Source organism: Nitrobacter sp. NHB1, from assembly GCF_036964665.1.
Lineage (GTDB): Bacteria > Pseudomonadota > Alphaproteobacteria > Rhizobiales > Xanthobacteraceae > Nitrobacter.
This window is the reverse complement of the sequence record NZ_JBAMDA010000001.1, coordinates 2187336-2244258: the sequence shown is the minus strand read 5'-3', so window position 1 is coordinate 2244258 and position 56923 is coordinate 2187336. Positions and strand designations below refer to the sequence as shown.

At 62.6% G+C, this 56923-nt stretch carries 52 protein-coding genes (2 of these 52 only partly in view); 23 read left to right on the top strand and 29 right to left on the bottom strand.

Translation table 11 applies throughout. The features are described from left to right. Positions 1–746, top strand: the 3' portion of a protein-coding gene (locus V4R08_RS10425; RefSeq protein WP_335579291.1) for an acetyl-CoA C-acyltransferase. 442 nt of this gene lie to the left of the window's left edge; the window shows 746 of its 1188 coding nt (coding positions 443–1188); its start codon lies off the left edge, out of view; the stop codon is at positions 744–746. Positions 747–999: 253 nt separating this feature from the next. On the opposite strand, the gene V4R08_RS10420 is transcribed toward V4R08_RS10425, so the two are convergent. Continuing rightward, positions 1000–1404, bottom strand: a complete 405-nt coding sequence (locus V4R08_RS10420; protein WP_335579290.1) for a hypothetical protein — start codon at positions 1402–1404, stop codon at positions 1000–1002. 217 nt (positions 1405–1621) lie between these two features. On the opposite strand from V4R08_RS10420, the gene glpK reads away from it, so the two are divergent. Continuing rightward, entirely contained in the window at positions 1622–3133 is a 1512-nt protein-coding gene (glpK, locus tag V4R08_RS10415; protein ID WP_335579289.1) for a glycerol kinase GlpK, read from the top strand. Positions 3134–3231: 98 nt separating this feature from the next. Next, on the top strand, positions 3232–3942 hold the full coding sequence (locus V4R08_RS10410; RefSeq protein ID WP_335579288.1) for a carbonic anhydrase family protein: 711 nt from the start codon (positions 3232–3234) through the stop codon (positions 3940–3942). A 40-nt stretch (positions 3943–3982) separates the two neighbouring features. Here V4R08_RS10410 and V4R08_RS10405 read toward each other — a convergent pair whose 3' ends face one another. The 5 genes from V4R08_RS10405 to V4R08_RS10385 form a co-directional block, all read right to left on the bottom strand. Further along, complete coding sequence (locus V4R08_RS10405; RefSeq protein ID WP_335579287.1) at positions 3983–4405, bottom strand: PAS domain-containing protein; 423 nt, start codon at positions 4403–4405, stop codon at positions 3983–3985. Between the two features lie 3 nt (positions 4406–4408). Then, complete coding sequence (metH, locus tag V4R08_RS10400) at positions 4409–8299, bottom strand: methionine synthase (RefSeq protein ID WP_442935651.1); 3891 nt, start codon at positions 8297–8299, stop codon at positions 4409–4411. Positions 8300–8422: 123 nt separating this feature from the next. After that, positions 8423–9337, bottom strand: coding sequence for a methylenetetrahydrofolate reductase [NAD(P)H] (gene metF / locus V4R08_RS10395; RefSeq protein WP_335579286.1), 915 nt, complete (start codon positions 9335–9337; stop codon positions 8423–8425). 337 nt (positions 9338–9674) lie between these two features. Further along, positions 9675–10535 (bottom strand): prephenate dehydratase, encoded by an 861-nt coding sequence (locus tag V4R08_RS10390; protein WP_335579285.1) that lies wholly within the window; start codon positions 10533–10535, stop codon positions 9675–9677. An 11-nt stretch (positions 10536–10546) separates the two neighbouring features. Next, positions 10547–11299, bottom strand: a complete 753-nt coding sequence (locus V4R08_RS10385) for a 3-deoxy-manno-octulosonate cytidylyltransferase (RefSeq protein WP_335579284.1) — start codon at positions 11297–11299, stop codon at positions 10547–10549. Positions 11300–11545: 246 nt separating this feature from the next. On the opposite strand from V4R08_RS10385, the gene V4R08_RS10380 reads away from it, so the two are divergent. The 7 genes from V4R08_RS10380 to V4R08_RS10350 all read left to right on the top strand — a co-directional run bounded on the left by V4R08_RS10380 (position 11546) and on the right by V4R08_RS10350 (position 21222). Next, positions 11546–12094 (top strand): c-type cytochrome, encoded by a 549-nt coding sequence (locus V4R08_RS10380; protein ID WP_335579283.1) that lies wholly within the window; start codon positions 11546–11548, stop codon positions 12092–12094. 345 nt (positions 12095–12439) lie between these two features. After that, on the top strand, positions 12440–14341 hold the full coding sequence (locus V4R08_RS10375) for an extracellular solute-binding protein (protein WP_335579282.1): 1902 nt from the start codon (positions 12440–12442) through the stop codon (positions 14339–14341). Positions 14342–14355: 14 nt separating this feature from the next. After that, positions 14356–16242 (top strand): extracellular solute-binding protein, encoded by a 1887-nt coding sequence (locus tag V4R08_RS10370; RefSeq protein ID WP_335579281.1) that lies wholly within the window; start codon positions 14356–14358, stop codon positions 16240–16242. 2 nt (positions 16243–16244) lie between these two features. After that, positions 16245–17354: a microcin C ABC transporter permease YejB gene (locus V4R08_RS10365; protein ID WP_335579280.1), complete on the top strand. Its 1110-nt coding sequence runs from the start codon at positions 16245–16247 to the stop codon at positions 17352–17354. Further along, positions 17354–18532, top strand: coding sequence for an ABC transporter permease (locus tag V4R08_RS10360; RefSeq protein WP_335579279.1), 1179 nt, complete (start codon positions 17354–17356; stop codon positions 18530–18532). Before V4R08_RS10365 ends, V4R08_RS10360 begins: the two co-directional genes overlap by 1 nt. A 6-nt stretch (positions 18533–18538) precedes the next feature. Then, positions 18539–20176 carry an ABC transporter ATP-binding protein gene (locus V4R08_RS10355; RefSeq protein WP_335579278.1) on the top strand — a complete coding sequence of 546 codons (1638 nt, stop codon included), beginning with the start codon at positions 18539–18541 and terminating at the stop codon, positions 20174–20176. Between the two features lie 91 nt (positions 20177–20267). Further along, a protein-coding gene (locus V4R08_RS10350) for an IS630 family transposase (RefSeq protein ID WP_442935650.1) occupies positions 20268–21222 on the top strand; the annotation gives its coding sequence in 2 pieces (ribosomal slippage) (positions 20268–20587 and positions 20586–21222; 957 coding nt in all). Here the strand turns inward: V4R08_RS10350 and V4R08_RS10345 are convergent. Continuing rightward, positions 21215–22075: a C40 family peptidase gene (locus tag V4R08_RS10345; protein WP_335579276.1), complete on the bottom strand. Its 861-nt coding sequence runs from the start codon at positions 22073–22075 to the stop codon at positions 21215–21217. The two genes, V4R08_RS10350 and V4R08_RS10345, sit on opposite strands and share 8 nt — an antisense overlap. Then, positions 22068–23450 carry a leucyl aminopeptidase family protein gene (locus V4R08_RS10340; RefSeq protein ID WP_335579275.1) on the bottom strand — a complete coding sequence of 461 codons (1383 nt, stop codon included), beginning with the start codon at positions 23448–23450 and terminating at the stop codon, positions 22068–22070. The genes V4R08_RS10345 and V4R08_RS10340 overlap by 8 nt, the downstream gene beginning before the upstream one ends. 147 nt (positions 23451–23597) lie before the next feature. Here V4R08_RS10340 and V4R08_RS10335 point away from each other — a divergent pair, with 147 nt between their 5' ends. Continuing rightward, entirely contained in the window at positions 23598–24407 is an 810-nt protein-coding gene (locus V4R08_RS10335; protein ID WP_335579274.1) for a tetratricopeptide repeat protein, read from the top strand. A 62-nt stretch (positions 24408–24469) separates the two neighbouring features. Here the strand turns inward: V4R08_RS10335 and V4R08_RS10330 are convergent, their stop codons facing one another. The 9 genes from V4R08_RS10330 to V4R08_RS10290 all read right to left on the bottom strand — a co-directional run bounded on the left by V4R08_RS10330 (position 24470) and on the right by V4R08_RS10290 (position 33387). Beyond that, positions 24470–25447, bottom strand: coding sequence for a type II secretion system F family protein (locus V4R08_RS10330; RefSeq protein ID WP_335579273.1), 978 nt, complete (start codon positions 25445–25447; stop codon positions 24470–24472). Positions 25448–25456: 9 nt separating this feature from the next. Next, positions 25457–26431: a type II secretion system F family protein gene (locus V4R08_RS10325; RefSeq protein WP_335579272.1), complete on the bottom strand. Its 975-nt coding sequence runs from the start codon at positions 26429–26431 to the stop codon at positions 25457–25459. Between the two features lie 12 nt (positions 26432–26443). Beyond that, positions 26444–27913 carry a TadA family conjugal transfer-associated ATPase gene (locus V4R08_RS10320; RefSeq protein WP_335579271.1) on the bottom strand — a complete coding sequence of 490 codons (1470 nt, stop codon included), beginning with the start codon at positions 27911–27913 and terminating at the stop codon, positions 26444–26446. A gap of 21 nt (positions 27914–27934) precedes the next feature. Further along, on the bottom strand, positions 27935–29203 hold the full coding sequence (locus tag V4R08_RS10315; RefSeq protein ID WP_335579270.1) for a CpaE/TadZ family protein: 1269 nt from the start codon (positions 29201–29203) through the stop codon (positions 27935–27937). Beyond that, positions 29200–29937 carry a CpaD family pilus assembly protein gene (locus V4R08_RS10310; RefSeq protein WP_335579269.1) on the bottom strand — a complete coding sequence of 246 codons (738 nt, stop codon included), beginning with the start codon at positions 29935–29937 and terminating at the stop codon, positions 29200–29202. Before V4R08_RS10310 ends, V4R08_RS10315 begins: the two co-directional genes overlap by 4 nt. 21 nt (positions 29938–29958) lie before the next feature. Beyond that, on the bottom strand, positions 29959–31422 hold the full coding sequence (locus V4R08_RS10305) for a type II and III secretion system protein family protein (RefSeq protein WP_335579268.1): 1464 nt from the start codon (positions 31420–31422) through the stop codon (positions 29959–29961). A gap of 15 nt (positions 31423–31437) precedes the next feature. Then, positions 31438–32220 (bottom strand): Flp pilus assembly protein CpaB, encoded by a 783-nt coding sequence (cpaB, locus tag V4R08_RS10300; RefSeq protein WP_335579267.1) that lies wholly within the window; start codon positions 32218–32220, stop codon positions 31438–31440. 127 nt (positions 32221–32347) lie between these two features. Next, positions 32348–32872, bottom strand: a complete 525-nt coding sequence (locus tag V4R08_RS10295) for an A24 family peptidase (RefSeq protein WP_335579266.1) — start codon at positions 32870–32872, stop codon at positions 32348–32350. Positions 32873–33210: 338 nt separating this feature from the next. After that, positions 33211–33387, bottom strand: a complete 177-nt coding sequence (locus tag V4R08_RS10290) for a Flp family type IVb pilin (protein ID WP_335579265.1) — start codon at positions 33385–33387, stop codon at positions 33211–33213. A gap of 323 nt (positions 33388–33710) precedes the next feature. Between V4R08_RS10290 and V4R08_RS10285 the strand changes: the two genes are divergently transcribed. From V4R08_RS10285 to V4R08_RS10275, 3 genes are all read left to right on the top strand, one after another. Further along, positions 33711–34202: a pilus assembly protein N-terminal domain-containing protein gene (locus V4R08_RS10285; protein ID WP_335579264.1), complete on the top strand. Its 492-nt coding sequence runs from the start codon at positions 33711–33713 to the stop codon at positions 34200–34202. A 200-nt stretch (positions 34203–34402) separates the two neighbouring features. Beyond that, complete coding sequence (locus tag V4R08_RS10280; RefSeq protein WP_335579263.1) at positions 34403–34969, top strand: TadE/TadG family type IV pilus assembly protein; 567 nt, start codon at positions 34403–34405, stop codon at positions 34967–34969. 14 nt (positions 34970–34983) lie between these two features. Further along, the gene (locus V4R08_RS10275; RefSeq protein ID WP_335579262.1) at positions 34984–35586 is read left to right on the top strand and encodes a TadE/TadG family type IV pilus assembly protein; all 603 of its coding nucleotides are present in this window, start codon (positions 34984–34986) and stop codon (positions 35584–35586) included. A 238-nt stretch (positions 35587–35824) separates the two neighbouring features. Here the strand turns inward: V4R08_RS10275 and V4R08_RS10270 are convergent, their stop codons facing one another. From V4R08_RS10270 to V4R08_RS10255, 4 genes are all read right to left on the bottom strand, one after another. After that, positions 35825–36037, bottom strand: a complete 213-nt coding sequence (locus V4R08_RS10270) for a cold-shock protein (RefSeq protein ID WP_041357603.1) — start codon at positions 36035–36037, stop codon at positions 35825–35827. Positions 36038–36305: 268 nt separating this feature from the next. Then, the gene (infA, locus tag V4R08_RS10265) at positions 36306–36587 is read right to left on the bottom strand and encodes a translation initiation factor IF-1 (protein WP_011508994.1); all 282 of its coding nucleotides are present in this window, start codon (positions 36585–36587) and stop codon (positions 36306–36308) included. Between the two features lie 317 nt (positions 36588–36904). Beyond that, complete coding sequence (locus tag V4R08_RS10260; protein ID WP_335579261.1) at positions 36905–38338, bottom strand: DEAD/DEAH box helicase; 1434 nt, start codon at positions 38336–38338, stop codon at positions 36905–36907. Positions 38339–38811: 473 nt separating this feature from the next. Then, positions 38812–39723: an RluA family pseudouridine synthase gene (locus V4R08_RS10255; protein WP_335579260.1), complete on the bottom strand. Its 912-nt coding sequence runs from the start codon at positions 39721–39723 to the stop codon at positions 38812–38814. Positions 39724–39775: 52 nt separating this feature from the next. Here V4R08_RS10255 and ftsY point away from each other — a divergent pair, with 52 nt between their 5' ends. The 3 genes from ftsY (at position 39776) to V4R08_RS10240 (ending at position 42243) form a co-directional block, all read left to right on the top strand. Next, on the top strand, positions 39776–40723 hold the full coding sequence (gene ftsY / locus V4R08_RS10250) for a signal recognition particle-docking protein FtsY (protein ID WP_335579259.1): 948 nt from the start codon (positions 39776–39778) through the stop codon (positions 40721–40723). Positions 40724–40890: 167 nt separating this feature from the next. Further along, positions 40891–41490, top strand: a complete 600-nt coding sequence (locus V4R08_RS10245) for a septation protein A (protein WP_335579258.1) — start codon at positions 40891–40893, stop codon at positions 41488–41490. A gap of 378 nt (positions 41491–41868) precedes the next feature. After that, positions 41869–42243, top strand: a complete 375-nt coding sequence (locus tag V4R08_RS10240; protein WP_335579257.1) for a hypothetical protein — start codon at positions 41869–41871, stop codon at positions 42241–42243. 248 nt (positions 42244–42491) lie between these two features. Here V4R08_RS10240 and V4R08_RS10235 read toward each other — a convergent pair whose 3' ends face one another. From V4R08_RS10235 to ccmA, 6 genes are all read right to left on the bottom strand, one after another. After that, positions 42492–42854 carry a ComEA family DNA-binding protein gene (locus tag V4R08_RS10235; protein ID WP_335579256.1) on the bottom strand — a complete coding sequence of 121 codons (363 nt, stop codon included), beginning with the start codon at positions 42852–42854 and terminating at the stop codon, positions 42492–42494. A gap of 341 nt (positions 42855–43195) precedes the next feature. Then, positions 43196–43786, bottom strand: a complete 591-nt coding sequence (locus V4R08_RS10230) for a DsbE family thiol:disulfide interchange protein (protein ID WP_335579255.1) — start codon at positions 43784–43786, stop codon at positions 43196–43198. Beyond that, entirely contained in the window at positions 43783–43962 is a 180-nt protein-coding gene (gene ccmD, locus V4R08_RS10225; RefSeq protein WP_335580243.1) for a heme exporter protein CcmD, read from the bottom strand. The genes V4R08_RS10230 and ccmD overlap by 4 nt, the downstream gene beginning before the upstream one ends. Positions 43963–43967: 5 nt before the next feature. Further along, positions 43968–44699, bottom strand: coding sequence for a heme ABC transporter permease (locus V4R08_RS10220; protein ID WP_335580242.1), 732 nt, complete (start codon positions 44697–44699; stop codon positions 43968–43970). A 94-nt stretch (positions 44700–44793) separates the two neighbouring features. After that, complete coding sequence (gene ccmB, locus V4R08_RS10215) at positions 44794–45462, bottom strand: heme exporter protein CcmB (protein ID WP_335579254.1); 669 nt, start codon at positions 45460–45462, stop codon at positions 44794–44796. A gap of 94 nt (positions 45463–45556) precedes the next feature. Continuing rightward, on the bottom strand, positions 45557–46171 hold the full coding sequence (ccmA, locus tag V4R08_RS10210) for a heme ABC exporter ATP-binding protein CcmA (protein WP_335579253.1): 615 nt from the start codon (positions 46169–46171) through the stop codon (positions 45557–45559). A gap of 231 nt (positions 46172–46402) precedes the next feature. Between ccmA and acnA the strand changes: the two genes are divergently transcribed. The 4 genes from acnA to V4R08_RS10190 all read left to right on the top strand — a co-directional run bounded on the left by acnA (position 46403) and on the right by V4R08_RS10190 (position 51838). After that, complete coding sequence (acnA, locus tag V4R08_RS10205) at positions 46403–49120, top strand: aconitate hydratase AcnA (protein WP_335579252.1); 2718 nt, start codon at positions 46403–46405, stop codon at positions 49118–49120. A 309-nt stretch (positions 49121–49429) separates the two neighbouring features. Continuing rightward, positions 49430–50185 (top strand): DUF1223 domain-containing protein, encoded by a 756-nt coding sequence (locus V4R08_RS10200; protein ID WP_442935649.1) that lies wholly within the window; start codon positions 49430–49432, stop codon positions 50183–50185. A gap of 536 nt (positions 50186–50721) precedes the next feature. Next, positions 50722–51093: a DUF2794 domain-containing protein gene (locus V4R08_RS10195; protein ID WP_335579251.1), complete on the top strand. Its 372-nt coding sequence runs from the start codon at positions 50722–50724 to the stop codon at positions 51091–51093. A gap of 157 nt (positions 51094–51250) precedes the next feature. Continuing rightward, a complete protein-coding gene (locus tag V4R08_RS10190) occupies positions 51251–51838 on the top strand; it encodes a hypothetical protein (RefSeq protein WP_335579250.1) in 588 nt (195 codons plus the stop codon). A 206-nt stretch (positions 51839–52044) separates the two neighbouring features. On the opposite strand, the gene V4R08_RS10185 is transcribed toward V4R08_RS10190, so the two are convergent. Both V4R08_RS10185 and V4R08_RS10180 read right to left on the bottom strand, forming a co-directional pair. Next, positions 52045–52281: a DUF3551 domain-containing protein gene (locus V4R08_RS10185; protein WP_335579249.1), complete on the bottom strand. Its 237-nt coding sequence runs from the start codon at positions 52279–52281 to the stop codon at positions 52045–52047. A 133-nt stretch (positions 52282–52414) separates the two neighbouring features. Continuing rightward, positions 52415–53482, bottom strand: coding sequence for a glycosyltransferase family 4 protein (locus V4R08_RS10180; RefSeq protein ID WP_335579248.1), 1068 nt, complete (start codon positions 53480–53482; stop codon positions 52415–52417). Positions 53483–53773: 291 nt separating this feature from the next. Here V4R08_RS10180 and V4R08_RS10175 point away from each other — a divergent pair, with 291 nt between their 5' ends. Together V4R08_RS10175 and V4R08_RS10170 are read left to right on the top strand one after the other, a co-directional pair. Beyond that, positions 53774–55537, top strand: a complete 1764-nt coding sequence (locus V4R08_RS10175) for an ABC transporter ATP-binding protein (protein WP_335579247.1) — start codon at positions 53774–53776, stop codon at positions 55535–55537. A gap of 70 nt (positions 55538–55607) precedes the next feature. Continuing rightward, positions 55608–56923, top strand: the 5' portion of a protein-coding gene (locus V4R08_RS10170; protein ID WP_335579246.1) for an amylo-alpha-1,6-glucosidase. It continues 889 nt past the right edge of the window; 1316 of the gene's 2205 nt are visible here — the first part of the coding sequence; it begins with the start codon at positions 55608–55610; its stop codon lies beyond the right edge, outside the window.

Sequence of the window (56923 nt, the reverse complement as noted above, 5' to 3'; positions counted from 1 at the left end):
CGATGATCGACACCGCGGAGGTGGTGGCGAAGCGCTACAACATCTCGCGTGAGGCACAGGACGAGTACGCGTTGGAAAGCCAGCGACGCATCGCCGCCGCGCAGCAGGGCGGCAGGTTCAAGGACGAACTGGCGCCGATCTCCACAAGGATGGCGATCGTCGACAAGCAGACCAGGGAGGTCTCGTTCAAGGACGTGAGGCTGTCGCAGGATGAAGGTCCGCGTCCGGATACCACGGCGCAAGGTCTGGCCGGCCTCAGGCCGGTACGCGGCGAGGGGTTCACTATCACCGCCGGCAATGCCAGCCAGTTGTCGGACGGTGCCAGCGCCACCGTCATCATGAGCGACAAGGAAGCCGCACGGCGCGGTCTCAAGCCGCTCGGCGTCTTCCGCGGTTTCGTCGCCGCCGGCTGCGAGCCCGATGAAATGGGGATCGGCCCGGTGTTCGCGGTGCCGCGCCTGCTCAAGCGCCACGGCCTTAACGTCGACGATATCGATCTGTGGGAACTGAACGAGGCGTTCGCGGTGCAGGTGATCTATTGCCGCGACAGGCTCGGCATCGATCCGCAGAAGCTGAATGTCGACGGCGGCGCGATTGCGCTCGGCCATCCCTACGGCATGACGGGCGCGCGGCTTGCCGGCCACGCGCTGATCGAGGGACGCCGCCGCAAGGCCAGGTACGCCGTCGTCACCATGTGCGTCGGCGGCGGCATGGGCGCGGCCGGGCTGTTCGAGGTGGTGCAGTAATACGGCGCGGACTCAAGGCCAGGCGTGGTAGCAAGCAGTTTCGCCAGTTCATAATGCCGGGGCTATGGGTCCCCCCTTTCGCGGGGACGACTAATTCATATCCAGCATACGATGGATTCCAGCTTCACCAGGGACGAAATCGCCTTCCGCAATGAAGCGACAGGCGGGGCCTGATGGAGCCGTCTTGCTGACCGCTTATCTCACCTCACCGCGGAGTGGCGAGGTAAGGCATGGCGGGAAACCTGCTCCGCCTCTACTCCGCCTTGATTTTGGTGATGGTCTTGGGGTCGCCGCTGTCGCTGACCGAAAACGTCACCTTGTCGCCGGCGTGCACCGTCTCCGACAGCTTGTGGTCGATCTTGAACTGCGTGGTTGCGCCCTCGGCTTTCGCTTCGTCCGGTTTAGCTCCATCTGATTTCGCTTCATCCGGTTTGGCTTCATCCGGTTTCGCTTTGTCTGGAGCTTTCGCTCCATCCTTGTTGTCCTGCTCCGCCCGAATCGCAATCGTGTTGTCGATCCGGTTGACGACCGTCACCAGACCTTTCTGGGTCCCCGGAGGCGGCGGCGTTTCCTTGATCGCGGGCGTTGTTTGAGCAGAGGCCATCGCACTGACGATCGTGAGCGCGGAGCCAGCCAGGATCATCTTTGCCAGTTTCATTTAAGGTCTTTCGGTTGTTGAACGGTGACAGACAATTGGGCGCACGGATAATTTGTTCCGTTGCGCCGTGGTCGGATCGAGCATCATGCCGACATCCTACCCTCTCGCTAGCAGGAGCGTGAGTCAAAACGGCGGCACTCAAACTTGACGGCCCAGGCGCAATCCGCTTGCCTTGGTCCGACCGTTACACAAGCCGACACTGCCGGGAATAGCCCTCATGGTTACCCACGTCCTCGCCATTGATCAGGGCACCACATCCTCGCGCGCAGTTGTGTTTCGCGCCGACATCTCCATCGCCGCGATCGCGCAGCAGGAATTCCCGCAGCATTTCCCGGCATCGGGCTGGGTCGAGCACGAGCCGGAGGACATCTGGACCTCGACGGTTGCGACCTGCCGCGAGGCGATGAAGAAAGCCGGTCTCGGGCCGAAGGACATCGCCGCTATCGGCATCACCAACCAGCGCGAGACCACCGTGGTTTGGGACCGCGCCACCGGACAGGCGGTGCACCGCGCCATTGTCTGGCAGGACCGCCGCACCGCCGATATCTGCGCGCGACTGAAAGCCGAGGGCCATGAGCCCGCGATCACGGCGAAAACCGGTTTGATCGTCGATCCTTATTTCTCGGGCACCAAGATTGCGTGGATTCTCGATTCCGTGCCCGGCGCGCGCGGCCGGGCGATGCGCGGCGATCTGCTGTTCGGCACCGTGGACTGCTATCTGCTGTGGCGGCTGACCGGCGGCAAGGTTCACGCGACCGACGCTACCAATGCGTCGCGCACGCTGCTGTTCAACATTCACACCGGGCAGTGGGACGACGAGCTTCTGGATATCCTGCGGGTGCCGCGCGCGATGCTGCCGGAGGTGAAGGATTCGTCGGCGCATTTCGGCGACAGCGTCACTGATCTGTTCGGCGCGCCGATTTCGGTCGGGGGTATCGCCGGCGACCAGCAGGCCGCGGTGGTGGGGCAGGCGTGCTTCGCACCGGGGATGATCAAGTCGACTTACGGCACCGGCTGTTTTGCGCTGCTCAACACCGGCGCGACGCCGGTCGCCTCAAAAAACAAGCTGCTGACGACGATAGCCTACCAGTTGAAGGGAAAACGCACCTACGCGCTGGAAGGCTCCATCTTCGTCGCGGGCTCCGCGGTGCAGTGGCTGCGCGACGGTCTCGGCCTCATCAAGCAGGCGTCCGAGACCGGGCCGCTGGCCGACAAATCCGACGCCACGCAATCGGTGTACCTGGTGCCGGCCTTCGTCGGCATGGGCGCTCCCTACTGGAATCCGAATGTGCGCGGCGCGCTGTTCGGGCTGACCCGCAACACCGGCCCGGCAGAGCTTGCGCACGCCGCGCTGGAAAGCGTCTGCTACCAGACTTTCGATTTGTGGGCGGCGATGCGCGCCGACTGGCCGGAAGCCGACGCCGCGCACACCGTGCTGCGCGTCGATGGCGGCATGGCGGCGTCGAACTGGACCATGCAGCGCCTTGCGGATCTGCTCGATGCGCCGGTGGATCGGCCGGTGATCCAGGAGACCACCGCGCTCGGCGCTGCCTATCTCGCAGGACTCTCCGCAGGCGTTTATCCGGAGCCATCGAAATTCGCCGACCACTGGCGGCTCGAGCGCCGGTTCAAGCCGGCCATGAGCGCCGCGACGCGCGCGCGAAAGCTCAAGGGCTGGGCGGCGGCGATGCGTGGCCTGTTGGCAAGCGATGAGGGCGAGGGTCGGTAAGTCTCCCGGCGCTGGATCGGCGCGACATATCGTTAATCAGGATGCGGTATGATCAGCGCGCCGTACCGGGAGATGCCGGTCCCCGAGGGAGATCTCCAATGCTGAACCGCCGTTTGTTCTGCCAGTGTGCGTCGCTTGCGCTGTTTACCGGCGCTTCGGCCGGAAGCGCGCGTGCCGAACCCGCGGAATGTGCGGTGTTCACGCCGGACCGGCAGAAGCACATCAGTCCCGATGAGGCAATCGCACGACTCAAGGCCGGCAATGATCGTTTTGTCGGCGGCAAGACCGTCAATTGCGATCTGATGGCGCAGGTTCGCGAAACCGCGAAGGCGCAGGCGCCGTTTGCGGCCATCGTCGGCTGCATCGATTCGCGGGTGCCGCCCGAACTGGTGTTCGACCAGCGCATCGGCGACGTGTTCTGCGCCCGTATCGCCGGCAATTTCATCAACGATGACATCGTCGGCAGTCTGGAATTCGCCACCGAGGTCTCCGGCGCGCGCGCCATCGTGGTGCTCGGACACTCCAGTTGCGGTGCGATCAAGGGCGCGATCGACGACGTCAGGCTCGGCCATCTGACCGAGACGCTTGCCCATATCCGGCCCGCGGTCTTGGCCACCAAGGCCGACGGCAAGCCTTCATCGAAAAACGACGCCTTTGTTCAGGCGGTGGCTGAAACCAATGCCCGCATGGCCACAGCGGCGCTCACGGCGCGGAGCCCGATCCTGAAAGCGCTGGCGGCGAAGGGCGAGTTGCGCATCGCGGCGGCCATGCATGATCTCGCTACCGGACGCGTGAGTTGGTTGAGCTGAAAATCGGGGGCGGCGACGGCGCTGCCGAGAACTGGATCGCTCAGGCTTCCGACGCGGCGGCCTTGCGGCGCAATTCGCGGATTTCCTCGAAACGGGCGGTGACGTCGCGCAGCACCGACACCAACCCGGCCATGCGGCCGGCGGCGTCCTTCACCGGCACGATGGTGAATTCGAGCGAGATACGCCGCCCATCCTTGCGAAGCGCGGGAACGGCGAGAATGTCGCCGCCGCTGTAGCGGCTTTGTCCGGTCCGCATCACCTCGCGATATCCGGCCCAGTGCCGGGCGCGCTGTTTTTCCGGAATGATCAGATCCAGCGACCGGCCGGTCGCCTCGCTGGCGGTGAAGCCGAAGATCCTGACAGCGCCGGGATTCCAGAACGTGATGGTGCCGTCAGGGTCGGCTGCGATTATCGCGTCCGCGGACGAATGCAGCAAGGCGGCGGCGACCGACGATGCGTCCATCGGTCAGCCCGCCCGCGCCTTGGTCTTGCGAAGCTGCACATGGACCGCGCACTGGCAGCCCGGCGGATGATTGGCGACTTCGGCGGATGCGTCGTTGGCGGGCGCCGGCACCGGCATCGCGGCGGCCTTTCCGATCTGGCCGGGAATGTAGTTGAGGATCGACGCCAGCCAGCGTTCGATCTCGGCAACCTCCATACCCTTGCGCGCGGCATAGTCCTCGACCTGATCGCGTTCGATCTTGCCGACGCCGAAATATTGGCTCTCGGGATGGCTGTAATAGAGACCGGAGACCGAGGAGCCGGGCCACATCGCAAAGCTCTCGGTCAACTCGACGCCGGTGGCCCGGGTCGCGTCGAGCAGCCGAAACAGCGTGGCCTTCTCGGTATGGTCGGGCTGCGCCGGATAACCGGGCGCGGGGCGGATGCCGACATAGTCTTCCTTGATGAGTTGATCGTTGGTCAGCGTCTCATCCGCCGCGTAGCCCCAGAATTCCTTGCGCACGCGCTGATGCATCCGTTCGGCGAAGGCTTCCGCCAGGCGGTCGGCCAGCGCCTTCACCAGAATGGACGAGTAGTCGTCATTGGCGTTCTTGAAACGCACGGCGATTTCGTCCTCGCCGATCCCGGCGGTGACGGCGAAGCCGCCGATATAGTCGGCGATGCCGGTCTCCTGCGGCGCGATGAAGTCCGCCAGCGCGGCGTTGTGACGGCCCTCGCGCTTCTCCAACTGCTGGCGCAAGGTATGATAGGTCGCGATCTGCGTGGTGCGGGTCTCGTCGCTGTAGACGGCGATATCGTCGCCGATGCGGTTGGCGGGCCAGAGGCCGATCACGCCGGAGGCCTTGAACCACTTTTCCTTGACGATGCGGTCCAGCATCTTGCGGGCGTCGTCATAGAGGGCGCGCGCGGTCTCCCCGACCACCTTGTCGTCGAGGATTGCAGGGTACCGTCCGGACAGTTCCCAGACCTGGAAGAATGGCGTCCAGTCGATCACCTCCACCAGTTCTTCCAGCGGATAGTCGGCGAAGGCTTTGGTTCCGAGGAATGTCGGCTTGACGGGGCGATAGGTGCTCCAGTCAATCGGCACCGCATTGGCGCGTGCGGCCGCCAGCGGCAGCCGCTTCTTGTCCTGCTGGGCGCGGAAATGCGCCGCGGAAATCTTGGCGTATTCGGCGCGCACCCCGGCCGCGTAAGCCTCGCGGCGCTCCGGCGACATCAGCGAGGCGACGACGCCGACGGCACGGCTGGCGTCGTTGACATGCACCACCGGGCCGTTGCGATAGTTCGGATCGATCTTCACCGCGGTGTGGACGCGGCTGGTGGTCGCGCCCCCGATCAGCAGCGGCAGGTCGAGGCCCTGCCGTTCCAGTTCGGCCGCGAAGTGGCCCATTTCGTCCAGCGACGGCGTGATCAGGCCGGACAGGCCGACGATATCGGCCTTCTCGGCCTTCGCGGTCTCTATGATCTTGGCGGCCGGCACCATCACGCCGAGGTCGATCACCTCGTAGTTGTTGCACTGGAGCACGATGCCGACGATGTTCTTGCCGATGTCGTGGACGTCGCCCTTCACGGTGGCGAGCACGATCTTGCCGGCGGAATTGCTGCTTTGGCCGGCGATGCCGGCGGCGAGATTGCGCGCCTTCTCCTCCTCCATGAACGGCATCAGATAGGCGACCGCCTGCTTCATGACGCGCGCGGATTTCACCACCTGCGGCAGGAACATCTTGCCGTCGCCGAACAGGTCGCCGACCACGTTCATCCCGGCCATCAGCGGGCCCTCGATGACGTTGAGCGGGCGCTCGACCGTCAGGCGTACGGCTTCGGTGTCTTCCTCGATGTATTCGGTGATGCCGTTGACCAGCGCATGCGCCAGCCGCTTCTCCACCGGCCATTCGCGCCAGGAGAGATCCTTCTCCTTCACTTCCTTGCCCGCGCCGCGGAATTTCTCGGCCAGTTGCAGCAGCCGTTCCGATGCGCCGGCATCGCGGTTCAGAATCACGTCCTCGCAGGTCTGGCGCAGTTCGGGATCGATGTCGTCGTAGACGATCATCTGTCCGGCATTGACGATGCCCATGTCCATGCCGGCCTTGATGGCGTGATACAGGAACACCGCATGCATCGCCTCGCGCACCGGCTCGTTGCCGCGGAACGAGAACGACAGGTTGGAGACGCCGCCCGAGATATGCGCGTGCGGCAGGTTCTGGCGAATCCAGCCCGTCGCCTCGATAAAGTCGACGCCGTAGTTGTTGTGCTCCTCAAGCCCGGTGGCGATGGCAAAGATGTTGGGATCGAAGATGATGTCTTCGGGCGGAAAATCGAGACGGTTGACCAGAATGTCGTAGGCGCGCTTGCAGATTTCGGTCTTGCGCGCGAACGTATCGGCCTGCCCGGTCTCGTCGAACGCCATCACCACCACGGCGGCGCCGTGGCGCCGCGCGATCATTGCCTCGCGGATGAACTTCTCCTCGCCTTCCTTCATGGAGATCGAATTCACCACCGGCTTGCCCTGAATGCATTTCAGTCCGGCTTCGATCACGCTGAACTTCGAGGAGTCCACCATGATGGGGACGCGGGCGATATCGGGTTCGGAGGCGACGAGGTTGAGGAACGTCACAATCGCCGCTTCCGAGTCCAGCAGGCCCTCGTCCATGTTGACGTCGATGATCTGCGCGCCGTTCTCGACCTGGTCGCGCGCGACCTGCAGCGCGGCGGCGTAGTCGTCGGCCTTAATCAGCTTGCGGAAGCGCGCGGAGCCTGTGACGTTGGTGCGCTCGCCGACGTTGACGAAGGGAATGTCCGATGTGAGCGTGAACGGTTCGAGGCCGGACAGCCGCAGCCGCGGCTCGATTGCAGGAATCACGCGCGGCTTATGCGGCGCGACAGCGGCGGCGATCGCCGCAATGTGGTCCGGGGTGGTGCCGCAGCAGCCGCCGACGATGTTGACGAGACCGCTGGCTGCGAATTCGCCGACCAGCCGCGCCATATAGTCGGGGCTTTCGTCGTACTGGCCGAATTCGTTCGGCAGGCCGGCGTTGGGATAGGCGCAGACCAGCGTGTCGGCGACACGGCCGATATCGGCGATATGCGCGCGCATGTCTTCGGCGCCGAGCGCGCAGTTGAAGCCGACGGTGATCGGTTTCGCATGTCGGATCGAATTCCAGAATGCTTCGGGGAGTTGTCCCGACAGCAGGCGGCCGGACTTGTCGGTGATGGTGCCGGAGATCATCACCGGAATGTCGATGCCGCGCGCCTCGCAGATTTCGGAAATAGCGTAGAGCGCTGCCTTGGCGTTCAGGGTGTCGAAGATGGTCTCCACCAGCAGCAGGTCGGCGCCGCCGTCGAGCAGGCCGTTGATCTGTTCACCGTACGCCTTGCGCAGATCGTCGAAGGTGACGGCGCGATAGCCGGGATTGGCGACGTCGGGCGAAATCGACGCGGTGCGGTTGGTCGGACCGATGGCGCCGACGACGAAGCGCGGCTTGCCGTCCTCGGCGCTGACGCGCATCGCTGCGGCGCGCGCGAGCTTCGCGCCCTCGCGGTTGAGCTCATAGGCGAGGTCCGACATCTCGTAGTCGGCCTGCGCGATCGAGGTGGATGAGAACGTGTTGGTGGCGACGAGGTCGGCGCCGGCGCGCAGGTATTGCGCGTGGATGTCCTCGATTGCCTTCGGCTGGGTGAGGATGAGAAGATCGTTGTTGCCGCGCACGTCGCGGTGAAAATCCTTGAAGCGCTCGCCGCGAAACGCGGCCTCGTCGTATTCGAGGCCCTGGATCATGGTGCCCATGGCGCCGTCGAGCACGAGAATGCGCTCGCGCGCGAGTTCGCGAAGTTTGTCGGCGATGGGATTCGAGATTTTTGTCACTATGGTCACCTTATGATCGTCGTGGCCGGGCATAGCCGTTCGAACAAGAGCGTCGCCTGGCTCGCCTGTGTCCTGGTCCCACCCACGCCCTCAAAGACATCTGCCGCCAGGACGTGAATGCCTCCCACAAAGGCCGGGCATGACGGAGGAAAAAAACTATGCCGCCTTCCGCGCGGCGTCCGGCCGGATGCCGAGCAGATGGCAGACCGTGAATACGAGGTCGGCGCGGTTCATGGTGTAGAAGTGGAAGGTATCGACGCCGCGCTTGGCGAGTTTCTGCACCTGGCCCGCCGCCACGGTGGCCGCGACCAGCTTGCGCGTTTCCGGATCGTCGTCGAGGCCCTCGAACTTTTCAGCGAGCCACGATGGCACGGTGGTGCCCGCCTTGGTCACGAAGGCTCTCGCCTGCCTGAAGTTGTGCATCGGCATGATGCCGGGCACGATCGGAATAAAGATGCCGCGGGCGCGGACGCGATCGAGATAGCGAAGGTAGAGGTCGTTGTCGAAAAAGACCTGGGTGATGGCGCGGGCGGCGCCGGCATCGACCTTGGCATTGAGGACATCGAGGTCGGCATCGATGTCGCGACTTTCCGGATGCTTTTCGGGATAGGCCGAGACCGAGACTTCGATATCGCCGTATTGCCGTTTGATGCCGGCGACGAGGTCGGCCGAACTGCGATAGCCATCGGGATGGGTGCTGTAGGCGGTGCCGATGCCGCCCGGCGGGTCTCCGCGCAGCGCAACGATATGGCGGACGCCGATGTCGTGATAGCGGCTGACGATCTCGTCGATTTCCCCGCGCGCCGCGCCGACGCAAGTGAGATGCGCCGCCGGCCGAAGCTCGGTCTCGGACAGGATGCGCGCGATGGTCGAATGGGTGCGCTCGCGCGTCGAGCCGCCAGCTCCGTAGGTGACGGAGACAAAGTTCGGATCAAGAGGCGCGAGGCGGGTAATGGTGTCCCACAGATTACGCTCCATCTCCTCGGTCTTGGGCGGGAAGAACTCGAACGAGATCGCCGGGCGTTTTTGCGCCGCAGGGCCATTATGCACCGGGGTGGAAGCGTCGGTCATAACTCGTCAAACTCCACCTGCATCTGCTTCAACGCCTCCCGCATCGGGATGGCTTCGGGAGCGCCTGGCGCCTCGTTGGCCGGGCAGTTCAATAACGGGCATTCCTACGAATGTAGCCCATTAACTGCACAAGATGCGATGGGAAGTAGCCCAATATTGTTAGTATGTAGGGCTATATTGCCCGCAATTCTAGAAATGTGGGCAGTATTTTTTATTAGTAAGTTATTGATTTTAAGCCATTAAATAAAACTCGTGCTCGTTGGGAAAAATACATGACATTCAAAAACATGATAGAACTGCCCAACACTCGTAGACGACAAAGCGCGTGAAGCCGCGATCAGTCCGCCTGTTCGCAGAAGGTGGCGCGGAACGGGTGGCCCGGATAGACCCCGACGATGCGAAACTCCTTGGAGAAGAAGTTCAGTTCCTCCAGCGCAAAAGCGAGGCCGCGGTCGTCGGGGTGGCCTTCGACGTCGGCATAGAACTGCGTCGCGAAAAAATTGCCGTCGACCATGTAGCTTTCGAGTTTTGTCATGTTGACGCCGTTGGTGGCGAAGCCGCCCATGGCCTTGTAGAGCGCGGCAGGCAGGTTGCGCACCCGGAAGACGAAACTGGTGACCAGTGGTCCCGATCCCTGTCTGGCCCAGTTGGCCTCGCGCGCCAGCACCACGAAACGCGTGGTGTTGTGGGCCTCGTCCTCGACGTCTTCGGCGAGAATATCGAGATGGTGGATTTGCGCGGCGAGGCGCGAGGCGATCGATGCACAGCTCCTGTCGCCGCGTTCGGCGACGATACGGGCTGCGCCCGCGGTATCGCCCGAGATGATCGGCCTGATGCCGAGCTTGCGGATGATGCGGCGGCATTGCCCCAGCGCGTGAACGTGACTTTCGACGGTCTTGATGTCGGCCAGCGTTGCGCCACGCGGCGCCATCAGTTGATGCCGGACCGGCAGGAAGTATTCGCCGACGATGAACAATCCGGACTGCGGCAGCAGGTGGTGAATGTCGGCGACGCGGCCAGCCACCGAATTCTCGATCGGAATCATGCCGAGGTCGGCTTCGCCCGAGGCGATCGCGGCGAGCGCATCCTCGAAGGTCGCGCACGGCAACGGCTCGGCATCGGGATAGGCTTCGGCGATGGCGATGTGGGAATTCGCCCCGGGCTCGCCCTGGAATGCGATTGTCATGGTCTTGGTCATCAGGTCTTCTATCAGCCGGTCGATTTTTGGCTAGCGATTATGCGGCGGGCGGTTTCGAGGTCGGCCGCGGTATCGACGCCTCGCGGCACGTCGTCCACGATCATGATGTCGATCCGCATTCCGCCTTCCAGCGCCCGCAACTGCTCGAGCCTTTCCTGCTGCTCCAGAGGCGAGGGCGGCAGTTCGACGAAGCGTTGCAGCGCTTTGCGGCGGTAGGCGTAAAGCCCGATGTGGTGGTAGCGCGGGCCGTTGCCGTGCGGCGCGGTGGCGCGGGTGAAGTAAAGCGCGCGCAGCCGCCGCGCGCCCACCGGCGATCCCACGGCCTTGACGACATTCGGGTTGGTGGCCTCCTCGTCGGTGTGGATTTCGGCGGCCAGCGTCGCGATATCGACCGCGGGGTCGGCCAGGGGCTTAAGCACGTCGCGGATAATCTCCGGGCGGATGGTCGGAAAATCGCCCTGCAGGTTGACGATCGTCTCAACGCGGCCGTCGGGGTCGAGCCTGTCGAGCGCCTCGAAAACACGGTCGGATCCGGAGGGGTGATCGGCGCGCGTCATGATCGCTTCGCCGCCATGGGCCGTCACGGCGGCCGCGATCTCGGGAGTGTCGGTGGCGACGGCGACGCGGCCGATGCCGGCGGTCTCGGCCCGCCGCAGGACATGGACCACCATCGGCAGACCGCCGATATCCAGCAGCGGTTTCCCGGGCAGCCGGGTCGCGGCCATGCGGGCCGGAATCAGCACCAGCGTGCGGGTCTCGGTCATCGGTCGGAAAGTCCACGGCCCGGAGAAAGTGATCGGGAATTGACGCGGTTTTTCAAGGGGCGCGGCGTTTATACGGGTTGTCAGGGCAGGGGCAAACCGTTATCTCGTCCCGCCGCCTCCCGCGATCCGGCCAGTGGCTGCGGTGGCATTCCGTGGTCGTTCAGCCGGTCTTACAGTCGACTTTCAAGGACTTGAAGCCTGATTTAAGGACTTGGAGCCTGACAAGCACTTGGAGCCTGACCGAAAATGGACTCCTCCGCTATCAATAAATTTCTCGGTGTGCTCCTGGGCACTTGCATCGTTCTGCTGGTCATGAATTTCGCCGCCCGCGCGATTTTCGCGCCGGTGGTGCCGGCGAAGCCGGGTTTCAAAATTGACGTCAAGCAAGAACCGGCTGCGGCTGCCAAGGAAGCCAAGCCGGCGGCGGAGGTTCCGATCGGAAAGCTGCTGCAAACCGCATCGGCCGAGGAGGGCGCCGCCGCGACCAAGAAGTGCGCCGTCTGCCATACCTTCGAGAAGGGCGGACCGAACCGTGTGGGTCCGAATCTCTACGGCATCGTCGGCGAGCCGCGCGGCCAGGGCCGCGGGTTCAACTTCTCGGCGGCCATGAAGGCCAAGGGCGGCACCTGGACCTTCGACGAACTGAACAAGTTCCTCACCAACCCGAGGGAATACATCCCCGGCACTGCCATGACCTTTGCTGGCCTGCCGAAGGACAGCGAGCGTGCCGACATCATTGCCTATCTGAACAAGAACTCCGACAAGCCGCTGCCGCTGCCGGCTGCCTCGAAGTAGCGCGGGCTTTCGAGCGGAGCATGTCCTCGGGCTTGACCCGAGGACGGCTGCCGGTTCGCGACCAGGATTTTCCCGGCCGGTCACCTCGCCAGCCAACCCTCCGATTATCCGGGCGTTTCACCGCACAAGTGCGGGAGGTGGGGTGGCGTCATCCCGAAAAACCGACATAATCGGCCGAAACACTGCTTCGTGTTGCATTGTTGGAGCGCGATCAGCAAAAGCGGGTTCCGGTTTTGCGTCCGATCGCGCTCTAAGATACTGAAAATGCGCATGATCCGCCAAACCGCTCACACTTTGGCGGATCGTGCGCTAGTCCGTCGACCGACAGCTCGCAGGAAACCCGCATTGGCCTTCACCCGACGACGTCTCCTTCATGGCGGAGCCCTGATCGCAGCCGCTCCCGCGATCAAAGTCCTGACCGGAGCTTCATCCATTGAGGCGGCTCGTGCGCAGGCCGGGCCGACCGATCTCAAGTGGCGGCATGGGCTTTCGTTGTTCGGCGATGTGAAATATCCGGAAGGCTTCAAGCATTTCGACTATGTCAATCCGGACGCGCCCAAAGGTGGCGCGGTGCGGCAGATCGGGCTTGGCACCTTCGACAATTTCAACCCGGTCGTGTCGGGCGTGAAGGGCTCGATCGCATTGGCAGTCGGGCTGATCTACGAATCGCTGACGATGCCCTCGCTGGACGAGGTTTCAACGGAGTACGGCGCGCTCGCGGAGTCGGTCGCTTATCCCGACGACTTCTCCTTCGTGGTCTACCGGCTGCGCAAGGAAGCGAGATGGCACGACGGCAAGCCGGTAACGCCGGACGACGTGATTTTCTCGCTTAATTCGTTCAAGAAGTATCACCCCCAATACGCGGCTTACTATCGTCATGTGGTCAAGGCCGAAAAGACCGGCGAGCGCGACGTCACCTTCACCTTCGATGCGCCGGGAAACCGCGAACTGCCGCAGATCGTCGGACAACTGATGGTGCTTCCGAAACACTGGTGGGAAGGCGCCGATGATGCAGGCAAAAGGCGCGACATTTCCGCGACCACGCTGGAGCCGCCGCTCGGCAGCGCTGCCTACAGGATCAAAAGTTTTGAAGCGGCGCGATCGGTCATGCTGGAGCGGGTCAAGGATTACTGGGGCCTGAATTCCAACTTCAATGTCGGCCGCAACAACTTCGACGAATTGCGCTACGACTATTTTCGCGACGGCACCGTCGCGCTCGAAGCCTTCAAGGGCGGCCAGGTCGACTGGCGCACGGAAAACAGCGCCAAGAACTGGGCCACGGCCTACGATTTTCCGGCGGTAAAGGAAGGCCGCGTCGTCCTGGAGGAATTTCCCAATCGCAGTTCGGGCGTGATGCAGGCGTTCGCGCCGAACATCCGCCGCGACAAGTTCAAGGATATGCGGGTGCGGCGGGCGCTGAACTTCGCGTTCGATTTCGAGACCATGAACCAGCAACTGTTCTTCGGGCAATACAAGCGCATCGCGAGCTATTTCGAGGGCACCGAACTGGCATCGAGCGGTCTGCCGGGGGGCAGGGAGCTTGAGATCCTCGAACCCGTTCGCGCCGAAATTCCGCCCGAGGTGTTCACGACACCCTACAGCAATCCGGTCGGCGGCAGTTCACAGGCGGTTCGCGCCAACCTGCGCGAGGGCATGAAGCTCCTGAAGGAGGCGGGATACGAGGTGCGTGGCGGCAAGCAGGTTGACGGCAAGACCGGCGCGCCGTTCGAGATCGAATTGCTGACGGAAGATCCGAACTTCGAACGCGTCCTGCTGTCCTACAAGCCATCGCTGGAGCGCATGGGGATCACCGTCAGCATCCGCACCATTGATTCGACGCAATACGAGAACCGGCTGCGCACCTGGGACTTCGACATGGTCGTAGCTTCCTGGGGCGAATCGCTGTCGCCCGGCAACGAGCAGCGCGAGTTCTGGGGCTCGCGCGCGGCGGACATGCCCGGCTCGCGCAACATCGTCGGCATCAAGAATCCCGCCGTCGACAAGCTGATCGAGCGCGTGATCTTCGCCACGGACCGCGCCGATCTCGTCGCAGCTACCCACGCGCTCGACCGGGTTCTTTTGTGGAATAACTATGTCGTGCCGCAGTGGACTTATTCGAAAGTGCGCACGGCGCGATGGGATCGCTTCGGCCGGCCGGCCGAGATGCCGAAGTACGGTCTTTCGGCCTTCCCGGCGCTGTGGTGGTACGATGCCGGCAAAGCGGCCAAGGTCGGCAATCGATCTTGAGGAGTTTCGCGCGGATGAGCCAGCCCAGCCGCCGGCAGGTGATCGGTCTCGGAATCGGTGCGGCGGGCGTGGCCTGGTTCCGGCCGGCTATCGCTACACCCGCGGCCGGCGCGGAGACCGAATCCCAAGGTGAATCTCATGGCATGTCGGCGTTCGGCGACCTGAAATATCCGGCCGATTTCCATCACTTCGACTACGTCAATGTTGACGCGCCGAAAGGCGGCCTGTTTTCGACCATTCCGTCGAGCCGCGCCTTCAATCAATCGTTCCAGACCTTCAATTCGCTCAATGCCTTTATTTTGAAGGGCGACGGCGCGCAGGGCATGGGCATGACGTTCACGTCGCTGATGGCGCGGGCCGGCGACGAGCCCGATGCGATGTATGGACTGGCCGCGAAGTCGGTGCGCATCTCGGCCGACGGACTGACCTACCGCTTCGCGATGCGGCCGGAGATGCGGTTTCATGACGGGCAAAAACTGACCGCGCGCGATGCCGCGTTCTCTCTGATGGTCTTGAAGACCAAGGGGCATCCCCTGATCACGCAGCAGATGCGCGACATGGTGAGCGCGGAAGCACCCGACGACGCGACGCTGATCGTGACCTTCGCAGCCAAGCGCGGACGCGACGTGCCGCCGTTCATCGCCGGCCTGCCGATCTTTTCGCGGTCCTATTACACTTCGCATCCGTTCGAGGAATCGACGCTCGACGTCCCGCTCGGCAGCGGGCCGTACAAGGTCGGCCGGTTCGAGTCGAACCGTTTCATCGAGTTCGACCGGGTCAAGGACTGGTGGGGCGCCGACCTTCCGGTCTGCCGCGGTGCTTACAATTTCGATACGGTGCGGTTCGATTTTTATCGCGATCGCGACGTGGCTTTTGAAGGCTTCACCGGCCACAGCTACCTGTACCGCGAGGAATTCACCTCCCGCATCTGGAATACCCGCTACGATTTTCCGGCGATGACCGAGGGCCGCGTCAAGCGCGAGAAGTTACCCGACGAGACGCCGTCCGGCGCGCAGGGCTGGTTCATCAATACCCGCCGCGACAAGTTTAGGGATCCGCGCGTTCGCGAGGCGCTCGACTGCGCCTTCGATTTCGAGTGGACCAACAAGAGCATCATGTACGGCGCCTACGTGCGGACGGTGTCGCCGTTCCAGAATTCCGACCTGATGGCGAGCGGCCTGCCGTCGCCGGAGGAAGCGGCGTTGCTGGAGCCGTTCCGCGGCAAGGTGCCGGACGAGGTGTTCGGCCTGCCGTTCGTGCCGCCGGTATCCGACGGCTCGGGACAGGACCGCAAGCTGTTGCGCAGGGCCGTGCAACTGCTCAGCGATGCGGGCTTTCCCATCAAGGATGGCAAGCGGATGACGCCGCGGGGCGAGGTCTTTCGCGTCGAGTTCCTGCTCGATGAGCCGGCGTTCCAGGCCCATCATATGCCCTACATCAAGAATCTCGGGACGCTCGGCATCGAGGCGACGCTGCGGCTGGTCGATCCCGTGCAGGCGAGGGCACGGCGCGACGATTTCGATTTCGACATGGTGATCGAACGTTTCGGCTTCTCGACCGTTCCGGGCGATTCGCTGCGGCCGTTCTTTTCGTCGCAGGCAGCAAGGACCAAGGGATCGAACAACCTCGCCGGCATTTCGGATCCCGCGGTCGACTCCCTGGTGGAGCAGGTGATCGCCGCCGATACCCGCGCCAGGCTCGTGTTCGCCGCGCGCGCGCTGGACCGCGTCATTCGCGCCGGCCGTTACTGGGTGCCGCAATGGTATTCGAACGTGCACCGGCTGGCCTATTGGGATGTGTTCGGACATCCGCCGCGCTTGCCGAAATATCTCGGCGTGATGGCGCCTGACATCTGGTGGTCGGCGCCGGCCAAACCGGTATCGTCCGGGCAGGCAAAATAGGCATGAGCGCATATATCGCCCGCCGCATTCTGCTGATGATTCCCACATTGCTGGGCATCCTGTTCGTGTCGTTCGTCGTGGTGCAGTTCGCGCCCGGCGGTCCGGTCGAGCGGGTGATCGCGCAACTGAGCGGTGCGGACACCGGCGCGATGTCGCGCATTTCCGGATCGTCCGGCGGCGATTTCGGCGCGCGCGGCCAGGTCGGAGCGTCGTCCGACGCCATCAATTCGAAGTATCGCGGCGCCCAGGGACTCGATCCCGCCTTCATCAAGAGTCTTGAAAAGCAGTTCGGCTTCGACAAACCGGCGCCGGAACGCTTTCTGCTGATGGTGTGGAATTTCTCCCGCTTCGATTTCGGCAAGAGCTACTTCCGCGACACCACCGTGATCCAGCTCATCAAGGAAAAGCTGCCGGTCTCGATGTCGCTCGGCATCTGGATGACGCTTTTGACCTACCTGATTTCGATTCCGCTCGGAATCCGCAAAGCGGTCAAGGACGGATCGCGCTTCGACACCTGGACCTCGGCGGTGATTATCGTCGGCTTTGCGATCCCCGGCTTTCTGTTCGCGATCCTGCTCATTATCCTGTTTGCCGGAGGATCGTTCTTCAGCATCTTTCCTTTGCGCGGATTGACGTCGGACGGCTGGAGCCAGTTCCCCTGGTACTGGAAAATCCTCGATTATTTCTGGCACCTCACGCTGCCTATCATCTCGATGGCGCTGGGTGCCTTCGCCACGATGACGCTGCTGACCAAGAACTCGTTCCTCGACGAAATCCGTAAGCAATATGTGATTACGGCGCGCGCCAAGGGCTGTAGCGAGCGGCAGGTGCTTTACAATCACGTGTTCCGCAACGCCATGTTGATCGTTATCGCCGGTTTTCCCGGCGCGTTCGTTCACGCCTTCTTTTCAGGCTCGCTTTTGATCGAAACCATCTTTTCGCTCGACGGGCTCGGCCTTTTGGGGTTTGAGAGCGTGCTCAATCGCGACTATCCGGTGGTGTTCGGCACGCTGTTCATCTTTTCGCTGGTCGGGCTTGCGATCAACCTGATCTCCGATCTGACCTACATGTGGATCGATCCGCGGATCGACTTCGAGGCGCGGGAAGTCTGATGGCGGTGACTTCGCCAAAGCCCGTCGAATCCGGAGCCGTCTCGCCGCTGGGCGAAGCGGTGCCGCCGGCGCGCCATCCGCTCCGCCTGTCGCCGCTCAATCGTCGCCGCTGGCAGAGCTTCAAATCGAACCGGCGCGGCTACTGGTCGCTCTGGATATTCCTGATCCTGTTTTTCATTTCGCTGTTTGCGGAATTGATCGCCAACGACCGGCCGTTCCTGATCAGCTTCGACGGGCATCTCTATTTTCCGGCATTCGTGACCTATCCGGAAACCGCGTTCGGCGGCGACTTCCAGACCGCCGCCGACTATCGCGATCCCTATTTGCAGAAGCTGATCGCGGCGAAGGGCGGCACCATCATCTGGCCGCTGATCCGCTATTCCTACGACACCCACAACCTCGATCTGCCGACGCCGGCGCCCTCGAAACCGACCTGGCTTCTGACCGAGGCTGAATGCAAGGATGTGGTGCAGAGAAAGCACCTCACAGGTTGTCGCGATCTCGAATACAACTGGCTCGGCACCGACGATCAGGGGCGCGACGTCGTAGCGCGGCTGATTTACGGATTCCGCATCTCGGTCCTGTTCGGACTCTGCCTGACCATTGTGTCGTCGATCATCGGCATCGCGGCCGGCGGCGTGCAGGGATATTTCGGCGGCTGGATCGATCTCGGATTCCAGCGCTTCATCGAAGTCTGGACCGCGATCCCCTCGCTCTATCTGCTCTTGATACTGTCGTCGGTGCTGGTGCCGGGATTCTTCGTGCTGCTCGGAATCCTGCTGCTGTTCTCGTGGGTCTCGCTGGTCGGTCTGGTGCGCGCCGAATTCCTGCGCGGCCGTAACTTCGAATACATCACGGCGGCGCGGGCGCTCGGCGTGTCGAACGCGACCATCATGTTCCGCCATCTTCTGCCCAACGCTATGGTCGCGACCATGACGTTCCTGCCGTTCATCGTGTCGTCGTCGGTGATGACCCTGACCGCACTGGATTTCCTCGGCTTCGGGCTGCCGCCGGGCTCGCCCTCGCTCGGCGAAATGCTGGCGCAGGGCAAGGCCAACGTGCAGGCGCCGTGGCTTGGGTTCACCGGATTTTTCGCGCTCGCGATCATGCTGTCGCTCTTGATTTTCATCGGCGAAGCCGTGCGCGATGCCTTCGACCCGCGCAAGACGTTCAGGTAGGCCGGCATGAACGCCACCAGCCAGCCGCTGCTCGAGGTTCGCGACCTGTCCGTTGCGTTTCACCATGCCGGTGGACCATCGGTCGCCGTCGATCGTATTTCGTTCGATATCAAACGCGGCGAGTGCGTGGCGCTGGTCGGCGAATCCGGCTCCGGAAAATCCGTCAGCGCGCTCTCGGTCCTGAAGCTTCTGCCCTATCCGGCCGCGTCGCATCCCTCCGGCAACATCCGCTTCAAAGGCCGCGAACTGCTCGGCATGTCGGAGCGCGAGATCAGGAGCATTCGCGGCAACGACATCTCGATCATCTTCCAGGAGCCGATGACCTCGCTCAATCCGCTGCACACCATCGAAGCGCAGATCAGCGAGATAATGCTGCTGCACGGCGGGGTTCGCGGCGCGGCGGCACGGAAGCGGACCCTGGAGCTGCTGACACAAGTTGGCATTCCCGATCCGGAGACCCGGCTTGCCAGCTACCCGCATCAATTGTCCGGCGGCCAGCGCCAGCGGGTCATGATCGCAATGGCGCTCGCCAACGAACCCGACCTTCTGATAGCGGACGAGCCGACTACCGCGCTCGACGTCACCGTGCAGGCGCAGATCCTTACCCTGCTGGCGGATATCCGCGCCCGGCTCGGAATGAGTCTGTTGTTCATCACGCACGATCTCGGCATCGTCCGCCGCATCGCCGACCGTGTTTGCGTCATGAACGGCGGCAAGATCGTCGAGAAGGGACCGGTCGAGCAGGTCTTTGAAGAGCCGCACCATCCCTACACGCGCGAGTTGCTGGCCGCGGAGCCGAAGCCCGACCCGGCGCCGCCGCGGCCGGAGTCCCCGGTCGTGATCGAAGCCGACAATCTCAAGGTCTGGTTTCCGATCCGGCGCGGTCTGTTGCGCAAGACGGTCGGCCACATCAAGGCGGTGGACGGCGTGACGCTGAAGGTGCGCAAGGGCGAAACGCTCGGCGTCGTCGGCGAATCCGGGTCCGGCAAGACCACGCTCGGGCTGGCGCTGTTGCGGCTGATCTCGTCGGATGGCCCGATCGCGTTCCTCAGCAAGAACATCCAGGGGCTGCGCTTCAAGGCGATGCGGCCGTTCCGTCGCGACATGCAGATTGTGTTTCAGGATCCGTTCGGGGCGTTGAGCCCGCGAATGTCGGTCGGCGATATCGTGGCCGAGGGTTTGAGCGTGCATCAGCGAGCGCTTTCGGACACTGAGCGCGAGGCGCGGGTGGTCAAGGCGCTTAAGGATGTCGGGCTCGATCCGGCGACACGCTTCCGCTATCCGCACGAATTCTCCGGCGGCCAGCGCCAGCGCATCAGCATCGCGCGCGCCGTGGTGCTGGAGCCGAATTTCGTCGTGCTGGACGAGCCGACCAGCGCGCTCGACATGCTGTTCCAGGCGCAGATGGTCGATCTCTTGCGCGAATTGCAGCGCAAGCGCGACCTGACCTACATGTTCATCTCGCATGACCTGCGCGTGGTCGCCTCTCTTGCCAGCCATCTCATCGTGATGCGGAACGGCAAGGTGGTCGAGGAAGGGCCGGCGTCGCACCTGTTCAAGAGTCCGAAATCGGATTACACGCGCGCGCTGTTTGCGGCGGCCTTCCGGCTTGAGACTGCGCCGGGCGAATCGAGCGCAAAATAAATCAATCTAGAGCAACGGGTTGTCAGTTGGAATCGAAAGCGATTCACAAATCAGGCTGAAAATGATTCAAAGTATGCGGAGGTGATTTGCCATGCCGTATCCTTTGTCGAACGATCTTCGTGAACGTGTTGTGGCGCATGTCGAGGCGGGGCATTCCTGCCACCATGCGGCGGAGCGCTTCGGAACTTCGGTGTCTTTCGTCGTCAATTTGATGAGGCTCTGGCGGCAGACCGGCCGGGTTGATCCACGGCCTCGCGGCGGCTTCCGGCATGGCAAGCTCGCGCCCCACCGGGACTTTATTCTCGCTGCTGTGGCGGCCCGCGATGACATCACCATGCCTGAGCTGGCGAAAGAACTGTCGAAAGCCAAAGGCGTCAAAGCCGACCCGTCGACCCTTTCGAAGTTTCTGATCGCCTGCGGGCTCAGCTTCAAAAAAAACTCTTCGGGCCAGCGAACAAGACAGACCTGAACTGGCCAAGGCCCGGGCCGAGTGGAAAGTGGGCCGCCAGCCCATCATGCGCAAGCAGCGCGAGCGGCTGATCTTCATTGACGAGACCGGCACCACCACCAAGATGACGCGCCTGCGCGGACGCTCAACAAAAGGCACACGGTTGAACAGCAAGGCTCCCTTCGGCCATTGGGGCACGCAGACCTTCGTGGCGGGCCTCAAGTGCGACGGCCTCATCGCCCCCTGGGTCATTGATGCCCCAATGAACCGGGTGATCTTCGAGACCTATGTCGAAACCCAGCTCGCGCCCGCCCTCAAGCCAGGCGACGTCGTCATCCTCGACAACCTCTCCAGCCATAAAAGTGAGCGGGCCGAAAAAGCGATCCGGGCGCAAGGCGCATGGCTCCTGTTCCTGCCGCCCTATAGCCCGGACCTCAATCCCATTGAAATGGCCTTCGCAAAACTCAAGGCCCATCTACGCGCCAGGGCTGTCAGAACCATCGACGATCTTTGGAAGGCCATCGGCAACATCTGCGCGCTCTTCTCTCCGCATGAGTGCTCAAACTACTTCAATGCCGCCGGATATGGATTTAAATGAGCGCCCGATGCTCTAGCCGCTTCACGCTCGTCACTTCGCTTCCCGCCGCCTTGATGCGGGCGGTCGCCTCGTCAATGCGCTCAACGGCGGTGGCCATGTGATGCGCGTTGGCGTGGACCAGCGTTGTCGCGTCCCGGACGATGGCGACGTGTCCTTTCCAGAACATCAAATCGCCACGCCGAGGCTGTTGCACCTCCGCCGGCGATAGCGTTCGGCCCAGGGCTCGCTCCTGCATGTCGCTGTCGCGCGGGCATCCGATGCCGGATGCATTGAGCGCCACCTGCACAAGGCCCGAGCAGTCGATGCCGAGGCTGGTCTTGCCGCCCCACAGATACGGCGTTCCGACGAACATGTCGGCGACCGTGACGAAATCCACCGCGATGTGTTCGAGCGGCGCGACATGGATGGCGGGTATGTGGAGATTGCCGGTGGCGATGGCGAAGACGCCGTCATGGCGCTGGACGGTCAGCCTGACGCCGAGCGACAGCGTCTCGGCCGGCTGTAGCTTGATCGATGGTCCGGGAAACGCAAACGTCCGCAAGGCAATGACCTTGTGCGTCGGTGCCGCGCCGGGCCTTGCGAGCGTACGGTCGGGCAGCCAGCCGACATAGCCGTCGCCGTTCAACTGACCCCAGGCCCAGCCTTCGGCGTTGTGGTCGTAGATCGTGACGCGCTCGCCGCGCAGCGCCTGGGTGTCGAGCATCGCATCGGGCGAAGGCTGGCGCCGCAGCGGTGCCACGGGGTCAACGACCTCCCATTCCTCGCCATCGGCGAAGCGCGCTGCCTCGATCGTGCCCTCGAGATAGCGGGCGGCGACCTCCGGCCGGGCCGGCGTGAGACGCGGATCATCCATAACGTTCGCTCAGCAGTCTGTAGATCGCGCGCGCGGCCTGGCATTCGCCGCCTTCCGGACGCGCCGGTTTCGCCGACGGCGTCCAGCCATAGATGTCGACATGAAGCCAGTTCTTCGCCGCTTCGACGAAGCGCTGCAGGAACAGCGCGCAGACGATCGAGCCGGCAAAACCGCCCGACGGCGCATTGTTGATGTCGGCGACCTTGGAATCGAGCCACGAATCGTAAGCAGGCCAGAGCGGCATCCGCCACAGCGGATCGTTCTCGGCTTGCGCGCAGCGCGCGACATCGAGCGCCAATGCGTCATCGCTCGTATAGAACGGCGGAATATCCGGTCCCAGCGCCACGCGCGCCGCGCCGGTGAGCGTCCCCAGATCGATCAGCAGGTCGGGCGTCTCTTCATCGGCCAGCGCCAGCGCGTCGGCGAGGACCAGCCGGCCCTCGGCGTCGGTGTTGCCGATTTCCACCGTCGGTCCCTTGCGCGACGGAAAGATGTCGAGCGGCCGGAACGCGTTGCCGGCCACGGAGTTTTCGACCGCCGGGATCAGCACGCGCAGCCGGACCTTCAGCTTCGCATCCATGACCATCAGCGCTAAAGCCAGCACGTTGGCCGCGCCGCCCATGTCCTTCTTCATGATGGCCATGCCGCTGGCGGTTTTGAGATCGACGCCGCCGGTATCGAAGCAGACGCCTTTCCCGACCAGCGTAACCTTCGGGTGCGCGGGATCGCCCCAGGCGATATCGATCAGGCGCGGTGCGCGCGGCGAGGCCATGCCGACCGCATGGATCAGCGGAAAATTCCGGTGCCTCAAATCGTCGCCGACGACGCAGCCGAATTCCGCGCCGAAACGCTGCGCAAGGTTCTCGGCCGTCGCCGCAAGCTCCTCCGGTCCCATATCGTTGGCCGGCGTATTGATCAGGTCGCGGGCAAGCGTTGCGGCTTCCGCCATCCGCGAGATCGCCGCGATGTCGATGCCGTTGGGCGGCACCAGCCGCGCTTTCGGTGCGTCTGTCTTGCGGTAGCGATCGAAGCGGTAGTTGCCGAGCGCGAACGCCAGCGCCGCGAGATGCATATCGTGCGGTGAATTGGCAAAGCGGAATGTTCCGGCGGGCAACAGCCCCGGCAGCTTGCCGGCGAGAAAGGGATCGCGCGCGAGGTCCGATGCATCGCCAAGTCCGAAGAGAATGTGTGAGACGTCGCCGTTCGCTGCGGGCAGCGCGAGGTACTGCCCCGGCTTCGCCGCAAAGCCGCTCGCCTCCGCAAACCGGCGTGCCGGACCGTCAAGCGTTGCACCCATCGTTTTCCACGTGGCCTTGGCCACAAAGGTGATCGGAACGGCCTCTCCGGCCGGCGCGGTCGCAAACGCGGGATGCATGGTTGTCTCGATCTCTCGGTTTGATGAGGTCTTTTAACGGGAGGAGGCTTGGGTGTCAGGCAGGGTAGTTAACCAGACGTTAGGGTTAACAGTCTATTGCTGAAACCGTCCAGCTTCCCGATCGTCCAGCAATTGCGAGTAGGTGCCATGCGTCAGCAGTCGTGTCTCGCCAGGCTCCTCGCATCCGCAGCCGTGACGGCGGTGCTGGCGGCCGGACTCGCCGGTTGTCAGACCGCGGGCATGCCTGACATCACCGGCTCGCTCGGCGCAAGGGCGGAGGCGAATCCCGCAACCGATCCTCATCGCACCGCCGAAGTCTATGGTGAGCGATTTCGCGCCAATCCCAAGGACCCCGATGCGGCCCTGAAGTACGGACAGGCGTTGCGTGCCATCGGGCAGCGCGCCCAGGCCGTTGCGGTGCTGGAACGCGCCGCGATCCTGAATCCGGGCAACAAGGCGGTGCTAGCTGGCTGGGGGCGGGCGCTAGCCGACAACGGTCAGTCCCAGGAGGCGTTCGATGTGCTCAGCCGGGCGCACACGCCGGTAAATCCGGACTGGCGAATTCTCTCGGTCCAGGGGACCACGCTCGACAAACTCGGCCGTCACGATGACGCCCGCCGCTATTACGCGAGCGCGCTCAGGATCAGGCCCGACGAGCCCTCGGTGCTGTCCAATCTGGGCATGTCGTATGTTCTGACCAAGGAGCTTCCAAAAGCCGAGAAGGTGTTGCGCCGCGCTTACGCCAGCGCTCGGGCCGACAGCCGGATCCGGCAGAACCTGGCGCTGGTCGTCGGCTTGCAGGGCCGGTTCGACGAGGCTGAGAGCATCGTGAAAGCCGATTTGCCCGCCGACGAAGCCGCGGCTAACGTCGCCTATCTGAAGCAGATGCTCGGCCGCGGCGCCCACGCGCGGGCCAGTGCGGGAAATGGTCTCGATCCGGATTCCCGCAAGTCATGAGCGTTGGATTCATCAAGGGGTGACCGGCCCGCCGGGTCCCCTGCGCCGCCGATTGCAAGTCCTCAATGCATTTGGGCCGCGATCTTGATGCCCGTCGGCCCGAGAATGACCACGAACAGCACGGGCAGGAAGAACACGATCATCGGGACCGTCAACTTGGGCGGCAGGGCAGCCGCCTTCTTCTCGGCTTCGGTCATGCGCATGTCGCGGTTTTCCTGGGCCATCACACGAAGGCTTTGCGCGAGCGGAGTACCGTATCGTTCCGACTGCTGGAGCGCGAGACACACCGATTTCACGCCTTCGATCCCGGTGCGTTTCGCCAGATTCTCGTAGGCGACCTTGCGGTCCTGAAGGTACGACAGTTCGGCCGTGGTCAGCGTGAACTCCTCGGCCAGCGCGACCGACTGGCTGCCGATTTCCGTGCTGACCTTGCGGAAAGCGACTTCGATGGACATGCCGGATTCGATGCAGATCAGCAGCAGATCGAGCGCGTCCGGGAAGGCTCGTTTGATCGAGAGCTGCCGCTTGGCGATGGCGTTCTTCAGAAACAGCATGGGCGCCTGCAGGCCGAGAAACGCAGCGCCGATACAGATGCCGATCTTGATCGGGGTGGACTGCTTCATGTGTGACAGCAGGAAAACGTAGACGATTGCCCCGATCAGCATCACGATCGGGGTGACCATGCGGAAGAACAGGAAGGTGATGTAAGGAGCCTGGCCGCGATACCCCGCCATGACAAGCTTCTCGCGCGCGGCTTCCTGAGCCACCCACTTGCCGAGATTGAGGTCTTCCACGATCTTCGAGACGAACTGCTTCGGGACCTGACGAAGCGAGACCTTTTCGGATTTCGCGAGCCGCTCGCGCTCGCGCTGCCGGATGCGTTCGCGCTCGCTGGCGACGGCCTTCATCCGCTTGGTGAGCCCCTCCGCCGCGAAGAACGGCGTGATCAGAGTATAGGCAGTTGCGCTGGCGGCGATGGCGGCGAGGACCATCGTCATGAACTGCGGATCGTGGAGTTTCTCGATCAGGAAGTCGAGCATGATGCACCGTCAGAAGTCGAAGTTGATCATTTTCTTCATCACCAAGATGCCAGCCGACATCCACAACACGCAGCCGGCCAGCATCAGCCGCCCGGTGGGATGGGTCCACAGCAGCGCGATGTAGTCCGGTGTGGACAGATAGACCAGCAGCATGACGACCGGAGGCAGCGAGCCGATGATCGCGGCGGACGCCTTGGCTTCCATCGACATGGCCTGGATCTTCTCGGCCATCTTTTTGCGATCGCGCAGCACCTTGGACAGGTTGCCGAGAGCTTCCGACAGGTTGCCGCCGGATTTCTGCTGGATCGAGATGACGATGCCGAAGAAGTTCGCTTCGGGAACCGGCATGCGCTCGAACAGGCGCGAACAGGCATCGCCGAGCGGCATGCCGATTGCCTGTGTCTCGATGATCGCCGCGAATTCGCTTTTCAGCGGTTCCGGCGAGTCGGCCGCGACGACCTTGATGGATTCGAACAGCGGCAGGCCGGCCTTGATGCCGCGAACAATCACGTCCACCGCATCGGGAAGCGCGCGCAGAAACGCCTTCTCGCGGCGCGTCTTGAGGAAGCCCAGCAGCCAGCGCGGCAAGCCGAAGCCCGCCGCGAATGCCAGGCCGACCGCGGCGACCGGCCCGGCTCCCGAAAACATCGGAACGGCAAAACAGACCGCGGCGAAAATGCCGGAGACGATCAGAAATTTCTCCCTCGACCAGGACAGGCCGGCCTGTGCGATGCGGTCGTTGAGCGCGATCTTGCGGTCGCGCTTCTGGCGTTGCTCGATTTCCCGCAGCGATCCCTCGATCTGCTCGCGACGCGAGCGCTGGGCCCTGTCGACCTGACGGACAGCCGGCGCCGTCCGCGCGAATGCCGAACGGCGCTTCTCCGCCTTCGCCTCGCCCGACAGCGCCGGATACAGGAACACCCATGCGACGCCGCCGACCGCGGTTGCAGCCATGAATGCCAGTGCGAGGGTCTGCAAGTTCATGGGCGCGCGTCCTCAGATCTCGATCTTGACGTCAGCCGCATCGAGCGCGGCCGCGAGCCGCTTCTCCTCGTTATAGTACCGGGCGCGCTCCCAGAACCGCGGCCGGCCGATTCCGGTCGAGCGGTGCCGGCCGACCACGTTTCCGTTGGCATCCTCGCCAAGCAGATCGTAGACGAAGATTTCCTGGGTGATGATGGTGTCGCCTTCCATTCCCATCACTTCGGTGATGTGAGTGATACGGCGCGAGCCGTCGCGAAGGCGGGCAGCCTGAATGATGACGTCGATCGAGGCGCAGATCATCTCGCGGATGGTGCGCGAGGGCAGCGCGAAGCCCCCCATCGTGATCATCGACTCGCAGCGCGACAGCGCCTCGCGCGGGTTATTGGCGTGCAGCGTGCCCATCGAGCCGTCATGGCCGGTGTTCATGGCCTGCAGCAAATCGAAGGCCTCGGGTCCGCGAACCTCGCCGACGATGATGCGCTCGGGGCGCATACGAAGGCAGTTTCGGACCAGTTCGCGCATCGAGACCTGGCCCTCGCCCTCGATGTTGGGCGGCCGGGTTTCGAGCCGCACCACATGCGGCTGCTGCAACTGAAGCTCGGCGGCGTCTTCACAGGTGATGATGCGCTCGTCGTGGTCGATATAGTTCGTGAGGCAATTCAGCAGCGTGGTCTTGCCGGAGCCGGTGCCGCCCGAGATCAGGACGTTGGCGCGGCAGCGTCCGATGATCTGGAGGATCGTGCCGCCCTCCGGCGTAATAGCGCCGAACTTCACCAGTTGATCGAGGGTCAGCTTGTCCTTCCTGAATTTACGGATTGTCAGCGCGGGCCCGTCGATCGCCAGCGGCGGAACGATGGCGTTGACGCGGGATCCGTCGGCGAGACGGGCGTCGCATATCGGCGAGGATTCATCGACCCGGCGGCCGACCTGGCTGACGATCCGCTGGCAGATATTCAACAGTTGCTGGTTGTCGCGGAACCGGATTCCGGTCCGCTGGATCTTGCCGGCGACTTCGATGAAGACCGTGCCGGCGCCGTTGACCATGATGTCCGCGATGTCGTCGCGGGACAGCAGCGGCTCGAGCGGACCGTAGCCGAGAACGTCGTTGCAGATGTCGTCGAGCAGCTCTTCCTGCTCGGCGATCGACATCACGATGTTTTTGATCGCGATGATCTCATTGACGATGTCGCGGATTTCCTCGCGCGCGGATTCGCCGTCGAGCTTGGCAAGCTGGGCGAGATCGATGGCCTCGATCAGGGCGCCGAAAATCGTCGCCTTGACCTGATAATAGGTTTCGGACCGGCGGGCTTCGATGGCCGGCGTCTGCGGGGCGGGGCGCGCCGGCGCGAGCGGCGGCGAGGCGACGGCCGGCGAAGCGGTCTCCGCGGGCGCTCGCACATTCTGGACGGCCGGGGCGGCCTCCAGCGTCAGGCCCGCCATCTTCCGGGCGTCGTCCTCTGGTCCGCTACGCTTGCCAAACACGACGGTACTCCACGCAGTGACTTATTTCGCCCGCAACTTCTCGATGAATGGCGGCAGAAACGATTTTCGCGGCTTCTTTGCCTCGCCGCGGCCGGTCAGGCGCTGGGCGATCTGCAAGAACATGTCCGTGATGCGGTGGCTCGCCGCGATTTCGGCGATCATCTGGCCGTTGTTCGCGGCCGACCCGAACAACTGCGGGTCGAACGGGATGCTGACAATCGGCTGGCTTTCAATGGCTTTGGCGAATTCGTTGGTGCTGATCTCGGGCCGCTTGGGAACGCCGACCTGGTTGAGGCAATAGAGCGGAGGCCGGTCGTTCGGCCGCGCTGCCTTGAGCAGATCGAACAGGTTTTTCGTGTTGCGAAGGTTGGCGAGATCGGGCGTCGCGACGATAAGGATGTCGTCCGCACCGATCAGGGCGCGCTTGGTCCAGCCCGACCATTGATGCGGGATATCGAGCACGATACAGGGCATCGTCGCCCGCAGGGTATCGAGAATCGAGTCGAACGCCTCCGTTCCAAAGTCATAGACCCGGTCCAGCGTCGCCGGCGCGGCGAGCAGGCTCAGATGATCGGTGCATCTCGACAACAGCCGATCGACGAACGCCGTGTCGATGCGGTCCGGCGAAAACACGGCATCGGCGATGCCTTGCGGCGGGTCCTGATTAAAGTCCAGCCCGGCCGTGCCGAAGGCGAGATCGAGGTCGGCGACGACGGAATCGAGCGCCAGATCGCGTGCAATCGCCCAGGCGACATTGTGGGCGATCGTCGACGCGCCGACGCCGCCCTTGGCGCCGGCAACGGCGATGACCCGGCCGACTGCCTTGGCTTCAGGAGCTGAAAACAGGCCGCAAACCGCGCGTACGATGTCGATGGCGGTGACCGGCGCGATGACATAATCGCTGACGCCACGCTTGACCAGTTCGCGATACAGCGTGACGTCGTTGACGCGGCCGATCACGATGACGCGCGTGCCTGCGTCGCACACGGTTGCAAGCTGGTCGAGCCCGGCGAGGATATCGCCGCGCTCGTCAGTTTCGAGAATGATGACGTTCGGCGTCGGTGCCGAGCGATAGGCTTCCGCGGCGACGACCATGCCGCCCATCTGGATCTTGAGGTGAGCCTTGCCCAGCCGGCGATCCTCGCCGGCCGCTTGCACGGCCGTGGCTGTTTCCATCGTCTCGCAAAAGGCCTGCACCGATACGCGCGGCGCCGGCGCGATATGATCGTCGGCCTTCGGCGAAGGGGAGGCGGTTGGCTCTTCTGCGTCCTGGCGAGGGTAACTGATCATTGTCCCACACTGCTGATTTTGCTCTTATCATCCGGATAGACGGTGGCTGACGATTGACCCTGTCGATACTTGTCGAGCGCGTAGGTCCGACGGGCGGTATAGGCTGGCGTTTCCGGGCGCGGTTGCACGAGGTCGGAGGGATTATCGACCATTGCAGCAAGATTGCGCTGGCTTGCGCAGCCAAAATTCCAGTACGGCTTGTTGTCGAGATAGCCCTTGTTCTTGATCGAAGGGCCGAGGTCTTCCGGCCAGACGCCGCAGGGGCCCGCCACGGCCGCGATTTTCGGATAGGTAAGGCGAATGGTTGCGAACAGGCGCGGGTCGGCGGGATGGTAATGCCGGACGATAATTCCGCGCGACGGCACGCCCGCGGCGCTCAACAGAGAGCGCACCTCCCTGAATGAATCGGCGGCGGCCCGGGCGTTGCTGGTGCCGGACGGAACCTCGGCGACGATGGCGCCGGTTCCTTCGCGGAGCCAGACGCTCGCCAGCCCGACGACATCGGCGCGCTGCGATGCCGACAGGCCGCCGCGCGTGTTGCCGACGAAGATGTTGACGGTCCGGTTGGCTTCCTGGATCGCAATGGGATGCCGCAAGCGATAATCGTTCGGAATGCTCGCGGTGGTGCCCTCCTGGCTCGTATGCGTGCAGGCGCCCAGCGCGGCGGCCAGGCCGGCTATGAGGACAGCCACGCGAAGACTGCGGTAGCGTTCGGCGGAATCTGCGGATGTCATCGTTTCGTTCCTTGCCCCGCCTCAGTCGGTGATGAAGCCATAGCTGCCGCGATATTGGCGCGCGGGTTCGGCGCGACCCGGAACGCCGTAGATGCGGTTGATGCTGCCCAGCAGGTCGGCCTGCGGGTCCGATGCATCTGCGAACCCGTCGTCGGGCCGCGACAGATCCTTCTGCGCGACGGCGCGCACGACGTAAGGCGTCACCAGGATCATCAGCTCGGTATTGTTGTTGACGTAGTCGCGGCTGCGGAACAGCGTTCCCAGCACCGGGATCTGGGATACCCCCGGCATGCCGCTGATCGACTGCTTGGTCTGCTGCTTGATAAGCCCGGCCATGACCATCGAGCCGCCGGACGGGATTTCAAGTGTTGTATCGGCGCGGCGGGTTTTCAGCGACGGCACCGTCGTGCCGTTGTAGGTGAACGCGCCTTCTTGCGAAAGCTCCGATACTTCGGTCGCGACGTGCAGGCTGATCCGGCCTCCGCTCATGACGACCGGCGTGAAGCCAAGCGAGATGCCGAACTTCTTGAACTGAACCGTCGGAGATGTACAGACACCTCCGGTACAACTGGGTATGCCCGGCACGGGAAATTCGCCACCGGCGAGGAAGTTTGCCGATTCGCCGGAAATCGCGGTCAGGCTGGGCTCGGCGAGCGTGCGGATGACGCCTGCGTTTTCCATTGCGCGCAGCGTCGCCTGAACGCTCGGCACCGTCACGCCGTTGACGACGCTCTTGCCGAAGCCGCCCACAGCGCTGTTGCCACTCACCAAAGGGCCGCCGTTTGAGGTGAAAGGATTGGCGTTATTGAAATTCACGACGGCGGTGCCGTAGCTCATGTTGGCGCTCAAATCGACGCCAAGCTGCTTGATGATGTCGCGCTGCACCTCTGCGACCACCACCTTCAGCATCACCTGGTCGCGGCCGCGAACCGCTATGCTGTTGACGACCTTGTCGGCGCCGCCCGCGAGGCGTGCAGCCAGATCGGCCGCCTGCTGGGCTTCCACCGGGTTCTGGGCCCAACCCGAAAGCATGATGCCGTCGCCGAGGCCGTCGATCTTGATGTCCGCATTCGGCAAAAGCTGTTTGAGCGCGGCGCGCAAGCCGTTGAGGTCGCGCGTGACCGCGATATCGTAGGCCGAAATCTGCTGGCCGCTGCTGTCGAAGAATATGATGTTGGTTTGACCGACCGCGGCGCCGATGATGTAGGCACGCTGCGCCGATCTCACCACCGCATTTGCGATCTTCGGGTCGGCGACCAGGACGTCCTTGACGTCACGAGGCAAGTCCACCACGACGGACTTGCCGATGCCGAGCGAGAGAGATTGCGCGTGCATCTTCGCGCCGGCCGTTGCGGTCGGCACGCGGGAATCGCTCGCGAATGCCGGCGTCAGCGCCGGGTTTAGCGTGAAGGCGGCGATTGCCGCGAACGAGAGAGACCGCGCCACAAAGGCCTGTAGCGGTGCCGGATTTGTCGTCCACGTCATGACGGGCGTCCTTGATTACCTCTGTACGGTGGTCTGGGTCGGGACGCCGTAACGGACGACATTGATGCTGTCGCGCCTCTGATCGTCGTTGTTGCTTTCCGGGGCGTTGGCGTCGGCGAGGCTGCGCAGCGCCAGCGCCAGCGTTCCCATCTGGCGCGACCGCGCCAGCGTCTCCGCCTGCTCCGGTTTCAATTCGAGCGTCGCGGTCTTGCCGACCACGACCTTCTGCCCGTTCTTCTCCTCGATGGTCTGGTCGATCGCGAGAACGCGCACGTTGCTGAGAATGGTCTCCGAATTGACGGAGTTCGCGTTTGGATGGTCCGGGTTTTTGTCCCGTTTCGAGAGGATCACGTCGACGCGGTCATTGGGGAGGATAAAGCCGCCGGCGCCGGTCTCGGGCGAAATTTCGGTCGAGATCGCGCGCATCCCGGTCGGCAGGATCGCGGCCATGAATCCGGATCCTTTCGCGCTGACCAGCTTGAGTTCGCGAATGGGTTCTCCCGCGATGAAGGGCGAGCGGGCGATCGATCCCGCCAGTTGCGTGGTGGCGTCGGGGCGCTGATCGCGGCGAATGAAGCTGCTGCTGGCGCTATTTGCGGGCCAGGCCTGCCACGCCACGTCGTTCGCTGTCACCGCCTGTCCGAGCGGGATGTCCGACTTCGCGACCAGAACGTCCACGGTCTGGAGCTGCGCGGTCTGCGCGGGTTGCGGCTTCTTGTCGGATCCGCTCGCGAGATAGGCGGCAAGGCCGCCGGCACCGACTGCGATGGTCAGGACGACAATGCGTGCGGTATTCATACGCTTCACTTTCCACGTTACGCCGGGGCGCTTGCGCCGCTGTAACGGGAGTTGAACAGTTATTCGTCAAAGCATGGTTAATGAGGCGTATCTAAATCGCGTTAATGAGAGGTTTCTTGTACGCGCTTCAGTGAAGCGCAAAGCGCGCCAGGTCGACCGCCTTGATCCAGCCGGTCTCCGGATAGACCAGCAGGGCGCCGAGCGCGAGCGCGATGCCATAGGGAATTCCTGTATCCTTGCCGTGCAGCCGGAGCAGCCAGTCCTGCCTGTAAAATAGCGCCGGCAGAGGCCATTGCCGGAACTGGAGCAGCAGCAGCGTCAGGGCTCCGCCGAACAGCGAGGCATAGACCAGATACTCCAGCAGATGTCCGAAGCCGAACCAGAGGGCGGTCGCGGCGGCCACCTTTGCGTCGCCGCCGCCAACCCAGCCCATCGCAAAACAGGTGAAGGCCACAGCGAGGACCGCCAGTCCCGCCCCCGCATGTAACAGCATGTCGTGAAGGCTCATGCCGCTCAGGGCGGCCACCACGAGGAAGCCGGCCACCAAAAGCAGCGAGACCCGATTGGAGATCGTCATGGTGAGCAGGTCGCTGGCGGCGGCGAACGCCATCAAGGCCGGGAACAGCAGCAAGCGTGCGACATCGAGTGTCATGGAGATAAGAGCCTCTGCAGTGCCATCTGTTACGCGGAGTATGATCCTAGCCGGTCAAAGTGAACATTCGGGAAACGGGAAAGGTCATGGCCAGTTAGCGACTATCCGGGCTGTGACGGCAATCACGGCGAGAGTCAGCGCCATGCAAACGGTCTGGATAGCCCGTCTCGTTGGCTCATCATCGGGCGGATAATGCGTCTTGGGTATGGAAGGTTTCGACAGGATCATGGCGGCCCGCCTCAACTTCTTGCGGACGAACGAAAGGAAGCAGGAACAGAAAAGGTCCCGGCATACCGGGACCCTTTCGTGCCGAACAGCAGTTGAACCGTCACTTAATTCTAGTTGGTGGTGGTGTTCAGGCTGGTGCCCACGCTGGTGAATGTGCCTCTCAGCGAGGTTCCGAGCGTATTGACGGCGGCGATGATCGCAACCGCGATGCCGGCGGCGATCAGGCCGTATTCGATGGCGGTGGCGCCGGACTCGTCCTTGGCGAAACGCTTGACCAGATTCTTCATAGGAAAACTCCCTGTGTTCACGTGGCTGTCGAACTACCTGGTCTTAACGGCGTTCTCAGCACCGTGACCATGACACCACCGTAGGATGGGAGAAATTGCAGCGCAGTTAATTCGATTGCAGAAACGCGGCCGTAACGGGCTGGTTCTTTCTCAGAGTGAATTTAGATTTAAGGGAGATTTATAAAAATGCATTCGACCTTCAAGGGACGGCTGCGGGGCCTGCGTTTGCAGTTCGTTCATCAATTAACGGCAGATTTGCCATGTCGGGCGCCGGCACCGTTGGGTATCGCTTTTGCCGGCTGGTATGCGTCCCGGAGTACAATATGTGGTTCAAGTCCCTGCGTGGCCGTTCGCGTGTTTCGATCGTCGGCCTGTCGCTTGCAACGGCGGTTTTGCTTTCTCCGGCGGCGGCTCTCGCCGAGGTGACGAGCGATCCGATCTCGGTCAATGTGGACCAAGCGAAGCTGGTCAAGCTGCCCGGACATATCGCGACGATCGTGGTCGGTAACCCGCTGATCGCCGATGTCACCCTGCAGCCGGGCGGCCTCGTGGTCGTGACCGGAAAGGGCTACGGCGCAACCAACGTGATTGCGATGGACCGCGCCGGGAGCATTCTGGTGGATCGCGTCATTCAGGTCGAGGGACCGAGCGATCGGGTGGTGACGGTCTATCGCGGCGTGGAGCGCGAGTCGTATAGCTGTATGCCGGTTTGCCAGAAGCGCATCACCCTCGGGGACAGCGCCGCTTACTTCAAGGCGACGATGGACCAGGCCAGTAATCTGAGTTCGCAGGCCAGCGGTGCGCCCTCAAAGTAAAAAAGTTGGTTGACCGTCCGGCAACCGGTGCCGGGACGCCTGGCGCATGCGTTCCGCGACGGTGCCGTTGAGCCATCCGAATGGTTAACATTTAGTATACGGCGAGGGGCATTCTGCTTCCATCGGGCGAAACACTTCAACAATCAGTTTCGGTTAGTCCTTGACGGTAGATAAATCCCGCCGTGTGCAAGGATTTTGCGATGTCGCCATTCCCCCGCCTCAGGATCGCAGCCGCAAGGGTGGCCGGGCGTTTTCGCGGCAATCAGCGCGGGTCCGCGGCGGTGGAATTCGCTCTCGTCGCACCGCTGTTCTTCGCGCTGCTGTTTGCGATCATCGAGACCGGCATGGTGTTCTTTGCGAGCCAGAGCCTGGAGACCGCGTTGCAGGACTCGGCGCGCACGATCCAGACCGGTCAGGCGCAGATCGCCAAGTACGACAAGGCGAGCTTTAAGAAAGACGTCGTCTGTCCGAATGTGAGCGTGCTGTTCGACTGCGCGAACGGCATTTATGTCGACGTCCAGAGCTACCCCGCCGGATTCGGGAGCGTGGCGATCTCCGATCCGATCACGTCCGATCCGGTCACGGGCAATAATTTCGTCGATAGCACGAAATACGACCCCGGCGGTCCGGGAGCTATCGTCGTTGTCCGCCTGTTCTATCAATGGCCGCTGTTCGTCACGGGACTTGGCTACAACCTCGCCAACCTGAGCGGCAGCAAGCGATTGCTGGCTGCGACGGCCGCCTTCAAGAACGAACCCTATAACTGAAGGATGTGACATCGATGTCCCGCATCTGGTCATGCATCAGGGTTTCAGCGGTCGCGCTGCGGCGTGATTCCCGCGGCGTTGCCGCGATCGAATTTGCGATGATCGTGCCGCTGATGCTGGTGATGCTGTTCGGGACCATCGATGTTTCGTCGGGCGTGGCGGTCAAGCGCAAGGTCACGCTGGTCGCGAAGACGTTGTCCGACCTGACGTCTCAATCCACCGGGGTCGGCGACGCGGATATCACCAATTTCCTCGCCGCCAGCTATGGCATCATGTGGCCCTATCCGTCGGCGCCCATCCAGGCCACGATTTCGGAGCTGTACATCGATCCGGCAACCTCGGTCGCGCGGGTGCAATGGAGCAAGGGGTCGTCGCCACGAGGCACGGGATCGCCAGTCGATATTCCGCCGGGCCTCATCGGCAAGGATTCGTCGAACAAAACGCTTCCCAATCAGTACCTGATCTACAGCGAGGTCAGCTATCTCTACCAGCCGATCGTCGGCTACGTCATGGCGAAAGCCGGCGTGACGCTGAGCGACACCGCCTATACGCGGCCGCGTCAGTTGGCCTGCGTGCATTATAACGAGCCGACGTCAAACCCTTGCCCGACAAACTGACGGTGATCAGAGCCTGTCGCGCGCAAAAAGATCGACGGCGCCAAAACAAAAGGCCGCGCTGAACGCACGGCCTTTGGTCGCCTGATTGTTTTCGATCTTAGAGCCTTTTCGCTTCTGACGGAATCAGAAGCGGGGCTCTATGATTTTGATGTGACGCGTTTTCTTAACGCGAACCGGTATCCACTTCGCTCGAAAACGCTCTAATTGCGCTTCGCGGAACGAAGCGTCTGGATAGTATTTAACCAGCGGCCCGCAGGTTGTCGGCCGATGATTTGCCAGAGCGGCGATCAGCGACGATCTCGTAGCTGATCTTCTGGCCTTCACGCAGCGTTCCAAGTCCGGCGCGTTCAACGGCGCTGACGTGAACGAACACGTCGTTGCCGCCATCGTCCGGTTGAATGAAGCCGTAGCCCTTGGTCGCGTTAAACCACTTCACGGTTCCCATGCTCACGGGTAGTCCCTTTTCAAATACGTATGTCGAAGCCCGCTTTCGGCGGGTTGGTGAGATCGGATTTTTGGAAGGGTCGTCAGCGTCTAAACCGGCTGTACCGGTGGATAGCCAATGTCGTCCGGCCGAAAATCGCTAAATCCTATATTATTCGAAGGCAGGTCCCAAAACAATCCTGACGTGCAGGATTTTTTGAGCTGCGGAGCCGCCGGCGCGACCGCCGGCCCTCGCCCCGACATCGGCGCGCGGTCGTCCTACCGTCGGACGTTGGCTACCTGCGGCGGAACTGGCCGCCGCGCGGCGGTCCGCCACGCGGTGCGCCGCTGGGGCGCTCGTCCTTGTGCCGGAAAATCAGGCGACCCTTTTCGAGATCGTAGGGGGACATCTCGATGGTGACGCGATCGCCGGCCAGCGTTTTGATCCGGTTCTTTTTCATCTTGCCGGCAGTATAGGCCACGATTTCGTGCCCGGCATCGAGCTGCACCCGATAGCGGGCGTCGGGCAGGATTTCGGTGACCAGTCCTTCGAACTGGATCAGTTCTTCTTTCGCCATATGGTTCTCCGGATCGGTGTGGCGCTTCACTAGAGCATTTTCCGGCTAAGTGGAAACCGGTTAGCGTGAAGAAAATGCTCTTAATCAATAACTTGCGCGTATTCGGATCGCAAAACCGGTCTCCACTTTTGCGAAAATACGCGCCAGTGGTCCGGTCCCAACATTTGCATCACGAACCCGCAGCAGGCGGGTAGTGAACCTCAAATCCACTCCACTAGAGCATTTCCCGGTGAAGTGGAAACCGGTTCACCGTGAGGAAATGCGACCACTCAATAGCTTGGAGCGCCCGTTCTGATTCCATCAGAACGGTAGGTGCTCTAGCGTTGAGGGCGTTGATTGGGCTTCGAGCGCGCTGGCCGGCTTTGGCGGTGCAGGAAGGCAACACCCTGCATCCCCTCGGCCTTGCCGCCCTGCGATGAACGGGAGGGCTCGTGCCGGCCGCCTTCCGGGCGGTTCGTTTGCGGTGCCCCCTTGCCATAACGGCTGCGGCGTCGCGGACCTTTCGCGCCGGGAGCGGCGTCGCCCGCTCTGGTCGCGTGACCATGGGGTGCTGGGCGTCCGGCGCGATGCTGCTGGTGGGCCGGCGCCGCCTCGCGCTGCCCCGGTGTCCGGCGATCTTCTCTCGGCAGCGCCACGCGAATCAACTTTTCGATATCGCGGAGATAGGCCATTTCTTCGGCTCCGGCGACCAGCGAGATCGCGGCGCCATCGGCGCCTGCGCGCGCGGTGCGGCCGATGCGATGGACGTAGGTCTCGGGAACGTTCGGAAGGTCGAAGTTGACGACGTGGCTGATGCCGTCGACGTCGATGCCGCGCGCCGCGATATCGGTCGCAACCAGTGTCCGGATCTCTCCGGTCCGGAAGGCCGCCAGCACGCGCTCGCGGTGGTTCTGCGATTTGTTGCCGTGGATCGCATCGGACCTGATGCCGGACTTGGCGAGGCTCTTCACGACCTTGTCGGCGCCATGCTTGGTTCGCGTGAAAATCAGCGCGCGGTTGACCGGTTCCTGCTTCAGAAGCTGAGCCAGAAACGCGGGCTTGCTGGCATGATCGACCTGGATGATGCGCTGGGCGATACGGTCCACGGTCGAGGCGACCGGCGTCACAGCGACGCGTGCCGGATCGCGCAACATCTGCTCGGCGAGTTCCGCGATGTCCTTCGGCATGGTGGCCGAGAAAAACAGCGTCTGCCGTTTGACCGGCAGCTTGGCGACGACTTTGCGGATGTCATGGATGAAGCCCATGTCGAGCATACGATCGGCTTCGTCCAGCACGAGAAATTCGACCTGACCGAGCTTCAACCCGTTGCTTTGAACGAGGTCGAGCAGGCGGCCCGGTGTGGCGACCATGACCTCGACGCCTTGCATGACCGAGCGGACCTGACGCCCCATCGGAACGCCGCCGATCGCGAGAGCCGAGGTCAGGCGCAGGTGGCGGCCGTAGGCGTTGAAGCTCTCGAGGATCTGGCCCGAAAGTTCGCGCGTGGGGCTGAGCACCAGCACCCGGCAGCTCTTCGGCTGTGGCTTGATGCGGTTCTGCAGCAGGCGATGCAGGATCGGGAGCGCGAAGGCCGCGGTCTTTCCGGTGCCGGTCTGGGCGATTCCGATGATGTCGCGCCCGGTAAGGGCAAGAGGAATGGTTTGAGCCTGGATGGGCGTGGGCGTCAGATAGTTTTCTTCCGCGAGCGCACGTGTAATGGGATCGGCAAGGCCGAAATCCTGAAAGGAGGGCAAAAGGTGGTTTCTTTCCATTATGCGACTGGGCGCCCGGCCACATCAGCCGGAGCGTGCCACAGGGTGTCTGCGGACACCCGCGTGCTTGGGGCGTCGATTGAGGTTAGATGAAGGGCAAGCCAGAAACCGTCGAACGGGCTCAGAACACGCGGCTCGCAGTGACCCGATCATTCTCAGGGTCGCGACACCATATGGAACAGGAACGCGGCAGATTCAAGGTATTTTGTCGAGGTTTCGCCTGGCGAAGGGTTCCCGGAAGCCAAAAGCCGATCCTCGCCGCGCGCCTGGGCTTGTGATTCGCAGCGCGATAATTCCAGAGCGTTTTCGAGCGGAGTGGTCACCGGTTCGCGTGAAGAATACGCGTCAAATCAAAATCATAGAGCCCCGCTTCTGATTCTATCAGAAGCGGAAAGGCTCTAACCGGTCAGCCGCACATGCTCAAAAAGTGGCCGGGTTTAATGCTGGCGGCGTCGCCGTTCTTTCTCCGCAAATTACTCCCCGCTCCACCCGCACGCCCTGAGTCGCGCGTGCAAATGCACCGGCGCGGGTGCGGTGACGACAACGGGCGGCTTGTTTCTCGATAAGGGAATCGCGATCTCGCGCGCGTGCAGTTGCAGGCCGGGTTCGCCGAACCACGGGATATATTGTTCATTACGCAGGCGGCGTAAGCTTGCCTGCGTTCCGTAAATATTGTCGCCGGCGATCGGCCAGCCCATCGCCGCACAATGGACGCGCAGTTGATGGGTGCGGCCGGTGACCGGTTCCAGCGCCAGCCAGGTCAGCCTTTCTGGGATATCCCCCGTCTTTCTGGCTCCCTCCTCCGTTAAGGGGGAGGGCTGGGGAGGAGGGTGACCTGATGCGATGCCGTAATTGTTGACCTCCGCCCCCGACGCCTCAGGGCGAGCTTCGCTTGTTTCGACCCCACAAAGGGAGGGGACGAAGCGATCGCTGGGCGCAGTGAAAACACCGCGCCCCAGCACTTTCCATTTCGTCACCGACGGCAGCCCGTTCGGGTCCGGCTTCTGCCACCAGCCGCGTTCGTGGTTCAGCCGTCCGAGTGGTATGTCGATGGTGCCCTCGTCATCAGTGGGGCCGCCCTCGACCATGGCCCAGTAGGTTTTTGAAATTTTGCCGTGCTTGAACAGCAGGCCGAGCGACGCCGTTGCTTTGCGATGACGTCCGAGCACCAGACAGCCCGAGGTGTCGCGGTCAAGCCGATGGGCAAGCACCGGCGGCCGCGGCAGGCCGAACCGCAGCGCATCGAACGACGCCTCGAGATTGGCGCCGCCCTTGGGGCCGCGATGCACGGGGATGCCGGCCGGCTTGTCGATCACCAGCATCAGCCCGTCGCGGTGGAGCACGCGGGCCTGGATTTGTTCGGCGCTGAGTTGGGGCGTATCCATGAACAGTTCAAGGCTTTCGCTTGGAGGTTGAAACGGCTAACACACCGCCACAATGAGCGACAGCACCGACGACAAACCGAAACAGAGCTGGTGGCGCAGGCTGTCCGGCGGCCTCAAGCGAACCTCGACTTCGCTCGGCACGGCGGTGGCCGATCTCGTCACCAAGCGCAAGCTCGACCGCGCAATGCTCGACGACATCGAGGACGTGCTGCTGCGCGCCGATCTCGGAACCGCGGTAGCGGAACGGATCGCGGCGGCCGTCGGCGAGGGGCGCTACGACAAGGCGATCTCCGCCGATGAGGTGAAGGCTGTCGTCGCGACCGAAGTGGAAAAGGTTCTCGCGTCGGTGGCTAAACCGCTGGTCGTCGATCAGACGCACAAGCCCTTCGTCATCCTGGTGGTCGGCGTCAACGGCTCCGGCAAGACCACCACTATCGGCAAGCTCGCGGCGAAGTTGTCCGCCGAAGGGCGCAGGGTGATGATGGCGGCCGGCGACACCTTTCGCGCCGCAGCGATCGATCAATTGAAGGTCTGGGGCGAGCGGACCGGATCGCCTGTCGTTGCGGGCGCACAAGGATCGGATTCTGCGAGCCTTGCGTTCAATGCGCTGACGGAGGCGCGCGACGACAGGCGCGACGTGCTACTGATCGACACTGCCGGCCGGTTGCAGAACAAGGCGGAACTGATGAACGAACTCGAAAAGATGGTTCGCGTCATCCGCAGGGTCGACGCGTCGGCCCCGCATGTGGTGCTGCTGGTGCTCGATGCCACCGTCGGACAGAACGCGCTGTCGCAAGTCGAGGCGTTTCATCGCATCGCCGGCGTCACCGGCCTCGTGATGACCAAGCTGGACGGCACCGCGCGCGGCGGCATTCTGGTGGCGCTGGCGGAAAAGCATAAGCTGCCGGTGCATTTCATCGGCGTCGGCGAGGGGGTCGACGATCTCGCGCCGTTCACCGCGCACGATTTCGCAAAGGCGATCGCGGGGATCGAGACGTGAAGAAATTGGTTGCAATAATAGCGTCATTGCCGGGCTTGACCCGGCAATCCATCTTCTTTTGAAGAGGGATGGATGCGCTGGTCACAGGCGAGTGGAAGCGACACCGTTCTTCGAACGGCTATGCCCGCGCATGACGCAAGTTCCCGAAGCAAGCCGGTATCACCCAGATGAACAAGTCACAACCGCACCCGCTGTTCAAGCTTGCAACCGAACTCGGTCCGCTGCTGGTGTTCTTTGCCGCCAACGCGAAGTTTAACCTGTTCGTCGCAACGGCTGCGTTCATGGTGGCGATCGTGGCGGCGATGATCGCGTCCTATGTGGTGACGCGACATATCCCGCTGATGGCGCTGGTCACCGGCATCGTCGTCATCGTGTTCGGCACGCTGACGCTCGTGCTACACGACGAGACCTTCATCAAGGTGAAGCCGACCATCATCTACGCCCTGTTCGCCGGCGTGCTCGGCGGCGGATTGCTGTTTGGCCGCTCCTTCATCGCGATCATGTTCGATCAGGTGTTCAACCTGACGCCGCGGGGCTGGCAGGTGTTGACGCTGCGCTGGGCACTGTTCTTTTTCGGCATGGCGATTTTGAACGAATTCATCTGGCGCACCCAGAGCACGGATTTCTGGGTCAATTTCAAGGTTTTCGGAGCGGTTCCGCTCACCATGATATTTGCGATGATGCAGATGCCGCTGACAAAACGCTATCATCTGGAGCCTGCCACGCTTGAGGGCAGCGATGCCAGCGAGGGCGATGTCAGGAAGTAGCTTCACCCAAACCGATGGGGTCCAGGTGTTGCCTTGTGTTCTTGCGGCCATGAGGGCGCACGAGACTGCACACATTATGCAGCGCAGCAACCCATTGGGTTTATTGGGACATGTACTTCTGAATACTCCTGAATTTCGCCAGCGGATCGCGAGGACTATAAGGCTTCTGACGCCCAAAGCCCTCAAAACCAAGCGTTCCAGTCGAAATACCGTAAAAAATCAGATTTTCTCGTCGTTTCGGGATAGTCAATGAAATTTGAAATAACCGCGAAGAAGGTTCAAAAAGTATCTGTCGATCTGGTTTTGCTTGATCGTGGAAAATTGGAGTCTATCTTTGCCGGTGACGTATCGTTGTTGGCTCCCGCAAAAGAATGAATAATGAATTTAATGCTGACTATTATATTTGGTGTCGTCGGGCTTGTTTTGAGCTTTGCATTTTTTGTGCCTCCAGAGCACGCAATGTTTCGGCTCATAGCAGCGGTTGGAGTGATGGTTGGATATCAAGCGGGTCAACTTGTTGGTCGGTTCGTAAGACCGCGTCCTAAAAGGTTTCTGACTTTAAGCGTGAGCGCGCTGTTTTGCGTTTACTTTGTTTTTGCTTATACCCAAACGCTTCAAACAGGATTAGCCAATACATCAGATATCGTGAACTTGGGTGTGCTGCTCGGTTTGTCTTTTTTCTGGCTGGGATTTTTATTGCCCTTCACGCGTGTTCCGAACAAAATTAAGTCGCTGTGGACAAAAGCTAAGTAAGGAACCTTTCGCAAGGCTCTTTCGGGATTAAGCCGACAGGTTGGGGTGGTGGACCGCAATGCCGAATCTCGGCCCGCAAAATCGCTGCGCCAAAATCGCTACGCAAGAAGCCACCGGCCGTAAGGACAGCATCATCAGAGCCTTGGTGTGATGTTAGGGCGGGCTCTTTCAAACGCATGAAAAAACGCACCGGCGGCGATGGCCGGTGCGTTTGATATTGACCCGCCTTATGAAGACGACTGCAATGACTACTTCGGCTGCGAGGCGATAATCTGGCCGGCGATCTTCTTGTAGGTCGCTTCGGGCAGGATTTTCTTCGAGACAAGTTGGTCCTTCTTGGCGTAGGGACGGCCGGCAATGATTTTGTCGGAATACTTATCGCCGATGCCTTTGAACGCCATCAGTTCTTCCTTGGTCGCGGTGTTGATGTCGAGTTTGGCCGCGTCGGACTTGGCGGGCGCCATCTTGTCGGCGGGCGCCATTTTTCCCGCCGGCGCCATCCTGTCGGATTTGGCGGCGGGCTGGGTCGACTGAGCCATCGACGGCGTGGAGGCGAGCAGGCCGAGCGCAAGCGCGGCGGCGGTGATCGAGGCGAGCGTGAAATAGCGCATGAAAAATTTCCCTCCAGGGGCTGGTGCTGGCGCGTATTCCGCAAAAGTGGACACCGGTTTTGCGATCAGAATACACGTAGATTATCGATTGAGAGCATTTTCTTGCGGCTGACCGGATTCCACTTAGCCGGAAAATGCTCTGACGCCGCAAAGGCTAGCTGCGAATTTGCGGCGGCGGCAAGGCCATCAAATGAACGGCAGATAAACGCCAAAATATATTTGGTCGGCCGTCGACCTCTCCGCGAGTCGTCCCGGCGAAAGCCGGGACCTATAACCCCTTGCGTGCGTGTTCAAGCAAGGCCATTGCTACCCTGCCAACGCGAGACGACAGCAGATGGATGTCAGGAGCCCGCCTTCAGCGCCTTGTCGATTTCCGGCTTCAGCACCGCGTCGATATTGTCGGGCGTGATCGCTCCGACCAGCTTGTAGACGATAGTGCCGTCGCGCCCGACCAGGAAGGTCTCGGGCACGCCGTAGACGCCCCATTCGATCGAGGCGCGGCCGTTGTCGTCGACGCCGACGATATCGTACGGATTGCCGTAGCGGCCGAGGAACCGACGGGCGTTGTCCGGCGCGTCCTTGTAGTTGATGCCGATGAATTGCAGCCGCCGGTCCTTGGCGAGTGCGGTCAGAAGCGGCGCCTCGCCGTGGCAGGGGACGCACCAGGACGCCCAGACGTTGACCAGACTGACCTTGCCCTTCAACGCCGCGGGGTCGAGGCCCGGTACCGGCTTGCCATCCGCGACGAGGCCGGACAGTGGCGGCAGCGTGGTTTTGGGCGCGGCATGGCCGATCAGCGCCGAGGGGATTCGCGAAATGTCGGTGTCGCCGAGCCGGAACCAGAACAGCAGCGCCAGCGCGGCAAAGAGCACCAGCGGCAGCGCCATCAGCCAGCGTCGTTTCGGCGCGGCGGGAATTGCAGGGTCGGTCATTTGACCTCCGCAGCGCTGCGTCCCGACCGCCTGACGGCGCCGGCGGCCTCGAGGTCGCGCAGGCGCGCCTTCTGGCGGCGGTAATCAGCGATTACCCAGATAACAAGCGCCGCGACCACGACTGCGACCGCGACATAGGACGTGACGATGAAGGAGGCGTAGGGACCGAGCGTCATGATCGTCACGCCGCCGACTTGCTGGCTTGCAGCATCTGCAGGGTGCGCACGCGGCGGCGCAGGATTTCATTCCGCATCGCCGCGATATGCAGTGTCAGGAACAGCAGCGTGAATCCGATCGCCATCACCAGCAGCGGAATCAGGAACGCGCGGTCGAGCGTTGAGCCGCCCATGCGGAGAACCGATGCCGGCTGATGCAGCGTGTTCCACCAGTTTACCGAGAACTTGATGATCGGAATATTGATCGAGCCGACCAGCGTCAGCACCGCGGCGGCGCGGGCGGCGCGCGACGGATCCTCGACCGCGCGCCACAGCGCCATCAGGCCGAGATACATCAGGAACAGGACCAGCACCGAGGTCAGCCGCGCATCCCACTGCCAGTAGGTGCCCCACATCGGGCGGCCCCACAGCGATCCCGTCAACAGTGCGAGGAATGTGAACGCCGCGCCGATCGGGACGGCGGTCTTGGCCGCGACGTCGGCCAGCGGATGCCGCCACACCAGCGTGCCCAGCGCAGCGATGCTCATCACGCCCCACACGAACATCGACAGCCACGCGTTCGGAACGTGGATGAACATGATTTTTACGGTCGCGCCCTGCTGGTAGTCGTCGGGCGCGGTCGCGGACTGGTACAGACCGATCGCCAGCACGAACACGGTCACGGCCACGAGCCACGGCAGAATCCGGCCGGCGAGCGCGAGAAATCGGGAGGGATTGGCGAGATCGATCAGAGTCATGGCACCACTGATAGTCGCCGAAGCCATCGCAGGCAATGCGGATTCGAGCCCGGCTTCTCTGTTAAGCAAAAGTTGATCGGCCGCATCGGACGCCTCAATCCAGCCCATGCCGCAGGCTCGCCGCGGCGGCGAACGGGCCGATCACCAGGCTTGCCAGCGACAGCGCGCACAGAATCGAGAACGGCGTGCCGAACGGCGATGGTCCGGATAGCGCGGCATTGGACGCGGCGACGCCGAAAATCAGCACCGGAATCGACAGCGGCAGAACCAGCACCGAGAGCAACAGGCCTCCGCGGCGCAGGACGACGGCGAGCGCGGCGCCGATCATGCCGGTGAAAGTGAGCGCCGGCGTTCCCGCCAGCAGCGTCAGTGCCACGGCGCCGGTCGCGGTAGCGTCGAGGTTGAGCAGCAGCCCCAGCACCGGCGTCGCGGCGACCAGCGGCAGCCCCGCCGCCAGCCAGTGCGCCAGGGCCTTGGCCGCGCAGGCCAGTTCGAGCGGTGTGCGGCTCATGACGATCAGATCGAGCGAGCCGTCGTCGTGATCGGCGGTGAACAGGCGATCGAGCGTCAGCAGGCTTGCAAGCAGCGCGCCGATCCAGAGAATCGCGGGGCCGAGTTTTCTGAGGAGCGCGAGGTCGGGGCCGACCGCGAACGGCATCAGCACCACGACGGTGAGGAAAAACAGCACGCCGATCAGCGCGCCGCCGCCGACGCGCATCGCGACGCTGACGTCCCGGCGAACCAGTGCGGCGAGCGCGGTCATGAGGGATTCCCCGAGCAGGGCGCGCGCCCTCCCCGCCGCTGCGCGGGGGGAGGGGTGAGAATCGCGTCGGGTGGCATCTCCAAAATAATCACGCTCACGTCGTCCCCCCGATCCGCAGTTCCCGCGCGGCGATGCCCAGCGGCGTGTGTGTCGCAGCCAGAATGATGCCGCCGCCCCCAAGGTGGCCGGTCATGATGGCGGCGAAAGCGTCTTGGCCGGCGACGTCGAGCGCCGAGGTTGGTTCGTCCAGCAGCCAGACCGGGCGCTTCACCGCCAGCAGCCGCGCGATCGACAGCCGTCGCCGCTGTCCCGCCGAGAGATAGGCGGCCGGCAGATGCGCGACATGATCGAGCCCGACCGCCGCGAGCGATTGCGCGGCATCGGGGGCCGATGCGCGCGACGCGCCGCCGAGAAACTCCCGCCAGAACGACAGGTTTTCGCTGACGCTGAGCGCGGGTTTCAGGGCGTCGCGATGGCCAAGGTAATGCGCCTGCTCGGGCAGCGTCAGGTCGCCATCGCCGCCCTCAAGGTCGATCGACCCGCCCTCCATCGCCAGGAGTCCCGCCAGCAGCCGCAGCAGGGAGGTTTTCCCGGCGCCGTTGGGCCCGGTGATCGCCACCGCCCGGCCGGACTCCGCCGCCACATCGAGGCCGGAAAACACCTCCCGTCCGCCTCGTACGCACCGCAAGCCGTGCCCTGAAAGTTTCATGATGATCCTGTTTGCGGAGCCGTCGCACGGCTTCTGTGCATGGCTGAAAGGCGGGGAGCAAGCATTGTTGGCGTGGCGGACGATCTGGAAAGACTCTATAAAACCGGAACTTGATGCAGCACAAACTGCCCCGCAACGAAACCCCGCGAGCCCGGCTCGTCTGCGGTGTTTTAATACCTCTAGGGCTCGCCCGACCGGCTACCCCCCAACTCTTGGATCGGGATTCCTCACATGGCTTCGCTCGACAGCTTCAAATGTTTGAAAACCCTCAAGGTCGGCGGCAAGACCTACGCCTATTACAGTCTGCCGGCTGCGGAGAAAAATGGCCTCAAAGGCATCTCCAGGCTGCCCTACTCCATGAAGGTGCTGCTGGAAAACCTGCTGCGCAACGAGGATGGCCGCTCGGTGACGAAGGAGGACATTGTCGCGGTCTCCAAATGGCTGAAGAAGCGCAAGATCGAGCATGAAATCTCCTTCCGCCCGGCGCGCGTCCTGATGCAGGATTTCACCGGCGTGCCCGCGGTGGTCGATCTGGCGGCGATGCGCAACGCGATGCAGAATCTCGGCGGCGAGCCTGCGAAGATCAATCCGCTGGTGCCGGTCGATCTCGTCATCGACCACAGCGTGATTGTGAACTTCTTCGGCGACAACAAGGCGTTCGCCAAGAACGTGGTCGAGGAATACAGGCAGAACCAGGAACGCTACGAGTTCCTGAAATGGGGCCAGAAGGCGTTCTCGAACTTCTCCGTGGTGCCGCCCGGCACCGGCATCTGCCATCAGGTCAATCTCGAATATCTGGCGCAGACGGTGTGGACAAAGAAAGAGAAACTGACGATCAGCAAGAAGACCCGCATCTTCGAGGTCGCCTATCCCGATACGCTGCTCGGCACCGATTCGCATACGACGATGGTCAACGGCCTCGCCGTTCTGGGTTGGGGTGTCGGCGGCATCGAGGCGGAAGCCGCGATGCTTGGCCAGCCGCTGTCGATGCTGTTGCCCGACGTCGTCGGGTTCAAGCTCAAGGGCGCGCTGAAGGAGGGCGTTACCGCCACCGATCTTGTGCTCACCGTCACGCAGATGCTGCGCAAGCAGGGCGTCGTCGGCAAGTTCGTCGAGTTCTATGGCCCCGGCCTCGATCATATGTCGGTCGCCGACAAAGCGACCATTGGCAACATGTCGCCGGAATACGGTGCGACCTGCGGCTTCTTTCCGATCGATGCCGCGACCATCGATTATCTCAAGACCTCCGGCCGCACGGCGTCCCGCGTCGCGCTGGTGACGAAATATGCCAAGGCGCAGGGCCTGTTCCGCACCACGGCTTCGCCCGATCCGGTATTCACGGAAAAGCTGACGCTCGATCTTGGCACGGTCGTGCCGTCGCTCGCGGGACCGAAGCGGCCCGAGGGCCGGCAGTCGCTGCCGGCGATCGCGGAGGGCTTCGCCGCCGCACTCGCAAGTGAATACAGGAAGACCGACGCCGCGGCGCGTTACCCGGTCGAAGGCCGCGACTTCGATCTCGGACACGGCGAGGTGGTGATCGCGGCGATCACCTCATGCACCAACACGTCCAATCCGACCGTGCTGATTGCCGCCGGACTGCTCGCGCGCAAGGCGGCGGCAAAGGGGCTGACCGCGAAGCCGTGGGTGAAGACCTCGCTGGCGCCGGGCAGCCAGGTGGTCGCGGAATATCTGGCAAATTCCGGGTTGCAGAAGGACCTCGATGCGGTCGGGTTCAATCTTGTCGGTTTCGGCTGCACCACCTGCATCGGCAATTCCGGTCCGTTGCCCGAGGAAATTTCAAAGTCGATCAACGACAATGGCATCATCGCCGCGGCGGTGCTCTCGGGCAACCGCAACTTCGAGGGTCGCGTTTCGCCGGACACGCAGGCGAATTATCTCGCCTCGCCGCCGTTGGTCGTCGCCTATGCGCTGGCGGGTTCGGTGACCAGGAACCTGGCCACCGAGCCGCTGGGCACGGACAAGGCGGGCAAGCCGGTGTACCTGAAGGACATCTGGCCGACCTCGAAGGAGATCAACGCTCTCATCAAGAAGTTCGTGACCTCGAGGATATTCAAGAAGAAATATGCCGACGTGTTCAAGGGCGATGCCAACTGGCGCAAGATCGAGACCGTGGAGGGCGAGACCTATCGCTGGAACATGGGTTCGACCTACGTGCAGAACCCGCCTTACTTCGAAGGCATGAAGAAGGAGCCGGAACCGATCGTCGATGTGGTCGATGCTCGCATCCTGGCCATGTTCGGCGACAAGATCACGACCGACCACATCTCGCCCGCCGGAGCCATCAAGCTGACCTCGCCCGCCGGAAAGTACCTCACCGAGCATCAGGTGCGGCCGGCGGATTTCAACCAATACGGTACGCGGCGCGGCAATCACGAGGTGATGATGCGCGGCACCTTCGCCAATATCCGCATCAAGAACTTCATGCTCAAGGGCGCCGACGGCAACATTCCGGAAGGCGGATTGACCAGACACTGGCCGGACGGCGAGCAGATGTCGATCTACGACGCCGCGATGAAGTACCGGCAGGAGAACGTGCCGCTCGTCGTGTTCGCCGGGTCCGAATACGGCAACGGCTCGTCGCGCGACTGGGCGGCCAAGGGCACGCTGCTGCTCGGTGTTCGCGCGGTGATCTGCGAGAGCTTCGAGCGCATCCACCGCTCCAACCTCGTCGGCATGGGCGTGCTGCCGCTGACCTTCGAGGACGGCGCGTCATGGCAATCGATCGGACTCAAGGGCGACGAGACGGTGACGATTCGCGGTTTGCAGGGCGATCTGAAACCGCGCCAGAAGCTGACGGCGGACATCGTCTCCCGCGACGGTTCGCTGCGTCGCGTCTTGCTGCTCTGCCGCATCGATACGCTCGACGAACTCGACTATTACCGCAACGGCGGTATCTTGCATTATGTGCTGCGCAAGCTCGCGGCGTGACTTGGTGGTCCGATTCCAGCATTCGCATCCCGCTCCAGCGAGTGTTTTGGCGAATGCCGGAATCAAGAGGACCATCAGCAAACATAAAGTTGCTAGTGGAGTTTTGGATTTGACATTCGCATCCGGAAACCGCGGTCGAGAGGGTAGCGACTATCAAATCCACTCCTCCAGCCTCGCGATGGCCTCACCGCGAATTGAGTGGCGGGTCAGCGGAAGGCGGCTTATGAAAATGCCGGTTCCTCGCGTTCGGAGGTATGTTTCCCTTCATGGCGCCGGCACACGTTGTGCCGCGGTTTCGATGTGGCCTTGATGATGACTCATGGTTGTTTGTCGCGCCTGTTCGGCGCGCTCAGCGTTTGCGCGTTCGTTGCGGTCGTTGCTCCCGCCAAGGCCGGTCCGCGCGCGGTGGTTGAACTGTTCACGTCGCAGGGCTGCTCATCGTGCCCGGCGGCCGACAAGATTCTTGGCGACCTCTCCAGGGATCCCTCGATTGTCGCGCTGAGCATGCCGATCGATTACTGGGACTATCTCGGCTGGAAGGATACGCTGGCCGACAACCGCTTCACCGCGCGCCAGAAGGCTTATTCGCAGATGCGCGGCGACCGTGACGTCTACACGCCGCAGGTGATCGTCAACGGATCGGCCCATGTGATCGGCAGCGATCGTGCGGCCATCGACAAGGCGGTCCGCGATACCAAGAAGAACGACGACGTGATGTCGGTGCCGGTCTCGATGGCGGTGTCGGGACGGCAGCTCAATGTGTCGGTTGCGTCCGCCAGCGCCAATCATCCCACCGATCACGGCGAAATCTGGATATGTGCGATCTCGAAGGCCGTGCCGATCGCGATCGGGCGCGGTGAGAACGGCGGCCGCGAAGTGACCTACCACAACGTCGTTCGAAGCTGGCTCAAGGTCGGCGACTGGACCGGCAAGGCCGGTACCTGGGCGGTGCCGATGGAGAATATCGCGCAAAATGGCGTCGATGCCGCGATCGTCTACGTTCAGGATGGCAATCGCGACAGGCCTGGTCTGATGCTCGGTGCGGCCTATACCTCGCTGCGCTGATCGTTCTCAACTTTTCGGATCGTCATTTCGGGATGTTCTTGTCCGACGGGTGCAACGCGTTTGCGAGGATGACGCAGACCCGATGCGCGAATCGACCACCGGCGGCTCCCTCCAAAGAGGGAATGTCTCGCAAAAGAAAAAGGACCAGCTTTCGCCGGTCCCGAGCGGTCTTGGGCTTTAGTTCCCTGCGAATAGGCCCGATCCTGATGGCCCCGGGGGGCTGGGGGCTGAGGATCCGGTACCGAAAGGACCGGGCCATCGCAGTGTCTGCTATCTCGCAATCCAGCAGGGCGGTTGCTTGACGGAAATTGGGCTGCATTATGATTTTGACTAACGTTCGTGTTACGGCACTGTTTTGATCGCGGCGTTCTGACGCAGCTACAGCGTTTTCGAGCGAAGCATGTCCTCGGGCTTGACCCAAGGCTGAGTATCGGTTCGCGTGATGAAAACGCGTCAGGGCCTCTCGGAACACTCAAGCCCTCTTGCGGCGAGGCGTATCCGGCGCGATCATGTCGTCGACATGACAGGAGGCGCCGATGAGTTCGCTATCGGGCGACGTTGATCCAAGCGAGAGCCGCGCGGCGGATCGCAGTCCCGCCGCGCTCCCCGTTCCAGGCCGCGTAACGTTCACCCGCCTCGAACTCAATCACATCCTCAATCTTTATGGACGCATGGTCACCAATGGCGAGTGGCGAGATTATGCCATCGATTTCCTCAAGGACCGTGCGGTGTTCTCGATCTTCCGCCGCGCCTCGGAAGTTCCGATCTACCGCATCGAGAAAGATCCGCGGCTGGCGCGCAAGCAGGGCGCCTATAGCGTGATTTCGGCAAGCGGCCTGGTCCTGCGGCGTGGCCACGAACTCGACCGCGTCCTGCTTGTCATCGACCGCAAGCTGGCGCTGGTCTGACGCAGCGTCGGTCTGACCCGCCGTCGGCCGAAAGCAAAAGCGGGATAACCTCGATCCGGGGGTGACAAGGCAGCGATATTTCCTGAGAATCGGTCGATCGGGAGAGCGATGGACGGGGTTGTTGGCGGTGGCTGGCACGAGAAGGCTTCTATCAGGTTTGGCAATCGTTTGCGGCTTGGTGCTGGTCTCCGTGGAAGCGGACGCGGGATGGTGGTCGCGCACGCCAGTTGACTTCGAGGATTGCGCTGCGCGTGCGAAAAAAAATGCGACGTCCGCGGAGGACAAGGACAAGCAGATTACGACATGCGAGGCCAAATTCGCCGGCCGGCGCAAGCCCAGCGGCGGCTACACCTATTACGACTTCATGCAGAACCGGCATTTCGACATCGCAGGTCCGAACCCGACGGCGGAAGAGCAGAAGCATATCGATGAGCAGTATGCCGCTTATCTCAAGGACCAGCGGCGCGGCATCATCGCGGCGGCGTTTTTTCGGAAGCGGCAGCAGGTCGAGCAGGCCAAGGCCGCGGTCAAGCCCAACGCCGGCTCCGGCAATGTCAGGCTGACGACAGCGCCGAAAATGGCCGAAAGGCGTGTAGCTGTACTTCCGCGCCCGCGCCCGAAGATTGCCAGTCACTGCAAGGAAGATTTTTTCTCGACCTGCGGTTGGTCCCGAATTTCAACCGGCGTGCGCGACTTCAAAAAGGTTCTGTTCGGCTCATTCCCCCGCAAGGACGAGCGCAGCTAGTCATAAAGTGCGTGTCCCTCTGATTCCGGAGCTCGCATCAAAGGTTGCTGCAAGGCCATGCGAACTTCGGAGTCGGGACACTAGCGCTTATGGCGTTCACCTGCCCGCGCTCGCCAAATGAATCTTCTAGCGACCGATTAAGCCTCGACGAACTTCCGTTCGAACGCTCGATGTCATTCAACCGCCGAATTGGCGGTCGTTACGGCTTACCGGTAATGTCCTCGCTCGCGGAAAGCGACGCGCGGATTGATTCCGCAATAGGCGTCGGTGCCTGATGCCGTGATCATGCACTGCCGGTATGTCGAGAACTGGCAGTTTCCCGGATAACCCCACTCCCTGCCTTGCAGGCAGTATCTGTAGTCATGAGCTGAGGCCGGCGAAACCGGAGTGCCGATTGCCAGAATGGCCGCGGCCGACAGGGCCGCACAGATCAAATTGCGCATGATATTTCCTCCGGATGGAGGAACGAATTGGTAGCCGAGGCGTTCCATCACTCTGCCGGCTGCGGTTATCGAAGCGACCGCCCGCCGAGCCATACTGTGGGTCGGCAAGGCGGGCTCAAGGCAGGCTGCGGTATCATTCGGCGCTGCTGACCAGCTTGATCCTCGGCGTCGTGGCCTCGATCAGGTCCTGATAGGCATCGAGATAATCCAGTGCCATGCGCCGTGCCGTGAAACGCGCCTCGAATTCCTTGCGGACGATTGCGCGATCGAGCGACGCCAGGCGGTCGACGGCGGCGACGGCACTGATTTCGTCCTCGACGATAAAGCCGGTCCGGCCATCCTCGATGATTTCGGCAACCGAACCGCGATTGTAGGCGATGACGGGCGTTCCGCACGCCATCGCCTCGATCATGACGAGGCCGAACGGTTCAGGCCAGGCGAGCGGCACCAGCAGCCCGATGGCGCCGCTGAGGAAAGCCGGCTTCTCGTGGTCGCTGATCTCGCCGATAAAGTCCACAAGCGGATGATCCATCATCGGGCGGATGACTTCATCGTAATAGTCCTGGTCGGCGCGATCGACTTTTGCGGCGATCTTGAGCGGGATGCCGCATCGAAGGGCGATCCTGATCGCGCGGTCGACGCCTTTTTCCGGAGCGATGCGACCGAGCACGGCGAGATAACCTGGCGTGATCGGCTGCGGCGTCAGCAATTTTTCCGGGAGACCATGATAAACGGTGCGGAGCCAGCGGGCCTGCGGCACCGGGCGGCGTTGCGCGTTCGAGATCGAAATCACGGGAATTGATGAAAATGCCGTGAATACCGGCTTATGCTCCGGAAGGTCGAGCCGCCCGTGAAGCGTTGTGAGAAAGGGCGTCGGCTGTCGCGAAAACAGCGAAAACGGATAGTAGTCGAGATGGAAGTGGAGGAAGTCGAACTCCTCGTCGTCACATTTCCGGCGGACCCGTTCCAGCATCACCATGTGCAGGGCGTTCGGATCGCACACGGCGCCATCGAGCCGCAAGGCTTTCGGCCATGTCGCATCGAGCCGGGCCGAAGTATGAGAATCGCCGCTGGCGAAAAGCGTCACGTCGTGACCCAGCGCCACGAGTTCCTCTGTCAACCAGTGAACTACACGTTCAGTGCCGCCATACAGTTTCGGCGGAACAGCCTCCGTCAATGGAGCAACCTGCGCGATGCGCATCTAATCACCTCCTGTCACATTTACGTTTTCATGAGATTAAAAAGCCATCGATAGCGCCAGCACCGCTACTTCGAGGAACGTTTTTGTAACTGCGCAGTTCCCCTGATCTACGAACTTCTTCACAATGTCGTCTTGCTGATGCCATCACACCCTCTCAGACAGGCTAGGCAGTCATTGCAACCAAGTTTCTGCGCATTGACGGCTTTTCTGAGGGTCTTGTGCGGCACTGCCGAACCGGATCCAAGGAGACGTAACGTTCCGGTGAACTCAAAGCGCCTCGGTAGGAAATGCATGGACGATTTCTCGGGATACGGCGGTCGGCCCTTCGCATTCGTGATGCGCTATTGCCGCCAGCGATCGGCTTCGCATGTCGCGATTATTTTTTGCGTCGTCGCGGCGGTGGCGTGTTCGGTGGGAACGCAATACGGCGTCAAATCGCTGGTCGATGCCCTCGCGAGCGGCCCTTCGCGCAGCGGCGGCGTATGGCTGGCATTCATCTTTCTCATGTCGCTGATCGCCGCTGACAACTTTCTGTGGCGGGTCGCTGGCTGGGTCGCGAGCTTCACCTTCGTCGGTGTGACCGGCGACCTGCGCCGCGACATCTTCCGGCACCTGACCGGCCATGCGCCGAGTTACTTCGCCGAGCGGATGCCGGGGATGCTGACGAGCCGGATCACGGCGACCTCGAACGCCGTGTATAGTGTCGAAAACATGCTGGTCTGGAATGTGTTGCCGCCCTGCGTCGCGACCATCGCCGCGATCGCGCTGGTTGGAACCGTGAGTCCGTCGATGGCGGGCGGATTGATGGTCGTCGCCGGCATCATGGTCGTCGCGATGTTCAGAATGGCGGCAGCGGGCAAACCCTTGCATGAGGATTTCGCCGACAAGGCTGCGGCGGTCGATGGCGAGATGGTCGATGTCGTCAACAACATGCCGCTGGTCAGGGCTTTCTGCGGGATCGATCATGAGCTGGACAGGTTCAATACGACCGTCGGTCGCGAACTGGGCGCGCGCGGACGAAGTCTTCGTTATCTCGAGAAGCTCAGGATCACCCATGCCGCTATCACGGTCGTGCTGATCGTTTCGCTGCTGGCATGGGCCATCACGCTCTGGCAGCGCGGCGGTGCCACCACCGGCGATGTCGTGCTGGTCTGCACGCTCGGCCTGTCGATCCTGCACGCGACCCGCGATCTGGCGGTCGCTCTCGTCGATATCACCCAGCATGTCGCGCGGCTGTCCGAAGCGGTTGCGACGCTGCTGGTTCCGCACGAATTGACTGATCATCCGGAAGCGGAGCCGTTGCGGAAAAACGGCGCGGCCATCGCCTTCAACAACGTTTCGTTTCGCTATCCCGGCGGTCGGTCGGTGTTCGAGCGGTTCAATCTCCGGCTTCAACCCGGGCAGCGCGTCGGCCTGGTTGGCGAATCCGGCGGCGGCAAGTCGACGCTGTTCGTCCTGATGCAGCGATTCTACGATCCCGAGCGCGGAAGCGTCACGATCGACGGCCAGGATGTTTCGCGGGTCACACAACAGAGTCTGCGCGCCGCCATATCCGTGGTGCCCCAGGACATTTCCCTGTTCCATCGATCCATCCTCGATAACATCCGCTACGGCCGTCCGACGGCGACCGACGACGAGGTGCTGCGCGCAGCGATCGCGGCGCGCTGCGATTTCGTCGAGAGCCTGCCGGATGGGCTCTCGACCATGGTCGGCGACCGCGGCGTCAAGCTCTCCGGCGGCCAGCGTCAGCGCATCGCCATCGCGCGCGCGTTCCTCAAGGATGCGCCGATCTTGCTGCTTGACGAGGCGACCTCGGCGTTGGACAGTGAATCCGAAGAAGCTATCCGCGAGGCGCTCGGCCGTTTGATGCGGGGTCGCACCGTGATCGCGATCGCCCACCGGCTTGCGACCCTGCGCAATTTCGACCGTATGGTCGTGCTCAAGAACGGAAAGATCGTCGAAGACGGTCAGCCCGGCCGTCTGATGCGCGAAGACGGACACTACCGGCAGCTCGTCGCCAAGGAGATGAGCCGCCTCGCGGTTCACGCGGCTTGAACGCCGCTCACCGTTTGGCGTCGAGCATCGGCCGGGGCCGTGCGATGGGGAATCCGGCAGGGGTCAGATGATGGCAATCAAGGCCACGGCTCAAATCACGATCGCGCAGTCGTCCGATATTTTTGCGGCGGAATCGCCGTTCTACATTCCGATGACCGGGCCCTCTGCCCGCCCTCGCCGCACGTTGAAGCACGATGATACGTTCGTTGTGCTGGACAGCCATGGCGATATCGGAGCTTCGGCGGGAGGACCCGACGGGCTGTTCAACATCGACACGCGCTATCTTGCCCGGCTGGAGCTGGTTCTCAACGACATGCAGCCGCTGCTGCTCGGCTCCAATCTGCGTAACGACAATTCCGGCCTGACCGTCGATCTGACCAATCCGGATATCTATGATGGCGACAGGATCGTATTCCACAAGGATACCATCCATATCGTGCGCACGATCTTTCTCTGGCGCGGGACCGCGTATCAGAGGATCGGCATCCAGAACCACGGCGAGGGGACCGCGAGCTTCGATCTCTCCCTGCTGTTCGACAACGATTTCGCCGATCTGTTCGAGGTGCGCGGCGAGCGGCGCGCGCGCCGCGGCGTCGGCGCCGGCGAACTGTCCGATCCCGCTACCGTCGCTCTCTCCTACATCGGTCTCGATGACATCGTTCGGACCTCGCGCCTGCATTTCGACCCGCGACCGACGCGCCTGACCGTCAACAGGGCGATCTATCACCTCGATCTGCCGCCGCAGCAGACCACTGCCATATTCCTCGCCGTGTCCTGCAACAAGCCGGCGGCCGAGACACCCGTTCCTTTCTACCGCGGATTGCTGGCGCATCGCCGCGAAATGCGGCGCGCCTGGTCCGGCGCGACGAATATCGAAACCTCGAACAACATCTTCAACGAGGTGGTGTGCCAGTCGATGGCCGATCTGAATATCCTGATGACGCAGACGCCGCACGGTCGCTATCCCTATGCCGGGATTCCCTGGTATTCGACGACCTTCGGGCGGGACGGACTGATAACGGCGCTGCAGATGTTGTGGATCGACCCCGGCATCGCAAGCGGCGTTCTGAGGAGGCTCGCGGCGTTTCAGGCGCAGGCCGTCGATCCCCTCGCGGATGCGGAGCCGGGAAAGATTCTTCACGAGATGCGCGGCGGAGAAATGGCCGCGCTGCGCGAGGTGCCGTTCGCGCGATACTACGGCAGCGTCGATTCGACGCCGCTGTTCGTGCTGCTGGCGGGGCTTTACGTCGAACGCACGGGCGACGCGTCGATCCTCAAAGAACTATGGCCGGCGATCGAGGCTGCGCTCGGCTGGATCGACGGCCCCGGCGATCCGGACGGCGACGGCTTCGTCGAGTATCGGCGCTCGTCCGAACAGGGGCTCGT

Excerpts from the sequence above, each read along its gene's own strand:
- V4R08_RS10295 (WP_335579266.1), bottom strand. The coding sequence starts at position 32,872 with ATGACACTCGATGTCGCACGCTTGCTGCTGTTCCCGGCCTTGATGGCG.
- V4R08_RS10370 (WP_335579281.1), top strand. The coding sequence starts at position 14,356 with ATGAGCCAGCCCAGCCGCCGGCAGGTGATCGGTCTCGGAATCGGTGCG.
- V4R08_RS10255 (WP_335579260.1), bottom strand. The coding sequence starts at position 39,723 with ATGGATACGCCCCAACTCAGCGCCGAACAAATCCAGGCCCGCGTGCTC.
- V4R08_RS10220 (WP_335580242.1), bottom strand. The coding sequence starts at position 44,699 with ATGACTCTGATCGATCTCGCCAATCCCTCCCGATTTCTCGCGCTCGCC.
- V4R08_RS10380 (WP_335579283.1), top strand. The coding sequence starts at position 11,546 with ATGGACTCCTCCGCTATCAATAAATTTCTCGGTGTGCTCCTGGGCACT.
- infA (WP_011508994.1), bottom strand. The coding sequence starts at position 36,587 with ATGGCGAAAGAAGAACTGATCCAGTTCGAAGGACTGGTCACCGAAATC.
- V4R08_RS10235 (WP_335579256.1), bottom strand. The coding sequence starts at position 42,854 with ATGCGCTATTTCACGCTCGCCTCGATCACCGCCGCCGCGCTTGCGCTC.
- V4R08_RS10245 (WP_335579258.1), top strand. The coding sequence starts at position 40,891 with ATGAACAAGTCACAACCGCACCCGCTGTTCAAGCTTGCAACCGAACTC.
- cpaB (WP_335579267.1), bottom strand. The coding sequence starts at position 32,220 with ATGAATACCGCACGCATTGTCGTCCTGACCATCGCAGTCGGTGCCGGC.
- V4R08_RS10335 (WP_335579274.1), top strand. The coding sequence starts at position 23,598 with ATGCGTCAGCAGTCGTGTCTCGCCAGGCTCCTCGCATCCGCAGCCGTG.
- ftsY (WP_335579259.1), top strand. The coding sequence starts at position 39,776 with ATGAGCGACAGCACCGACGACAAACCGAAACAGAGCTGGTGGCGCAGG.
- V4R08_RS10285 (WP_335579264.1), top strand. The coding sequence starts at position 33,711 with ATGTGGTTCAAGTCCCTGCGTGGCCGTTCGCGTGTTTCGATCGTCGGC.
- V4R08_RS10345 (WP_335579276.1), bottom strand. The coding sequence starts at position 22,075 with ATGGATGATCCGCGTCTCACGCCGGCCCGGCCGGAGGTCGCCGCCCGC.
- V4R08_RS10390 (WP_335579285.1), bottom strand. The coding sequence starts at position 10,535 with ATGACCAAGACCATGACAATCGCATTCCAGGGCGAGCCCGGGGCGAAT.
- V4R08_RS10260 (WP_335579261.1), bottom strand. The coding sequence starts at position 38,338 with ATGGAAAGAAACCACCTTTTGCCCTCCTTTCAGGATTTCGGCCTTGCC.
- glpK (WP_335579289.1), top strand. The coding sequence starts at position 1,622 with ATGGTTACCCACGTCCTCGCCATTGATCAGGGCACCACATCCTCGCGC.
- V4R08_RS10175 (WP_335579247.1), top strand. The coding sequence starts at position 53,774 with ATGGACGATTTCTCGGGATACGGCGGTCGGCCCTTCGCATTCGTGATG.
- V4R08_RS10185 (WP_335579249.1), bottom strand. The coding sequence starts at position 52,281 with ATGCGCAATTTGATCTGTGCGGCCCTGTCGGCCGCGGCCATTCTGGCA.
- acnA (WP_335579252.1), top strand. The coding sequence starts at position 46,403 with ATGGCTTCGCTCGACAGCTTCAAATGTTTGAAAACCCTCAAGGTCGGC.
- V4R08_RS10240 (WP_335579257.1), top strand. The coding sequence starts at position 41,869 with ATGAATTTAATGCTGACTATTATATTTGGTGTCGTCGGGCTTGTTTTG.
- ccmD (WP_335580243.1), bottom strand. The coding sequence starts at position 43,962 with ATGACGCTCGGTCCCTACGCCTCCTTCATCGTCACGTCCTATGTCGCG.
- V4R08_RS10305 (WP_335579268.1), bottom strand. The coding sequence starts at position 31,422 with ATGACGTGGACGACAAATCCGGCACCGCTACAGGCCTTTGTGGCGCGG.
- V4R08_RS10275 (WP_335579262.1), top strand. The coding sequence starts at position 34,984 with ATGTCCCGCATCTGGTCATGCATCAGGGTTTCAGCGGTCGCGCTGCGG.
- ccmA (WP_335579253.1), bottom strand. The coding sequence starts at position 46,171 with ATGAAACTTTCAGGGCACGGCTTGCGGTGCGTACGAGGCGGACGGGAG.
- V4R08_RS10365 (WP_335579280.1), top strand. The coding sequence starts at position 16,245 with ATGAGCGCATATATCGCCCGCCGCATTCTGCTGATGATTCCCACATTG.
- metF (WP_335579286.1), bottom strand. The coding sequence starts at position 9,337 with ATGACCGACGCTTCCACCCCGGTGCATAATGGCCCTGCGGCGCAAAAA.
- V4R08_RS10310 (WP_335579269.1), bottom strand. The coding sequence starts at position 29,937 with ATGACATCCGCAGATTCCGCCGAACGCTACCGCAGTCTTCGCGTGGCT.
- ccmB (WP_335579254.1), bottom strand. The coding sequence starts at position 45,462 with ATGACCGCGCTCGCCGCACTGGTTCGCCGGGACGTCAGCGTCGCGATG.
- V4R08_RS10360 (WP_335579279.1), top strand. The coding sequence starts at position 17,354 with ATGGCGGTGACTTCGCCAAAGCCCGTCGAATCCGGAGCCGTCTCGCCG.
- V4R08_RS10420 (WP_335579290.1), bottom strand. The coding sequence starts at position 1,404 with ATGAAACTGGCAAAGATGATCCTGGCTGGCTCCGCGCTCACGATCGTC.
- V4R08_RS10355 (WP_335579278.1), top strand. The coding sequence starts at position 18,539 with ATGAACGCCACCAGCCAGCCGCTGCTCGAGGTTCGCGACCTGTCCGTT.
- V4R08_RS10340 (WP_335579275.1), bottom strand. The coding sequence starts at position 23,450 with ATGCATCCCGCGTTTGCGACCGCGCCGGCCGGAGAGGCCGTTCCGATC.
- V4R08_RS10280 (WP_335579263.1), top strand. The coding sequence starts at position 34,403 with ATGTCGCCATTCCCCCGCCTCAGGATCGCAGCCGCAAGGGTGGCCGGG.
- V4R08_RS10180 (WP_335579248.1), bottom strand. The coding sequence starts at position 53,482 with ATGCGCATCGCGCAGGTTGCTCCATTGACGGAGGCTGTTCCGCCGAAA.
- V4R08_RS10230 (WP_335579255.1), bottom strand. The coding sequence starts at position 43,786 with ATGACCGACCCTGCAATTCCCGCCGCGCCGAAACGACGCTGGCTGATG.
- metH (WP_442935651.1), bottom strand. The coding sequence starts at position 8,299 with ATGCCCGGCCACGACGATCATAAGGTGACCATAGTGACAAAAATCTCG.
- V4R08_RS10405 (WP_335579287.1), bottom strand. The coding sequence starts at position 4,405 with ATGGACGCATCGTCGGTCGCCGCCGCCTTGCTGCATTCGTCCGCGGAC.
- V4R08_RS10325 (WP_335579272.1), bottom strand. The coding sequence starts at position 26,431 with ATGAACTTGCAGACCCTCGCACTGGCATTCATGGCTGCAACCGCGGTC.
- V4R08_RS10195 (WP_335579251.1), top strand. The coding sequence starts at position 50,722 with ATGAGTTCGCTATCGGGCGACGTTGATCCAAGCGAGAGCCGCGCGGCG.
- V4R08_RS10200 (WP_442935649.1), top strand. The coding sequence starts at position 49,430 with ATGATGACTCATGGTTGTTTGTCGCGCCTGTTCGGCGCGCTCAGCGTT.
- V4R08_RS10385 (WP_335579284.1), bottom strand. The coding sequence starts at position 11,299 with ATGACCGAGACCCGCACGCTGGTGCTGATTCCGGCCCGCATGGCCGCG.
- V4R08_RS10315 (WP_335579270.1), bottom strand. The coding sequence starts at position 29,203 with ATGATCAGTTACCCTCGCCAGGACGCAGAAGAGCCAACCGCCTCCCCT.
- V4R08_RS10290 (WP_335579265.1), bottom strand. The coding sequence starts at position 33,387 with ATGAAGAATCTGGTCAAGCGTTTCGCCAAGGACGAGTCCGGCGCCACC.
- V4R08_RS10330 (WP_335579273.1), bottom strand. The coding sequence starts at position 25,447 with ATGCTCGACTTCCTGATCGAGAAACTCCACGATCCGCAGTTCATGACG.
- V4R08_RS10410 (WP_335579288.1), top strand. The coding sequence starts at position 3,232 with ATGCTGAACCGCCGTTTGTTCTGCCAGTGTGCGTCGCTTGCGCTGTTT.